This window comes from Enterococcus sp. AMC2644 (assembly GCF_058216475.1).
In genome coordinates, this window is sequence record NZ_CM177095.1 from 2,605,687 (window position 1) to 2,663,357 (window position 57,671).

The 57,671-nt window shown below is 35.5% G+C and carries 60 protein-coding genes (2 of these 60 only partly in view); 47 read left to right on the forward strand and 13 right to left on the reverse strand.

Annotation, left to right across the window (positions count from 1 at the left end; genetic code table 11):
* The 3 genes from recX to ntdP all read left to right on the forward strand — a co-directional run.
* Nucleotides 1–727: the 3' portion of a recombination regulator RecX gene (gene recX, locus AC4BC5_RS12690; RefSeq protein WP_490495730.1), read on the forward strand. 56 nt of this gene lie to the left of the window's left edge; only the last 727 of its 783 coding nucleotides appear in the window; the start codon falls outside the window, past its left edge; the stop codon is at nucleotides 725–727.
* A complete protein-coding gene (gene mutY, locus AC4BC5_RS12695; RefSeq protein ID WP_490495731.1) occupies nucleotides 717–1,880 on the forward strand; it encodes an A/G-specific adenine glycosylase in 1,164 nt (387 codons plus the stop codon). The genes recX and mutY overlap by 11 nt, the downstream gene beginning before the upstream one ends.
* 93 nt (nucleotides 1,881–1,973) lie before the next feature.
* The gene (gene ntdP / locus AC4BC5_RS12700; RefSeq protein WP_016175427.1) at nucleotides 1,974–2,507 is read left to right on the forward strand and encodes a nucleoside tri-diphosphate phosphatase; all 534 of its coding nucleotides are present in this window, start codon (nucleotides 1,974–1,976) and stop codon (nucleotides 2,505–2,507) included.
* A gap of 106 nt (nucleotides 2,508–2,613) precedes the next feature.
* Here ntdP and AC4BC5_RS12705 read toward each other — a convergent pair whose 3' ends face one another.
* Entirely contained in the window at nucleotides 2,614–3,048 is a 435-nt protein-coding gene (locus AC4BC5_RS12705; protein ID WP_490495732.1) for a GNAT family N-acetyltransferase, read from the reverse strand.
* Nucleotides 3,049–3,148: 100 nt separating this feature from the next.
* Between AC4BC5_RS12705 and AC4BC5_RS12710 the strand changes: the two genes are divergently transcribed.
* Nucleotides 3,149–4,276, forward strand: a complete 1,128-nt coding sequence (locus AC4BC5_RS12710; protein WP_490495733.1) for an AI-2E family transporter — start codon at nucleotides 3,149–3,151, stop codon at nucleotides 4,274–4,276.
* Nucleotides 4,277–4,389: 113 nt separating this feature from the next.
* Nucleotides 4,390–5,763 carry a hemolysin family protein gene (locus tag AC4BC5_RS12715; RefSeq protein ID WP_490495734.1) on the forward strand — a complete coding sequence of 458 codons (1,374 nt, stop codon included), beginning with the start codon at nucleotides 4,390–4,392 and terminating at the stop codon, nucleotides 5,761–5,763.
* Nucleotides 5,764–5,873: 110 nt separating this feature from the next.
* Here AC4BC5_RS12715 and AC4BC5_RS12720 read toward each other — a convergent pair whose 3' ends face one another.
* Nucleotides 5,874–7,430 (reverse strand): IS1182 family transposase, encoded by a 1,557-nt coding sequence (locus AC4BC5_RS12720; protein WP_490495735.1) that lies wholly within the window; start codon nucleotides 7,428–7,430, stop codon nucleotides 5,874–5,876.
* Between the two features lie 193 nt (nucleotides 7,431–7,623).
* Here AC4BC5_RS12720 and AC4BC5_RS12725 point away from each other — a divergent pair, with 193 nt between their 5' ends.
* From AC4BC5_RS12725 to AC4BC5_RS12745, 5 genes are all read left to right on the forward strand, one after another.
* Nucleotides 7,624–9,051 (forward strand): MFS transporter, encoded by a 1,428-nt coding sequence (locus AC4BC5_RS12725; protein WP_490495736.1) that lies wholly within the window; start codon nucleotides 7,624–7,626, stop codon nucleotides 9,049–9,051.
* 437 nt (nucleotides 9,052–9,488) lie between these two features.
* Nucleotides 9,489–11,069 (forward strand): peptide chain release factor 3, encoded by a 1,581-nt coding sequence (locus tag AC4BC5_RS12730; protein WP_490495737.1) that lies wholly within the window; start codon nucleotides 9,489–9,491, stop codon nucleotides 11,067–11,069.
* Nucleotides 11,070–11,713: 644 nt separating this feature from the next.
* The gene (locus AC4BC5_RS12735) at nucleotides 11,714–14,233 is read left to right on the forward strand and encodes a WxL domain-containing protein (RefSeq protein ID WP_490495738.1); all 2,520 of its coding nucleotides are present in this window, start codon (nucleotides 11,714–11,716) and stop codon (nucleotides 14,231–14,233) included.
* A gap of 62 nt (nucleotides 14,234–14,295) precedes the next feature.
* Nucleotides 14,296–15,366 (forward strand): WxLIP family cell surface protein, encoded by a 1,071-nt coding sequence (locus tag AC4BC5_RS12740; RefSeq protein WP_490495739.1) that lies wholly within the window; start codon nucleotides 14,296–14,298, stop codon nucleotides 15,364–15,366.
* A 202-nt stretch (nucleotides 15,367–15,568) separates the two neighbouring features.
* Nucleotides 15,569–16,081 (forward strand): hypothetical protein, encoded by a 513-nt coding sequence (locus AC4BC5_RS12745; RefSeq protein WP_490495740.1) that lies wholly within the window; start codon nucleotides 15,569–15,571, stop codon nucleotides 16,079–16,081.
* Between the two features lie 78 nt (nucleotides 16,082–16,159).
* On the opposite strand, the gene AC4BC5_RS12750 is transcribed toward AC4BC5_RS12745, so the two are convergent.
* Both AC4BC5_RS12750 and AC4BC5_RS12755 read right to left on the reverse strand, forming a co-directional pair.
* The gene (locus AC4BC5_RS12750) at nucleotides 16,160–16,468 is read right to left on the reverse strand and encodes a DUF1827 family protein (protein ID WP_490495741.1); all 309 of its coding nucleotides are present in this window, start codon (nucleotides 16,466–16,468) and stop codon (nucleotides 16,160–16,162) included.
* A 142-nt stretch (nucleotides 16,469–16,610) separates the two neighbouring features.
* Nucleotides 16,611–18,824 (reverse strand): ATP-dependent Clp protease ATP-binding subunit, encoded by a 2,214-nt coding sequence (locus AC4BC5_RS12755; protein WP_490495742.1) that lies wholly within the window; start codon nucleotides 18,822–18,824, stop codon nucleotides 16,611–16,613.
* Between the two features lie 209 nt (nucleotides 18,825–19,033).
* Between AC4BC5_RS12755 and ykzS the strand changes: the two genes are divergently transcribed.
* The 3 genes from ykzS to ptsP all read left to right on the forward strand — a co-directional run bounded on the left by ykzS (nucleotide 19,034) and on the right by ptsP (nucleotide 21,394).
* Nucleotides 19,034–19,225 (forward strand): protein YkzS, encoded by a 192-nt coding sequence (gene ykzS, locus AC4BC5_RS12760; RefSeq protein WP_490495743.1) that lies wholly within the window; start codon nucleotides 19,034–19,036, stop codon nucleotides 19,223–19,225.
* A 172-nt stretch (nucleotides 19,226–19,397) separates the two neighbouring features.
* Nucleotides 19,398–19,664, forward strand: a complete 267-nt coding sequence (locus tag AC4BC5_RS12765) for a phosphocarrier protein HPr (RefSeq protein WP_016175407.1) — start codon at nucleotides 19,398–19,400, stop codon at nucleotides 19,662–19,664.
* Nucleotides 19,664–21,394: a phosphoenolpyruvate--protein phosphotransferase gene (gene ptsP, locus AC4BC5_RS12770; RefSeq protein WP_490495744.1), complete on the forward strand. Its 1,731-nt coding sequence runs from the start codon at nucleotides 19,664–19,666 to the stop codon at nucleotides 21,392–21,394. The genes AC4BC5_RS12765 and ptsP overlap by 1 nt, the downstream gene beginning before the upstream one ends.
* 125 nt (nucleotides 21,395–21,519) lie before the next feature.
* On the opposite strand, the gene AC4BC5_RS12775 is transcribed toward ptsP, so the two are convergent.
* The gene (locus tag AC4BC5_RS12775; protein ID WP_490495745.1) at nucleotides 21,520–22,317 is read right to left on the reverse strand and encodes a tyrosine-type recombinase/integrase; all 798 of its coding nucleotides are present in this window, start codon (nucleotides 22,315–22,317) and stop codon (nucleotides 21,520–21,522) included.
* 149 nt (nucleotides 22,318–22,466) lie between these two features.
* Between AC4BC5_RS12775 and AC4BC5_RS12780 the strand changes: the two genes are divergently transcribed.
* Together AC4BC5_RS12780 and AC4BC5_RS12785 are read left to right on the forward strand one after the other, a co-directional pair.
* Entirely contained in the window at nucleotides 22,467–23,042 is a 576-nt protein-coding gene (locus AC4BC5_RS12780) for a transposase (RefSeq protein WP_490495746.1), read from the forward strand.
* A complete protein-coding gene (locus tag AC4BC5_RS12785) occupies nucleotides 23,012–23,875 on the forward strand; it encodes an IS3 family transposase (protein WP_490497551.1) in 864 nt (287 codons plus the stop codon). The genes AC4BC5_RS12780 and AC4BC5_RS12785 overlap by 31 nt, the downstream gene beginning before the upstream one ends.
* Before the next feature lie 150 nt (nucleotides 23,876–24,025).
* Here AC4BC5_RS12785 and AC4BC5_RS12790 read toward each other — a convergent pair whose 3' ends face one another.
* Together AC4BC5_RS12790 and AC4BC5_RS12795 are read right to left on the reverse strand one after the other, a co-directional pair.
* Nucleotides 24,026–24,196 (reverse strand): hypothetical protein, encoded by a 171-nt coding sequence (locus tag AC4BC5_RS12790; protein ID WP_490495747.1) that lies wholly within the window; start codon nucleotides 24,194–24,196, stop codon nucleotides 24,026–24,028.
* Nucleotides 24,197–24,219: 23 nt separating this feature from the next.
* Nucleotides 24,220–24,840, reverse strand: a complete 621-nt coding sequence (locus AC4BC5_RS12795) for a hypothetical protein (RefSeq protein ID WP_490495748.1) — start codon at nucleotides 24,838–24,840, stop codon at nucleotides 24,220–24,222.
* Between the two features lie 401 nt (nucleotides 24,841–25,241).
* Between AC4BC5_RS12795 and istA the strand changes: the two genes are divergently transcribed.
* The 4 genes from istA to AC4BC5_RS12815 all read left to right on the forward strand — a co-directional run bounded on the left by istA (nucleotide 25,242) and on the right by AC4BC5_RS12815 (nucleotide 28,703).
* Complete coding sequence (gene istA / locus AC4BC5_RS12800; protein ID WP_490495749.1) at nucleotides 25,242–26,474, forward strand: IS21 family transposase; 1,233 nt, start codon at nucleotides 25,242–25,244, stop codon at nucleotides 26,472–26,474.
* Nucleotides 26,471–27,211 carry an IS21-like element helper ATPase IstB gene (gene istB / locus AC4BC5_RS12805; protein WP_490495750.1) on the forward strand — a complete coding sequence of 247 codons (741 nt, stop codon included), beginning with the start codon at nucleotides 26,471–26,473 and terminating at the stop codon, nucleotides 27,209–27,211. The genes istA and istB overlap by 4 nt, the downstream gene beginning before the upstream one ends.
* Nucleotides 27,212–27,705: 494 nt before the next feature.
* The gene (locus AC4BC5_RS12810) at nucleotides 27,706–28,539 is read left to right on the forward strand and encodes an SPFH domain-containing protein (protein WP_490495751.1); all 834 of its coding nucleotides are present in this window, start codon (nucleotides 27,706–27,708) and stop codon (nucleotides 28,537–28,539) included.
* 2 nt (nucleotides 28,540–28,541) lie between these two features.
* Nucleotides 28,542–28,703: a hypothetical protein gene (locus AC4BC5_RS12815; protein ID WP_490495752.1), complete on the forward strand. Its 162-nt coding sequence runs from the start codon at nucleotides 28,542–28,544 to the stop codon at nucleotides 28,701–28,703.
* Nucleotides 28,704–28,839: 136 nt separating this feature from the next.
* Here the strand turns inward: AC4BC5_RS12815 and AC4BC5_RS12820 are convergent, their stop codons facing one another.
* Nucleotides 28,840–29,802, reverse strand: a complete 963-nt coding sequence (locus AC4BC5_RS12820; RefSeq protein ID WP_490495753.1) for a dipeptidase — start codon at nucleotides 29,800–29,802, stop codon at nucleotides 28,840–28,842.
* A gap of 241 nt (nucleotides 29,803–30,043) precedes the next feature.
* On the opposite strand from AC4BC5_RS12820, the gene AC4BC5_RS12825 reads away from it, so the two are divergent.
* The 4 genes from AC4BC5_RS12825 (at nucleotide 30,044) to AC4BC5_RS12840 (ending at nucleotide 33,575) form a co-directional block, all read left to right on the forward strand.
* Nucleotides 30,044–31,084 carry an LTA glycolipid anchor biosynthesis glycosyltransferase, IagA/BgsA family gene (locus AC4BC5_RS12825; protein ID WP_490495754.1) on the forward strand — a complete coding sequence of 347 codons (1,041 nt, stop codon included), beginning with the start codon at nucleotides 30,044–30,046 and terminating at the stop codon, nucleotides 31,082–31,084.
* Nucleotides 31,081–32,313: a glycosyltransferase family 4 protein gene (locus AC4BC5_RS12830; RefSeq protein ID WP_490495755.1), complete on the forward strand. Its 1,233-nt coding sequence runs from the start codon at nucleotides 31,081–31,083 to the stop codon at nucleotides 32,311–32,313. The genes AC4BC5_RS12825 and AC4BC5_RS12830 overlap by 4 nt, the downstream gene beginning before the upstream one ends.
* A gap of 66 nt (nucleotides 32,314–32,379) precedes the next feature.
* Nucleotides 32,380–33,258 (forward strand): NAD(P)-dependent oxidoreductase, encoded by an 879-nt coding sequence (locus AC4BC5_RS12835; protein WP_490495756.1) that lies wholly within the window; start codon nucleotides 32,380–32,382, stop codon nucleotides 33,256–33,258.
* An 86-nt stretch (nucleotides 33,259–33,344) separates the two neighbouring features.
* Nucleotides 33,345–33,575, forward strand: a complete 231-nt coding sequence (locus tag AC4BC5_RS12840) for a YkuJ family protein (protein ID WP_490495757.1) — start codon at nucleotides 33,345–33,347, stop codon at nucleotides 33,573–33,575.
* A gap of 34 nt (nucleotides 33,576–33,609) precedes the next feature.
* Here the strand turns inward: AC4BC5_RS12840 and AC4BC5_RS12845 are convergent, their stop codons facing one another.
* Nucleotides 33,610–34,512 carry a GIY-YIG nuclease family protein gene (locus tag AC4BC5_RS12845; RefSeq protein ID WP_490495758.1) on the reverse strand — a complete coding sequence of 301 codons (903 nt, stop codon included), beginning with the start codon at nucleotides 34,510–34,512 and terminating at the stop codon, nucleotides 33,610–33,612.
* A 279-nt stretch (nucleotides 34,513–34,791) separates the two neighbouring features.
* Here AC4BC5_RS12845 and fabT point away from each other — a divergent pair, with 279 nt between their 5' ends.
* From fabT to AC4BC5_RS12905, 12 genes are all read left to right on the forward strand, one after another.
* On the forward strand, nucleotides 34,792–35,232 hold the full coding sequence (gene fabT / locus AC4BC5_RS12850) for a fatty acid biosynthesis transcriptional regulator FabT (RefSeq protein ID WP_490495759.1): 441 nt from the start codon (nucleotides 34,792–34,794) through the stop codon (nucleotides 35,230–35,232).
* 10 nt (nucleotides 35,233–35,242) lie between these two features.
* Nucleotides 35,243–36,211, forward strand: a complete 969-nt coding sequence (locus tag AC4BC5_RS12855; protein ID WP_490495760.1) for a beta-ketoacyl-ACP synthase III — start codon at nucleotides 35,243–35,245, stop codon at nucleotides 36,209–36,211.
* A 53-nt stretch (nucleotides 36,212–36,264) separates the two neighbouring features.
* The gene (locus AC4BC5_RS12860; protein WP_207940189.1) at nucleotides 36,265–36,489 is read left to right on the forward strand and encodes an acyl carrier protein; all 225 of its coding nucleotides are present in this window, start codon (nucleotides 36,265–36,267) and stop codon (nucleotides 36,487–36,489) included.
* A gap of 116 nt (nucleotides 36,490–36,605) precedes the next feature.
* Nucleotides 36,606–37,529 carry an ACP S-malonyltransferase gene (gene fabD / locus AC4BC5_RS12865; protein WP_490495761.1) on the forward strand — a complete coding sequence of 308 codons (924 nt, stop codon included), beginning with the start codon at nucleotides 36,606–36,608 and terminating at the stop codon, nucleotides 37,527–37,529.
* A 9-nt stretch (nucleotides 37,530–37,538) separates the two neighbouring features.
* Nucleotides 37,539–38,276 carry a 3-oxoacyl-[acyl-carrier-protein] reductase gene (gene fabG, locus AC4BC5_RS12870; RefSeq protein WP_490495762.1) on the forward strand — a complete coding sequence of 246 codons (738 nt, stop codon included), beginning with the start codon at nucleotides 37,539–37,541 and terminating at the stop codon, nucleotides 38,274–38,276.
* Between the two features lie 15 nt (nucleotides 38,277–38,291).
* On the forward strand, nucleotides 38,292–39,527 hold the full coding sequence (gene fabF / locus AC4BC5_RS12875; RefSeq protein WP_490495763.1) for a beta-ketoacyl-ACP synthase II: 1,236 nt from the start codon (nucleotides 38,292–38,294) through the stop codon (nucleotides 39,525–39,527).
* Nucleotides 39,528–39,529: 2 nt separating this feature from the next.
* Entirely contained in the window at nucleotides 39,530–40,006 is a 477-nt protein-coding gene (gene accB, locus AC4BC5_RS12880; RefSeq protein WP_490495764.1) for an acetyl-CoA carboxylase biotin carboxyl carrier protein, read from the forward strand.
* A gap of 11 nt (nucleotides 40,007–40,017) precedes the next feature.
* Nucleotides 40,018–40,437: a 3-hydroxyacyl-ACP dehydratase FabZ gene (gene fabZ / locus AC4BC5_RS12885; RefSeq protein WP_490497552.1), complete on the forward strand. Its 420-nt coding sequence runs from the start codon at nucleotides 40,018–40,020 to the stop codon at nucleotides 40,435–40,437.
* Between the two features lie 7 nt (nucleotides 40,438–40,444).
* The gene (locus AC4BC5_RS12890; RefSeq protein ID WP_490495765.1) at nucleotides 40,445–41,809 is read left to right on the forward strand and encodes an acetyl-CoA carboxylase biotin carboxylase subunit; all 1,365 of its coding nucleotides are present in this window, start codon (nucleotides 40,445–40,447) and stop codon (nucleotides 41,807–41,809) included.
* 11 nt (nucleotides 41,810–41,820) lie between these two features.
* Complete coding sequence (gene accD / locus AC4BC5_RS12895; RefSeq protein WP_490495766.1) at nucleotides 41,821–42,687, forward strand: acetyl-CoA carboxylase, carboxyltransferase subunit beta; 867 nt, start codon at nucleotides 41,821–41,823, stop codon at nucleotides 42,685–42,687.
* A complete protein-coding gene (locus AC4BC5_RS12900) occupies nucleotides 42,687–43,472 on the forward strand; it encodes an acetyl-CoA carboxylase carboxyl transferase subunit alpha (protein ID WP_490495767.1) in 786 nt (261 codons plus the stop codon). The genes accD and AC4BC5_RS12900 overlap by 1 nt, the downstream gene beginning before the upstream one ends.
* Before the next feature lie 168 nt (nucleotides 43,473–43,640).
* Nucleotides 43,641–44,165 (forward strand): acyl-CoA thioesterase, encoded by a 525-nt coding sequence (locus AC4BC5_RS12905; protein WP_490495768.1) that lies wholly within the window; start codon nucleotides 43,641–43,643, stop codon nucleotides 44,163–44,165.
* 40 nt (nucleotides 44,166–44,205) lie between these two features.
* Here the strand turns inward: AC4BC5_RS12905 and AC4BC5_RS12910 are convergent, their stop codons facing one another.
* Nucleotides 44,206–44,604 carry a VOC family protein gene (locus tag AC4BC5_RS12910; protein ID WP_490495769.1) on the reverse strand — a complete coding sequence of 133 codons (399 nt, stop codon included), beginning with the start codon at nucleotides 44,602–44,604 and terminating at the stop codon, nucleotides 44,206–44,208.
* Between the two features lie 178 nt (nucleotides 44,605–44,782).
* Between AC4BC5_RS12910 and AC4BC5_RS12915 the strand changes: the two genes are divergently transcribed.
* The 4 genes from AC4BC5_RS12915 to AC4BC5_RS12930 all read left to right on the forward strand — a co-directional run bounded on the left by AC4BC5_RS12915 (nucleotide 44,783) and on the right by AC4BC5_RS12930 (nucleotide 48,616).
* On the forward strand, nucleotides 44,783–45,628 hold the full coding sequence (locus AC4BC5_RS12915; RefSeq protein ID WP_490495770.1) for a transporter substrate-binding domain-containing protein: 846 nt from the start codon (nucleotides 44,783–44,785) through the stop codon (nucleotides 45,626–45,628).
* A 14-nt stretch (nucleotides 45,629–45,642) separates the two neighbouring features.
* On the forward strand, nucleotides 45,643–46,332 hold the full coding sequence (locus AC4BC5_RS12920; RefSeq protein WP_490495771.1) for an amino acid ABC transporter permease: 690 nt from the start codon (nucleotides 45,643–45,645) through the stop codon (nucleotides 46,330–46,332).
* Between the two features lie 162 nt (nucleotides 46,333–46,494).
* Entirely contained in the window at nucleotides 46,495–48,051 is a 1,557-nt protein-coding gene (locus AC4BC5_RS12925) for an IS1182 family transposase (protein WP_490495735.1), read from the forward strand.
* 133 nt (nucleotides 48,052–48,184) lie between these two features.
* Nucleotides 48,185–48,616, forward strand: coding sequence for a hypothetical protein (locus AC4BC5_RS12930; protein WP_490497553.1), 432 nt, complete (start codon nucleotides 48,185–48,187; stop codon nucleotides 48,614–48,616).
* A 106-nt stretch (nucleotides 48,617–48,722) separates the two neighbouring features.
* Here the strand turns inward: AC4BC5_RS12930 and argH are convergent, their stop codons facing one another.
* Together argH and AC4BC5_RS12940 are read right to left on the reverse strand one after the other, a co-directional pair.
* Complete coding sequence (gene argH, locus AC4BC5_RS12935; RefSeq protein WP_490495772.1) at nucleotides 48,723–50,093, reverse strand: argininosuccinate lyase; 1,371 nt, start codon at nucleotides 50,091–50,093, stop codon at nucleotides 48,723–48,725.
* Between the two features lie 14 nt (nucleotides 50,094–50,107).
* Nucleotides 50,108–51,310: an argininosuccinate synthase gene (locus AC4BC5_RS12940; RefSeq protein WP_490495773.1), complete on the reverse strand. Its 1,203-nt coding sequence runs from the start codon at nucleotides 51,308–51,310 to the stop codon at nucleotides 50,108–50,110.
* 205 nt (nucleotides 51,311–51,515) lie between these two features.
* Between AC4BC5_RS12940 and AC4BC5_RS12945 the strand changes: the two genes are divergently transcribed.
* From AC4BC5_RS12945 to AC4BC5_RS12980, 8 genes are all read left to right on the forward strand, one after another.
* Nucleotides 51,516–52,979 carry an amidase gene (locus AC4BC5_RS12945; RefSeq protein WP_490497554.1) on the forward strand — a complete coding sequence of 488 codons (1,464 nt, stop codon included), beginning with the start codon at nucleotides 51,516–51,518 and terminating at the stop codon, nucleotides 52,977–52,979.
* Nucleotides 52,980–53,085: 106 nt separating this feature from the next.
* Nucleotides 53,086–53,613 (forward strand): YqeG family HAD IIIA-type phosphatase, encoded by a 528-nt coding sequence (locus AC4BC5_RS12950; protein ID WP_414841522.1) that lies wholly within the window; start codon nucleotides 53,086–53,088, stop codon nucleotides 53,611–53,613.
* Nucleotides 53,610–54,719: a ribosome biogenesis GTPase YqeH gene (gene yqeH / locus AC4BC5_RS12955; protein ID WP_490495774.1), complete on the forward strand. Its 1,110-nt coding sequence runs from the start codon at nucleotides 53,610–53,612 to the stop codon at nucleotides 54,717–54,719. The genes AC4BC5_RS12950 and yqeH overlap by 4 nt, the downstream gene beginning before the upstream one ends.
* 11 nt (nucleotides 54,720–54,730) lie before the next feature.
* Nucleotides 54,731–55,042: a ribosome assembly RNA-binding protein YhbY gene (yhbY, locus tag AC4BC5_RS12960; protein WP_490495775.1), complete on the forward strand. Its 312-nt coding sequence runs from the start codon at nucleotides 54,731–54,733 to the stop codon at nucleotides 55,040–55,042.
* Between the two features lie 60 nt (nucleotides 55,043–55,102).
* Entirely contained in the window at nucleotides 55,103–55,702 is a 600-nt protein-coding gene (locus AC4BC5_RS12965; protein ID WP_490497555.1) for a nicotinate-nucleotide adenylyltransferase, read from the forward strand.
* The gene (gene yqeK / locus AC4BC5_RS12970) at nucleotides 55,692–56,279 is read left to right on the forward strand and encodes a bis(5'-nucleosyl)-tetraphosphatase (symmetrical) YqeK (RefSeq protein WP_490495776.1); all 588 of its coding nucleotides are present in this window, start codon (nucleotides 55,692–55,694) and stop codon (nucleotides 56,277–56,279) included. Before AC4BC5_RS12965 ends, yqeK begins: the two co-directional genes overlap by 11 nt.
* 32 nt (nucleotides 56,280–56,311) lie before the next feature.
* Entirely contained in the window at nucleotides 56,312–56,653 is a 342-nt protein-coding gene (rsfS, locus tag AC4BC5_RS12975; protein WP_490497556.1) for a ribosome silencing factor, read from the forward strand.
* Between the two features lie 2 nt (nucleotides 56,654–56,655).
* Nucleotides 56,656–57,384, forward strand: a complete 729-nt coding sequence (locus tag AC4BC5_RS12980) for a class I SAM-dependent DNA methyltransferase (protein WP_490495777.1) — start codon at nucleotides 56,656–56,658, stop codon at nucleotides 57,382–57,384.
* Nucleotides 57,385–57,636: 252 nt separating this feature from the next.
* On the opposite strand, the gene AC4BC5_RS12985 is transcribed toward AC4BC5_RS12980, so the two are convergent.
* Nucleotides 57,637–57,671 carry the final stretch of a hypothetical protein gene (locus AC4BC5_RS12985; protein WP_490495778.1) on the reverse strand. Its footprint extends 118 nt past the window's final position, so only the last 35 of its 153 coding nucleotides appear in the window; the start codon falls outside the window, past its right edge; the stop codon is at nucleotides 57,637–57,639.

Sequence of the window (57,671 nt, forward strand, 5' to 3'; positions counted from 1 at the left end):
TGAAGATAAACGAGAACTGCGTGTATCAGAAGACTTATTAGTACATTATCGTTTATTAAAAGGTACAGAGCTTGATGAAAAAATATTTGATGAAATAAAAAAAAGTTCGGGCTATGATATCGGTTTGCAATTGGCAATGAATTATATCAGTTATCAATTGCGAACAGAACAAGAGATGCGAACTTATTTAAAAGAGAAAGAAATCAGTAGCCATGATAGTCAAAAAATTATTCAACGATTAAAAGAGTTACAATTAATAGATGATATTGTTTATGGAAAAAGTTATATTCGTACACAACTACGCTTGAGTGATAAAGGGCCGCAAGTGGTAATGCAACAGTTACGCAAAAAAGGACTAAAAGATGATGCGATTCAAGCAGTTATGCCTCTTTATACATCAGAAAATCAATTGGAAATAGCAGTTCGAACAGCAACTAAAATGTTAAAAACGATTCGTGGTAAAAGCCATCGCGAGACTTTACAAAAGTTGCGCATGAAATTAATGCAAAAAGGATTTTCCAGTGATATTATTTCGATAGTGATGGAAGAGATTCCAAATGAAAAAGATGAGAATGATGAATGGGAGGCTTTACAAAAAGAAGGATCAAAATTAATTCGTAGACATCGAACAGATAAACAAAAAATAAAACAAAAACTGTATCAAAAAGGATTTGATTTTGATTTAATCCAACGATTCATTGATGAGGAAGGAATAGATGAAGACTGAACAATGGCTGGAATGGGATGAAGAAACAATTCATTCTTTTCAAGATATATTTTTAACTTGGTATCACCAAGAAAAACGCAATTTACCATGGCGAGCTAACACTCATCCCTATAATATTTGGATTTCTGAAATTATGTTGCAGCAAACACGTGTGGATACAGTTATTGGGTATTACTATCGTTTTATGGAAGAATTTCCAACAATTCAAGATTTAGCTAGTGCAGATGAACAAAAGTTACTAAAAATTTGGGAGGGTCTAGGTTATTATTCACGTGCTCGTAATTTAAAGATAGCCGCACAACAAATTATGGAGGAATTTAATGGCGTGTTTCCAAGTACGCCAGACAAAATTAGTACATTAAAAGGTATTGGGCCATATACAACCGGAGCAATTAGTAGTATTGCTTTTGGATTACCTGAGCCAGCAATTGATGGGAATATTATGCGAGTAGTGAGTCGGTTATTTGAAATAGAAGATGATATTGCTAAAGCAAGTAGTCGTAAAGTATTTGATGCAGCCACACGAAAAATTATTTCTCATGAGCAACCTGGGGAAATGAATCAAGCATTTATGGATTTAGGTTCGGATATTTGTAATCCGACGGCACCTAGGTGTGAAGAATGTCCTATCCAACAATTTTGTTTGGCGTATAAAAATAGTCGTCAAACCGATTTTCCTGTAAAAACGAAAAAAGTAAAACCTAAAGATATGTATTATGTTGCGGGGGCAATTGAAAATGCGGACCAAGAATTTTTATTAGTTCAACGTCCTGAAACAGGATTATTAGCAAAGATGTGGCATTTTCCTTTGCAGGAGGTAAGCAAACAAACCTATGTTGAGTTACAGCGTACATGGCAAAAAGACGATGAAAAACAGTTAACACTAGATTTAGTGGCAGAAGATTTATCGCCACAAATTTTTGAAGAGTTACCTGTTGTTTGGCAAAGAAAACATTATGGTGAGATTACGCATGTTTTTAGTCATTTAAAATGGCATGTTCTTTTATTTTATGGTTGTACCAGAGAAAACTTTGCGCCAGAAAATGGACAATGGGTTCAATCAGAGAATTTTTCAACGTTTGTTTTCCCGAAGCCACAGCAAAAACTGGTAACCCAGTTCAATAAATATCAGAAACTTGATAAACATTTCTAGGCAAGGGCGTTTTTTATTGCTATAATATTAACGATGTCGGTGTAATAAACACCCAAACAAATGCGAATGAGATTCGCTGAGGGAAGGGTTGCTATGCGAGTTCCAAAAGAAGGCGAGTTTGTTAGCATTCAAAGCTACAAGCATGATGGCAATTTGCATCGTACGTGGCGAGATACTATGGTATTGAAAACCAGCGAACATTCCATGATTGGCGTTAACGATCACACATTGGTAACTGAATCTGATGGGAGACGTTGGGTAACCCGAGAACCAGCTATTGTGTATTTCCACAAAAAATACTGGTTTAATGTAATAGCAATGATTCGAGAAAAGGGTGTTTCCTATTATTGTAACCTAGCTTCACCTTATTTATTGGATGAAGAGGCACTGAAATACATTGATTACGATCTAGATATCAAAGTGTTTCCTGATGGAGAAAAACGACTGTTAGATGTTGATGAATATGAGTTACACAGTAAAATCATGCATTATCCACAAGATGTCGATTTTATTCTAAAGGAAAACGTCAAAATTTTAGTTGATTGGATCAATAATGGAAAAGGACCATTCTCTGAGGGTTATGTCGATATATGGTATAACCGCTACAAGCAATTGTCGCAGAAATGAAAGTAACAACGAAAAGGAAGCGAGCAGTCTTATAAGATTGTTCGCTTCCTTTTTATAAAGTGGAAAAAGAAAGGATTCATAGTTTTGCTACAAATCATTTCTTTTCTTAGACTTCCTTCGTCATAGTCACATGCTCAATTCCTGCATCTAAAAAGATGTCGCCCTCTGCTTGATAACCTAAACGTTCGTAAAATGGGACTGCAGTTAGTTGTGCCCCTAATACGAGTTGTTGGTAACCTTGTTCTTTGGTGAAGTCTTCTGCAGCATTCATGATGACTTTTCCGAGACCTTTTTGGCGGTGTTCATTTAAGACAGCCATGCGTTGGACTTTCATCGTTTGATTTTCCTTAGGCAATAAACGAACAGTTGCTAAGGGGTGTCTTTGTTCATCATATAAAACAAAATGTATGGTGTGTGCTTCGTATTGATCAATTTCCAAATCTAAAGGAACATTTTGTTCAATAACAAAGACTTGATTGCGTATTTTTAATGCATCTAAATAAATATCGCTCATAGTATCTCTCGTATGTGCAACTAACATTTTTATCACCTCGTTATTATTATAATCTTCTTTTAAAGGTAAAAGAAGATTTTTTTTGTTAAATAGCATATAATTAATTCAAATTAGAAGGAGGTTAGTTATGTTTGAACGAGTGAAACAATCAAAATTATTTTTTTGGTCACTGGAATTATTAGTATTAGCTACATTAATTTTAGTTTTATCAAAAATTGGTTTTGTCTTTCAACCAGTTGTAACATTTTTTACAACATTGTTTGCTCCCGTTTTAATTGCTGGTTTTTTATACTATCTATTAAATCCGATGGTCGAACTATTAACAAAGAGATTAAAAATCAAAAGGATTATAGCAATTGTTCTTGTCTTCGTTTTACTAGTCTTGGCATTAGTCTTGATGATTAGTAGTATTATTCCAAATTTGGTTATTCAAATCTCACAATTAGCAGAAAATATTCCAAATTTTGTCGAACAAGTTGAGAATTGGGCATATGGTATTGCAGATACAGAATTTGTTAAACAAATGTTTAAGCAAGTAGATATTATGGAACAATTGGAAAAGATGAATTTATCCTATGGGGCGCTTTTACAACGATTTTTAAGTGGATTATCTAGCAGTCTAGGGTCAATTGTAGGTTCGATTGCTTCGGCTACAATGACTTTAGTAACTGCACCATTTATTTTATTTTATATGTTAAAAGATGGCGATAAAGTCGTTCCAAATATTGAAAAAGCTATTCCAGAAAGACGACGTAATCAAGTGAAAGAGTTATTAGGTAAATTAAATAAAACCTTGTCTAACTATATCAGTGGTCAAGCAATTGAATGTATTTTTGTTGCAACATTTACTTTCTTGGGATATTTAATTATTGGTGTCGATTACGCATTCTTATTCGGTGTCATTGCAGGTATTACGAACTTGATTCCTTATCTAGGACCGTATTTAGGCTTGCTGCCAGCAGTAGCTGTAACCATTTTTAATGATCCATTCAAGGCATTACTATGTTGTGTGGTAGTATTAGTTGTTCAACAATTAGATGGTAATATTATCTATCCAAATGTTATTGGTAAGAGCTTAGCAATTCACCCACTGACTATTATCATTGTGTTATTAGTTGCTGGAAACATTGCTGGTTTACTAGGAATTTTCTTAGGTGTCCCATTCTACGCCGTATGTCGTACTATTGTTTTGTTTGTAATTCAGGTGATAAAGGAAGATACAACTAAGCAAAAACAAGGAAAATTACTAGGGTAAAAGAATTCAATTACTTTTTATTGCAAAGAAAACCCCTTTGTGATACGATTTTAGCGTGGCAGTTGCCACGCTTTTTTTTCAACAATTTGTAAAAATAAGGAGAGAATGCAACTATGAATGCTGACCCCGAGAGTCAGTCGCTATTAGCGCAACTATTGTTGTTAATTGTTTTAACACTGGTGAATGCTTTTTTAGCAGCATCAGAAATGTCACTTGTTTCGATTAATAGAAATCGTATCGAGCAAAAGGCAGAAGAAGGAGATACAAAATCTCAAAAATTATTAAAAATATTAGAAAATCCAACCAATTTTCTATCGACAATTCAAGTCGGAATTACTTTGGTCAATATCTTGTCAGGGGCTTCGTTAGCCGAGAGTCTATCTAGCTATCTTGCGCCATATTTAGGTGGGGGAGCAGCTGCAAAAAGTTTGGCAAGTATCATCGTCTTAGCGATTTTGACATATGTCTCAATTGTGTTTGGTGAGTTATATCCTAAACGAATTGCTTTAAATAAGTCTGAAGAAGTGGCACAATTCACTTCTGGCGCTATTCGTTATATCGGGATTATTGCAAAACCGTTTGTCTGGTTATTGTCAGCGTCAACAAACTTGCTTTCACGATTAACACCAATGACATTTGATGATGAAGATACGAAAATGACTCGTGATGAAATGCGTTACATGATGGAAACTGAAGGTGTCTTTGAAGACGATGAGTTGGAAATGTTACAAGGGATTTTTTCTTTGGATACGAAAGTTGCCAGAGAAGTAATGGTTCCACGTACGGATGCTTTTATGGTGGATATCCATGATGACGTAAAAGAAAATATGGATAAAATTTTAGCTGAAAACTTTTCACGTATTCCAGTTTACAATGAGGATAAAGATAAAGTGATTGGTGTTCTGCATACAAAAACCTTACTAAAAAGTGCATACAATGTTGGTTTTGATAATCTTGATCTAAAAGAAATGTTACAAGAACCTTTATTTGTTCCTGAAACGGTCTTTATTGATGATTTATTGTATGAATTGAAAAAAACACAAAACCAAATGGCAATTCTTTTAGACGAATACGGTGGTGTGGTTGGTTTAGTCACACTTGAAGATTTATTAGAGGAAATTGTTGGTGAGATTGATGATGAATCAGATGAAATTGAATCATTATATGAAAAAATTTCTGATGATGAATATATCATTCAAGGTCGAATGTTAATCGATGACTTTAATGAACTCTTCCATACAAATCTGCATATGTCAGACGTAGATACGATGGCAGGCTACTTTATTACTGCTTTAGGTACAATCCCTGATGAAGATGATAAATTATCCTTTGATGTCGATAATGTAACGTTAACTTCTGAAGAGATGGAAGGTACACGTGTCTTGAAGTTACGTGCGAAATTTCGTGAAGAAGAAGTAGACATTGAACCTGAGGAAGAACGTCGATTTTTCCGAAAAGACTTTGAAGAAGATGAACCAAGACGATAGTTAATTATTGGGCCTGTGACGTAAGTACGTCTCAATCCAAGTTATAAACCAGAATACCCACGAAAATTGAGTTTGATTTTCGTGGGTATTCTGGTTTTCTATGTATAGGGTTAGTTCTTTCTATTTAATGTGGCTAATTTCATCATATTAAGGGCCATCATCAAGATGCCTGATTGCTTTCGAACCTTGTTTAGCCCTCGAACCGTATATCGAGTGAAACCCAAACAAGCCTTCATTTTTCCGAAGACTGTTTCGACATCTGTTTTTCTACGAGCATAGATCTTTCCTGTTTTTTCGTCAGAAAGCATCTCTCTTTGTTTGGCTTTGTGGTATTCCCAAGCTGGATTGACAAGAATTTTTCTTACATATCCTTTGGGTGTCAATGCTTCTGGAACTTCTCGTAAATAGTCATCCACTTTTTCAGCTTGATACTCTTTGAAATCTCGAACGAAACCGTCTTTATCTGTCCGTTGGCGATAGGCATGAAAATTGAAGCGAACACCTTTGGGATCACTATAATAATCTTCCTCTTCAAAATACGTCCAATTCATCACTTTCCGTTCGTCAGATTGCCATTTTTTACTTTGTTCTTTCAACATCGTGCCATACGGAATAAGCGCCGTGTGTTGTGGCAATTTATCTTCTAAATAGCGATAGTTACTCTCAGAACCATAACCGGCATCGGCGACAATATAATGAGAAGCTTGTTCGTCTAGCTTCATTTTTTCTAGAAAAGGCTTTAATGTTTTTGTATCTGTTGGGTTTTGAAAAACATCGTATCCCAAAACAAATTGTTTGCACGTAGCGATTTGAAGATTGTACGCTGGTTTCAGTTGTCCATTCATCATGTGATCTTCTTTCACTCGCATAAATGTTGCTTCTTTATCTGTTTTTGAATAACTGTTTCGGGCACCATAAATAGACATCTGTGTTTGATGTTCTGCCATTTTTTCTCGTCTTTCAGAAAGCTTACGTTTCTGGGTTTTTAGCGTCCGTCGTTGTTGTTTCGCAGGATTGGGAGAAATCTTGGCTGTTTCCTCGACTTCTTTCTCTAGGTCTTCTAAGCGCAACTCCATTCGTGTCAGAAGTTCATCTAATAAATCGAACGTCAGATTAGATCCTTCAGGAATATGTTTGACTTCATAGGCTTCTTGAAGTTCTGTCATTAAGGTCAGAATTTTTTCACGGTTCATTTGATCAAAACGAATCGTATTCTTCTTCCAAACAAAGCTAAATTTATTGGCATCCGCCAAGATTTTTGTCCCATCAATAAAAAGCACATCGTCAATCAGATTGCGTTCCCGAAGGTAGTGAACCAAAGAATCCAAACTTTTATTGGTCAGTTCTTCGACATCTTTTGAGACGCAAAAACGAGCAATCGTCCGATAGGAAGGTTCACTTTCTTGTGTCAACCAGCGGGCATAAATATTTTCTTCTGCCAATCGTTGAATTTTTCGACTGGTAAACGCCTCACGAGTGTACGCAAAAAGAACCAACTTTAACATCGCACGCAACTCATATTCTCGTGGGCGACCGAAAAGATACGGTTCATGAATCTGTAAAGATTCAACCAATTCGTTGATAAAACAAGCGACATGATTTTCTTTTGGAATAAATTCAGTTGATAGGTTTAAAGTTAGTTGATTTATGTTATAATTTGGGTACATTGTTTTTGTCCTTTCGAGGATAAGAATTTGGAAGTGCAAGGTCAGAGTTGTGCTTCCTTTTATTTTACCTTAAAAAGCGCCAAAAATGAACGATTGCTCGTCATTTTTGGCGCTTTTTCATGGGACTTACGTCACAGGCCCTTTTTCATGAAAATATTGAGTGAAGTTTAAGGAAAGAAGGTAGTTGTTTTTTATGAATAGTTATCAATTAGATCCTGAAGTACAAAAGAATCGCTGGTGGATTTTAATATCGGTTTCTATGTTTACGTTTATGTCAACATTGGATGGTAGCATTATTAATATTGCTTTACCAACAATTTCCAAAGATATGAGTGTTCCAATGAACCAAGCAGAATGGATTGTTTCCATCTATTTAATTATTGTATGTGCTTGTTTGTTATTATTTGGAAAAATTGGGGATAGTTTTGGAAAAATTAAAGTTTATCAAATTGGTACTTTGATTTTTACATTCGGTTCATTACTCTGTGGTTTTAATCATTCTCTTTCCTTTTTATTATTTGCTCGAGTGATTCAAGCAATTGGTGCAAGTATGACGATGGCCACTAACTCAGGGATTATAACAGAAGTTTTTCCGATGAATGAACGTGGTCGAGCGTTAGGTTCGATTGGTGCCTTTGTATCATTGGGCTCCATCGCAGGTCCTGGTTTAGGTGGATTAATTCTATCACAGTTTTCTTGGCCATATATTTTTTGGATTAATGTACCAGTTGGAATTATCACAATGATAGCAGGAACTAAATTTTTACCAAAAGATATTACTATGACGAAGAATAAAGTTGATAAATTAGGATTTTTAAGTTTTGCAGCCTTTATTATGACATTCTTTGGCGGCGTATTTATTGGACAGGAAGAGGGCTTTTTACACGTTGTTCCGGTAACGCTATTCGCTTTAGCAGTTTTTTCATTTATTCTATTTATTTTTGTTGAGAAAAAAGTAAACGTACCGTTAATTGCTTTTTCAATTTTTAAAAACAAAATTTTTACTTTAAGTCTAATTAGTGCGTTAGTTATTTTTTCATCTAACTTTTTTGTTAATGTGGTAATTCCATTTTATTTACAAAAAGCACGAGGGATGGCTCCTAGTCAAGCTGGAATTTTAATGATGATTTTCCCGTTGGTGATGGTAGTTGGTTCGCCACTAAGTGGTTATTTAACCGATAAAATTGGTCCTACTAAACTAGTTTTAACAGGTTTATCTTTACTGTCTATTACACAGTTAATGTATATGTTTATGGATGTACAGACCCCGCTTTGGTATTATGTGGTAGCAACAGCAATTATGGGACTTGGCAATTCGCTATTCCAATCACCAAATAATATGTTAGTAATGAGCAGTGTAGCTAAAGAAGACCTCGGTGTTGCAAGTAGCATGAACGCCTTTGCTCGTAACTTAGGGATGGTGATAGGGATTGCTTTGTCAACGACCGTTTTATATGCAGCAATGAGTCAAAAAATGGGAGAAAGAGTGACAACCTACATCAATGAACGACCAGATGTATTTATTTACGGTATGAAAATTACATTCTTAGGCTCATTGTTATTATGTGTGTTTTCTTTAGTTCTAACTGTTTGGCGTATTTATAAAAAAACAGAAAAGTAAAATCATGAAGGCTCTTTGAAAAAAGACCCTTCTTTTTTATAAAAGAGATATGTAAGGTGCAGATATTATTAAACTGTTCTCTAGAAATATGTCAGGATCGAGTGCGATTGCAGGTTTTAGTGGGCGATTACCGAATGGCGGTGTGAATTAGAAAATTCACATGAATGGGTTGCAGCTGGAAGTATTGCTGTAGGCGTTGGTGGCAAGTTATTAGCACCTGCTAAAGACGGTAACTTTGATAAAATGACAGCATTAGCAAAACAATATCAGAAACGTTATCAAGAAGTCATCAATCAATTATAAAAATGTTTGAAAAAGAGTTTGTAGCTACGGTTGCAGACTCTTTTTCAATACGACAATTCATGGTATACTAAAAAAGTTCGTGAATATGTGTAACATATTTAACTAGATAGTGAAAGGAAATTAGTGCAAATAAAATGAATAATCCAAATTTAAAAGAACAAGTAGACAGCCGTCGCACCTTTGCAATTATCTCCCATCCGGATGCAGGTAAAACAACTATTACAGAACAATTATTACTTTTTGGCGGAGCCATTCGTCAAGCAGGTACTGTTAAAGGAAAGAAAACAGGGAACTTTGCTAAATCTGACTGGATGGAAATTGAGAAACAACGTGGAATTTCCGTAACGAGTTCCGTTATGCAGTTTGATTACCAGGACAAACGGGTAAATATTTTAGACACTCCTGGACATGAGGACTTCTCTGAAGATACCTACCGTACATTAATGGCGGTAGATAGTGCAGTAATGGTTATTGATAGTGCAAAAGGGATTGAAGCACAAACGAAAAAACTTTTTCAAGTTGTTAAACGTCGGGGAATTCCCATCTTTACTTTTATTAATAAATTAGACCGTGATGGACGTGAACCATTAGAATTATTGGAAGAGTTAGAAGATTTGTTAGATATTGAGTCTTATCCAATGAACTGGCCGATTGGTATGGGAAAAGGAATGGAAGGCTTGTACGATATTTACAATAACCGAGTTGAATTGTATCGTCCAGAAAACTATGACGGCGAACGTCTAATTCCGTTAGATGATAACGGTGAAATTCCAACGAATCATCCATTAACTGAAAAAAGCATTTATTCGCAAGTGTTAGAAGAAGTTGAATTGCTAAAAGAAGCGGGCGATGAATTTGATACAGATAAAATTGCTCATGGTGAACAAACACCGGTCTTCTTTGGTTCAGCTTTAACGAATTTTGGTGTGCAAACATTCCTAGAAACCTTTTTACAATTTGCACCAGCACCATATGCACATAAAACAATGGACGACCAAATGATTAGTCCGTATGAAGAAGAATTTTCTGGTTTCGTCTTTAAAATTCAAGCCAATATGAACCCTGCTCATCGTGATCGAATTGCATTCGTTCGAGTGTGTTCAGGAACATTTGAACGTGGGATGGATATCATTCTAGAGCGTACTGGTAAAAAAATGAAATTAAGTAATGTGACTCAATTTATGGCGGATGCTCGTGAAAATGTTCAAGAAGCTGTTGCTGGTGATATTATTGGGGTATATGATACTGGAAATTATCAAATTGGCGATACTTTATATGAAGGTAAATTGAAAGTAGCTTATGAAGAATTACCTTCGTTCACCCCTGAATTATTTATGAAAGTTACTGCCAAAAATGTCATGAAACAAAAATCATTCCATAAAGGTATCTATCAATTGGTCCAAGAAGGTGCGATTCAATTATATAAGACGTATTTAACAGACGAATACATTATTGGTGCCGTTGGTCAACTTCAATTTGAAGTCTTCCAACATCGTATGTTAAATGAATACAACTCTGAAGTAATAATGACGCCTATGGGTAATAAAATTGCTCGTTGGATTGAACCTGAAGATCTAGATGAACGCATGAGTTCTAGTCGAAATATTCTAGCTAAAGATCGTTTTGACCAACCGTTATTCTTGTTTGAAAATCAATTTGCAGAGCGCTGGTTTGCCGACAAGTATCCGAATGTGAAATTGAAGAGTCTGATGTAAGTTTTTACTGAAAAACTCTTAAGAAGTCCTTGTTTATGTTTAGTGAACAGGGACTTTTATTTGTTTTTATCCTGAATCAGCCACGAACCAAACAAAATAAATGAAAATTTCTAATAAATCAAGCATTGAAAGAAATTATTTTCCCCCTTTTGATAGACAAAAAGACCTCGTCCTATCGTTGAACAGCTCCATACTTTTAAAAAATTTTTATGTTGAAACAAGTGTCTCCTCTTTTTCAGATAGAATCCAAAATTGTTTAATCAAGTAGTAAATATGCGTATTTAAATTATTTTTAGTCGGATAGACAACTACTTTGACTTTCGGTTATCAGGTGTTTCTGTGGTTTGTATTTCCATGAATAATTCAGATAGCTTTATATTTTAATATCAAAATTAAATGAATAAGATTACGTAGATAGTCGAGTAGTTTTTACCTTATAGTTAATCGGTTGCTGAGAATTTCTTTGTCAATATCAAATCATTAACTTTTTAGTTGTAAATAATTTGTTTTTCTATCTTTCCTTTGACAGCGTTTTTAAATGATGATACTTTTGTATTGGATGTAACTTATTTCTGTAATAACTATTTAGTTAATGGTTGAAAAGAGAAATTTATATCCAAAAAAATAATGAAAGGGCGGAAATAATGAGAAAAGTAAAAATGATTTTAGGAGCTATTTTGTTTTGTTTGTTTTTTTCAAGTAACGATTTGAAAGCGGATACTATTTATGATACAGATTTTACTGATGTTAGTGAATGGAATATGTATCAAGGAAATCCTTCTGGGAAATGGACAAATGAAAGCGGTTCTTTTTTTGTGGATGGAGGCGTGGGGAACAAAGCAGTCTTATCCAATCAAAAGCTTACTAATTTTACTTATGAAACAAAGATTAAAATTTCAGATCAAGATCCTGTAAATGGGGATACTTCAAGTGCTGAAGGTGGTATTTTATTTAGAGTACAAAATCCAAGCGACGGAGTGGATGGGTATGATGGCTATTATTTTGGGTTAGATATTGCCCAACAACAAGTAATTCTTGGTAAATCTAGAACAACTGGTTCACCATGGAGTGAAATTGCGAAAAAGAAAATGAAGTTAAGTTATAATCACACCTATACTTTAACTGTGAAAGTATCTGGTAGTCATATTCAGGGTTATGTTGATTTTAATGAAGAAAAAAATGATTTTCCTAAAATTGACGTGGTAGATACTGAGTTCACAGAAGGTTCGATTGGTTTGAGAAATCGCTTGGCAAAAGTTTCTTTTGAAAGCGCTTCTGTATCAAATTATAATGAAGCAGCTTTTGAAGGAGCTACTTATACAAATTCTATTTTACCTGGTGTAGCGGATCCGGATGTGCTATATCATGAGGGAACTTATTATCTTTATCCGACAACGACGACTGGTGAAGCTGGTGGTATTAAAGTATATACTTCGACGGACTTAACGAATTGGACTGATAAAGGATTGGCGATGACAGCCAACCAGAAAAATTGGGGAACAAGTGGCTTTTGGGCACCAGATATTATCGAACGTGATGGGAAATTTTATATGTATTATACGGCCAATGAACATCTTTGTGTAGCAGTAAGCGATTCCCCATTAGGTCCGTTTGAACAAGAAGAATGGGGGCCAATACATGCGGATACAAAAGAAATAGATGCCCATGTTTTTAAAGACGATGATGGCCAGTATTATCTTTACTTTGTACGATTTAACAATGGAAATGTTATTTGGGGAGCTAAATTAAATGACGACATGAAATCTATTGATGAAACGACATTAACTGAGCTTTTGGTTCCGTCGCAAGCCTGGGAGCAAGATATGGCTCGCGTAAATGAAGGTCCGTATATGTTGAAAAAAGATGGTGTCTATTATCTCACTTATTCAGGGGCTCATTTTGCAAGTCCAATGTATGGGTCTGGTTATGCAACCAGTGATAATCCACTAGGGACTTATGAAAAATATGAACACAACCCGATTATGCAATCAAATAGTGTTGCCCATGGGACAGGGCATCACGGAATTACAACTTCTCCAGACGGGAAGGAAATGTATATGGTTTATCATCGTCACTTAAATGGTGAACATGCGGATCCAAGAGAATTTGCTATTGATCAGTTGCGATTTACGACGGATGAAGATGGCAAAACTATTTTGGAAGCGCATGGTCCTACGGTAACGCAACAACCAGTTCCTTCAGGAGCTACTGACGTGAATAATTTTATTCAATTATCTTCTTTAGAAACAAAAGAAATTAGTATTACTGAAGGATCAGATCCAGCCACATGGGAACTCCCTCAAACAATTGATATTGTGACTTCAAAAAGTGAACTTAACAATGATTTAAAAGCAAACATTAACTGGGATATTTCAGAATATGACCCAGCTATCGAGTCGCAAGTTATCCATGGAACAGTCGTTCTACCAGATGGTGTCAGCAATTTGGGTAATCTATCTCTTGATGTTTCTTTAAAAGTTATAATTAGTCAGAGGGCTAATGATTATCAATCAACAGGAACTATCGAATTTGTTACTAGTACCGATGTTACACCTCCAGTCGATCCTAGTAATCCCACAAATCCGATTAAACCAATCGATCCTAATCATCCTGATGATTCTGAGCCGGGAACAACCGGTCCATTGTCCATTGACTTTGCTTCTAGTTTAAATTTTGGCAAACAAATAATTAGCTCGCAAGACAAAATTTATTACGCACAAAGTCAAAAATTTTTTGAAGTTAACGATAATGGCGAATTGGTTGGGAATCAGAAAACTGGACCGAATTATGTTCAAGTAACTGATAACCGTGGAAATGAGTCTGGCTGGTCTTTAAAAGTTAGTCAAGCTGGTCAATTTAAAACTGATGACGGAAAAGAACTTATTGGGGCAGTAATCACCCTGGGAAATGGAGAAGTGACATCTAATTCAACTTCTAACTTGCCAACAGGACAAAATAAAATTGTTTTAAATGCTAGTGGAGAACTATCTAATGTGATGGTTGCTGCTACTGGTAATGGTGCAGGAACCTCTCTACTAAAATGGGGAGATGAGCAAACTGCAGCAACAAGTATTTCCTTAGAAGTTCCTGGGAATACGACAAAAGTAGCTGATAAGTACCGTACAAAATTGAACTGGACATTAATGGATGTACCAGGAACTTAGTAAGAATAAAAGATGAGAGCTTGCTCTCATCTTTTATCTAATGAAAAAGGAGAAATAGATGTATGAAGTGGATCAAACAATTAACACTAGGGATACTTTTTTCTTATATGCTATTTTTTCATATAAGTAGTTCTGTAGAGGCTAGTCAATTTAATTTTGGTGTAACAACGAAACCTGCTGAAAGTCAAATTGATAAAAAGAAAACGTATTATGATTTAAAACTAGCTCCAGACACTTCAGAAATACTTGATGTGGAACTAAGGAATGATACCAATAAAGAAGTGGAGGTTGGAATTTCTGTAAATAGTACAACGACTAATTCTAATGTTAGTGTTGAATATGGAGAAAATAATTTACTGAAAGATGAAAGTTTGATCTATGATATTGCCGATTATGTCAATTATCCGGATTCAGTTATCCTAGATCCTAAAAGCTCAAAAACTATTTCTTTTGAAGTGAAGATGCCTGCCGATTCTTTTGATGGAATTTTAGCAGGAGGAATTACTTTCAAAGAAATTAATTCTGAACTAAGTTCAACAGATGATGAGCAAAATTTGTCAATTCAAAATGAATATTCTTACGTGGTCGCACTTTTGATGCGACAAACACTTGACCCAGTCACGCCTAATTTGAATTTAAAAGAGGTAAAACCAGATCAAATCAATGCTCGAAATATTATTTCGGCGTTACTACAAAATGATCAGAAGACATACATTAACCAAGTCGCTATTGAAACAAAAATTAGTAAGAAAAATTCTTCCGAAATTCTGTATCATGAAGAAAAAAGTGGCTTACAAATTGCACCTAATTCTCATTTTTATTTTCCAACAGCATTAAATGGAGAAACCCTACAGGCTGGCGATTATCACTTGTCGGTTTTTGTCTATGGAAACCCAGAAGATAATGGGAAATTTACTCATGAAATTGACGGAGAAACCGTTTCGTTTGGAGAATATTGGCAATTTGAAGAAACGTTTACAGTTGAAGAAACCATTGCTAAAGAGCTAAATAAAAAAGATGTGTCTATTGAAAAAGACTATACTTGGATTTATATCAGTCTTGTTGTTCTGCTTATTTTAGCGGTGCTTGTCTTATCTGTGTTACTTTTTAGAAATAGAAGAATAGATAAATAAAATGAATGGGGACTTCCAATAAATTAGTTATTATTTGAATAGATAACTATTTTGATTTTCCATTCTCAAATTTTGTTCAGTTTTATTAACACTAACAGAACTTTATTTCAATTTAATTTAAAGATTTTCAGAGGGATTGTTTTCATTTATTGCGACATTGTAATGAATACTCTAAAATAACATTAAAGGAGTGAACAAAGGAATGGAGCAATTAAAAGTAACTATTGTTTTCAATGGCAAAGAAATTTCCAACGGCATCGATTCTGCATCTATTGATACCATTGAAGAAGCAGAAAAAATTGTTAATGAGGCGATTGAAACCTTTATTCAGCGTTATAAATTGAATGACCTAGTCGCACAAAAAGTCCGCAAAGATTCATACTGGAATAAAGAAGTATTTCAACAAATGAACGAAGAGGATAGATATAGTGCAACTCACTCAAAAGAAATTTATGAGTTGTTTCAGCGCTATTTGCAAGAGTCTAATATGGAAAAAGCTCAGGCGGTTCGTTTAGCAAAGGAAAACATTGCTAATTATTATCAATTAATTACTAATTTAGAATATGAAGGATATGAAAGAGCAATTGCTAAGCAAATTGTGGAAAACAGCCCACGAAGAAAAGAACGATTGGAATTTACTGTGATGGTTTTAGGAGAGAAAGGGTATCAAAAACATAATAAAGAAATTGCTGAACTAAAAGGATTTTACGAATAAGAATGAATAAATAAAAATATCCAAACTATAGGGGATGGCTTTTTCGCAATCTCTCTATAGTTTGGATATTTTTGGTCTTTACTCTACAGGCAATGCTTTAGGAATAGATATCTCAATAAACTCATTGTCCTCAATAATTGTTATATCTTCATCAGAGTACAGTTCAGAAGGAATCTTAGCTAAAAAGTGTTTCTTTATTTCTTCAACCTCTTCTGAGTGAATTCTCCTCTTGCCATTTACAATTAAAATTTCATTATGGAGCGGTGCTTCAGTATAAATAACAGTAGTATTGCCCGCAGTGAAAACTTTAACCAATGAAGCATCGGTATTCTCGAGTTGTTGTTTGACTAATCGAGAGTGGCTGTTTGTTACATTTACCAACTTCATATCGCTCACCTCACATTCTCTTGTCTATAAGATAATTATATTTTTTTTTTAAGGAAATAGAAAGTAATATCTCTTAGAAAGGTAAAAAAAGTTGGTCAAAAAACAATATTTGACCAACTTTTTTTTAGATAGTAAATCTATTTTATTCTTTTTCAGCAACTACCACATTTTTTGTTGCAATGATTACTTTATCTTCAGTATTTAACGTTGCTTCTAACGAGTGTTCTGTAGGATGATCGAGGTAGAACTCAGCAATGCCATCTTCAATTTGCTCTTGAATAGTTCGACGCAGTGGACGAGCACCCATTGTTGGATCAAAACCTAATTCTACTAATTTTTCTTTTACTTCTGGAGTTACATCAATGTGTAAATGTTGTTGTTCTAACATACTATTTACTTCATCTAACATTAAAGCAACAATTTTCAATAGATTTTCTTTACTTAAGGCTTTGAATTCAATGATGCCATCAAAACGATTCAAAAATTCTGGTGTGAAGTAGTGATTCAATTGATTTAAGATAGAACGAGTAATTCCTTCTCTAGCAGCACCAAATCCTACATTAGCTTCTGCTTTACCAGAACCAGCATTGCTTGTCATGATGATTAAGGTATCTTTAAAGCTGACTGTACGTCCTTGTGCATCAGTTAACCGTCCATCATCTAAGATTTGCAAGAACATATGCAAGACATCTGGATGAGCTTTTTCTACTTCATCTAATAAAATTAGACTATAAGGATTACGACGTACTTTCTCAGTAAGTTGACCTGCTTCTTCATAACCCACATAACCTGGAGGAGAGCCGATTAGTTTTGAAATACTATGTTTTTCCATGTATTCTGACATGTCAAAACGAATCATCGCTTCTTCTGAACCAAACATTTCATAAGCCAATTGTTTGGCAAGTTCCGTTTTTCCGACACCAGTTGGACCTACGAATAAGAAGGAACCAATCGGACGATTTTTCTTACCTAGTCCAATTCGATTCCGACGAATTGCTTTGGCTACTTTATCAATTGCTTCGTCTTGTCCAATCACGTGAGCTTTTAAATCATTTGCTAAGTTTTTTAATTGCGCTTGTTCTTTTTCTTTTAGTTCACCCACTGGAATTCCTGTACGCTCTTCAACAATTTGTTCCATATTTTTTTCATCAATTACAGGTGTTTCTTCTTCTGTAATTTGGCGTTCTTTCATACTTTGCAATTTGTTGATTTGATCTCGATAATAAGCTGCTTTTTCAAAATCTTCTTCTTGAGAAGCTTGTTGTTTTTGCTGTTGCGCATCGGATAACTTTTTATCGATAACTTTTGGATCCACAAATTGAATGGTTAGATTCTCTTTTGAACCAGATTCATCTAAGAGGTCAATTGCTTTATCAGGTAAGAAACGATCTTGGATGTAACGATTTGAAAGGACGGCAGCAGCTCGAATCGCTTCATCTGTATATTTTACATGATGGTAGTCTTCGTAACGTGGTTGTAGCCCTTTTAAAATAGTGATGGTCTCTTCAACAGATGGTTCATCTACACGGACGGGTTGCATTCTACGTTCTAATGCAGCATCTTTTTCGATGATTCGATATTCGCTAAGTGTAGTTGCACCAACCATTTGTAGTTCGCCACGAGCCAATGCTGGTTTCAAAATATTGCCAGCATCAAGATTTCCATCACCAGCGCTACCAGCACCAACGATTTCATGTACTTCATCAATAAACAAGATAATATTTTTGGCTTGTTTGATTTCTTCAATTAATTTTTGCACACGTTCTTCAAACTGTCCACGAATTCCTGTTCCTTGAACTAGTGAAGCAACATCCAAACGAATGACTTCTTTATCTAAAAGTTTTTGAGGAACGTCACCATCGACAATCTTCTGTGCTAATCCTTCAACGACAGCTGTTTTACCTACGCCAGGTTCACCAATTAATACAGGATTATTTTTTGTTCGCCGATTTAGAATTTCAATGACACGTTTGATTTCTGAATCGCGACCAACAACTGGATCAATTTCACCATCCCGAGCTTGTTGAGTAATATTAATACCATATTCACCCAAAATTCCAGGTGTATTGTTGACAGGTGGTTGACCACCATTGAAATTATTTTGATTACCGCCAGCTTGAGTAGGAGGTGTCTGATTATACGAAGGAGTTCCTTGTTGCATTTGTTGAGACATTTGTCTAAACAAATCATCTAGACTACCAAAGCCAAATGGATCTTGAGGCATCGCATTTGTTGTTTGTTGACCTTTAATTTTTTGATAACAACTTTGACAATAATCAATTTGTTTTCTTTGTCCGCCGACATTTGCATATAAATGAATTGTCGCTTCATTTTTTCCACAATTTTGGCAAAGCATAGTGTCTCACGACCTTTCATATAGTTTTGTCTCTTGTAGTGAGTAATTAAATAAGGACAAAGAAGGCGTTTATTTGATTGACCAACTCTGACCTTTAATCCTATTATACAATCTTTTTTATGATGTGCAAGTATTTGAATTTGCAGTTTAGTCAAAAAGAATTATACTTTTAAGGTAGAAGATTTACTACTAAGTAAAGGAGAATGACTATGGAAAATAACCCTTACATTGATTTGCTAGATAAATTAAAAAAAGGAGAGATTGAAGAAATTGTAGTAGAAAGAGAAGATTTTTTTGCCTTTCGTGAAGTTTGGATTAATCGAGAAGACCGTACATCATTTGTTGGTGAAGCAGGTTTAAATGGTAAAATAATTTACCGCTATGAAATGGATGAAGAGTAAAAAGTAGTTTTCATAAGTATTTAATGATTTATTTGGTAAAACGGTTGTCTAACTACTAAAAAAATGGTAATCTTAACAATTGAAAGGGTGGTTAAATTCTATCTATTTAGATAAGAGTTGACAAAAGTAAGCCCTCACAAAAAATTAGATATCACTAAAGGAGATTGATAATATGGAAAAGAAAGATTTTCACGTAATTGCTGAGACAGGAATTCACGCACGTCCAGCAACTTTATTAGTTCAAACAGCGAGCAAATTTAACTCTGATGTTAACTTAGAGTACAAAGGTAAATCAGTTAACCTTAAATCAATCATGGGCGTTATGTCTTTAGGCGTTGGCCAAGGTTCTGACGTTACAATTACTGCAGAAGGTGCTGACGAAAAAGAAGCAATCGCTGCTATCGTTGAAACAATGCAAAAGGAAGGATTGTCTGAATAATGGTTGAAATGCTAAAGGGAATTGCGGCAAGTGATGGCGTAGCAGTTGCGAAGGCATACCTATTAGTTCAACCTGACTTAACTTTTACAAAAGTTACAGTTGAAGACACATCTGCTGAAGAAGCTCGTCTAGATGATGCACTAGCTAAATCTACTGAAGAATTAAAACAAATTCGCGATAAAGCTGCTCAAGCTTTAGGCGAAAAAGAAGCGCAAGTATTTGATGCTCATTTAATGGTTCTTAGTGATCCAGAAATGGTTGGTCAAATTAAGCAAAATATTTCAGACAATAAAGTTAATGCTGAATCTGCGTTAAAAGAAGTTACAGACATGTACATTGGTATGTTTGAAGCAATGGAAGATAATGCATATATGCAAGAGCGCGCTGCGGACATTCGTGACGTTGCGAAACGTGTATTAGCACATTTGTTGCAAGTAACTTTACCTAATCCATCTATGATTAATGAAGAAGTTGTTGTGATTGCACATGACTTAACACCGAGTGATACTGCGCAATTAGATCGTAATTTCGTTAAAGCATTCGTTACTAATATTGGTGGACGTACTTCTCACTCAGCGATTATGGCTCGTTCTTTAGAGATTCCAGCAATTGTAGGAACAAAAGATATCACTGAAAAAGTAAAAGCAGGTGATATTGTCGCTGTTAATGGTATTGAAGGCGATGTTATCGTCAACCCTACCGATGAACAAGCGGCAGAATTCCATAAAGCTGGTGAAGCTTTCGCTGCTCAAAAAACAGAATGGGAAAAACTAAAAAATTCTCAAACTGTTACCGCTGACGGTAAACATATCGAATTAGCAGCAAACATTGGTACACCTAAAGACTTAACAGGTGTTCATAACAATGGTGCTGAAGCTATCGGACTTTACCGCACAGAATTTTTATATATGGATGCTCCAGATTTTCCATCTGAAGAAGACCAATATGTAGCTTATAAGGCTGTATTGGAAGGGATGGATGGTAAACCTGTTGTCGTTCGTACAATGGATATTGGTGGCGATAAAGAATTGCCATATCTACAATTACCACATGAAATGAACCCTTTCTTGGGATATCGTGCTTTACGTATTAGTTTATCTGAACTAGGTGATGGTATGTTCCGTACCCAATTACGTGCATTGTTACGTGCTTCTGTTCATGGACAATTACGTATCATGTTCCCAATGGTTGCAACGCTGAAAGAATTCCGCGCTGCTAAAAAAATGTATGACGAAGAACGTCAAAAATTAGTTGACGAAGGTGTTGCAGTTGCTGAGGATATCCAAGTTGGTATCATGATTGAAATCCCTGCTGCAGCTGTTTTAGCTGACCGTTTTGCTAAAGAAGTTGACTTCTTCAGTATTGGAACAAATGACTTGATTCAATACACAATGGCAGCAGACCGTATGAACGAACAAGTTTCTTACTTGTATCAACCATATAATCCATCAATCTTACGTTTAATTAAAAATGTGGTTGATTCAGCGCATGCTGAAGGAAAATGGGCTGGTATGTGTGGAGAAATGGCTGGCGATCAAATGGCTGTTCCTTTATTAATGGGTATTGGTTTAGATGAGTTCTCAATGAGTGCGACATCTATTCTAAAAACTCGTAGCTTAATGAAACGTTTAGACACTACTAAAATGCAAGAACTTGCAAATCGTGCGCTGAAAGATTGCGACACAATGGAAGAAGTCGTTGCTTTAGTTGAAGAATACGTTGGTGAATAAGACTTTTTAAGGTTTTATTCTCAAAAATGAAAGGCTCTATCTCTCTAATTTTCCACGGGAGATAGAGCCTTTTTTTGTTCCTGAAAAATAACTAAATGCCAAATTAAATGCCATTTGCTTCTTTTTTAGAAACTAGCAAATTTCGCTAACTTATCCGCTGTAGCAATTTTTTGTTTTTGACTAACATGCGTGTAGATATTATTGGTTATTTCGATAGAAGCATAACCAAGTATTTCTTGAGCTTCTTTCATATCTATGCCAGCTTGATACAACATCGAAGCGTGTGTATGTCTCCAACCATGTGTTCCAATATTAGGAAGACCAACTGCTTCTGATAGTCTTTTAGATCGCATATACAATGATTGGCGTGTAGCATGCTCTCCATCAAAATTGGCAAAGACAATGTTTTGATTTTTAATATTTGATTGAAAAAAGAATTCTTTCTGATGTAATCGCCATTTTTTCAATATTTGACATGTTTTATTATCTAAACGAATTGTACGATAGGAACTTTTGGTCTTTGGTGGTCCAACCTCAAAGCCATTTTTTGCACGAGTGACAGTCTTGGAAATATTAAGAGTTTGTTGGTTGAAATCTATATCTGTTTCCCAATCTAGTGCAAGAGCTTCGCCTCCACGAATGCCTGTAAATGCTAGTACTCTATACATAACTAAATCCCATTCAGCAAAATATTTATACAACAAATTATTATTTTTTACTTCTAAAACCTTGTTATTCAAGTGAGTAAAAACTTTTTCAACTTCGTCCATTGTATAAAATTTGATTTTCTTAACTTCTGGATCATCAGTTATTTCTTTGGGACGAGTGACACGAATAAAAGGATTTTTTTCAATTATTTCTAGTGTTATTCCTAGCTCCATAATTTTTACGAGATATTGAACAATTACCTTGTACTGTTTCAATTTTTTCGATAATGAGTTTACTAAATCTTGTGCAATAATTGGTGAGATTTGACCTACTCTAATATGTCCAATTACAGGGAGTACGTGGTTTTTGTAGCGACCCCAAAAAGTTAGACCAAAAAATCTAACTTTTGGAGGTCGCTATTTCTATGGCAAAATATAGTTTTGAATTTAAATATAAACTCGTTCAAGAATACCTTGATGGAAAAGGAGGTTATCTATATTTATCAAAAAAATATGACATAACTGATACTTATCAACTACGAAAGTGGGTGAATACGTATAAAGAATTTGGAGAAGAAGGACTTTGTAGAAAACGTCAAAATAAAAAATATTCTGTTCAATTTAAGTTAAATGCGATAGAGTTGTATCAAACGAGTGAAATGTCCTATCGTGAGGTAGCTAATGCTCTAGGCATTAATAATCCTCCACTGATCGCTTCTTGGGTACGTAAGTTTCGTGACAGTGATGTTCAGGGACTTTCAAACCCGAAAGGACGTCCTTCTAATATGGCTAAGAAAAAAGAAAATAGAAAGAATACAACGACAAAAATAACGACTGATGAATCTGAACGCATCAAAGTATTAGAGAAACAAATACGTTCACTACAAATAGAGAATGCCTTTTTAAAAGAATTGAGGAAGCTGCGAAAACAGGAAGCCCAACAAAGACACAAGAATCAATCGCACGAATCATCGACAGCCTCCGAGGATCATTCAAATTAGTTGAGCTTCTTGAAGTCTTGAAATTTCCTAAAGCAACCTATATGTACTGGCAGAAACGTTTTAACCGTGTAAATCCAGATCAAGAAATAGAAAATCAAATGTTGGAGATTCGTAAGGAACATAAGGATTACGGCTGTCTTCGAATGACAAGAGAGCTAAAAAATAGAGGCTTCCACGTTAATAAAAAGAAAGTACAACGTTTGATAAAAAAATTAGGAATCGAAGTAACATCTTACACTAGAAAGTCACGAAAATATAGTTCTTACCGAGGTAAGGTCGGTACAATTGCGAAAAATCGTTTTCATCGACGTTTCTACACTACTATCTGTCATCAAAAAATTACTACTGATACAACAGAGTTTAAGTATTTTGAATCAGATACTAAAGGTGTTATTCGTCAGAAAAAGCTTTATTTAGATCCGTTTATGGATTTATACAACAGTGAAATTTTATCGTACAGAGTTTCAGAAAAGCCTAATGCACTCGCGATTATGGAAGGTTTAGAAGAAGCTATTCAAGTAACTAATGATTGTCCTTTTCGCAGAACTTTTCATTCAGATCAAGGATGGGCCTATCAAATGAAAATATACCGTAATAAGTTAAAGGAACACAAAATCTTTCAAAGTATGTCCCGTAAAGGAAATTGTTTAGATAACTCTCCAATGGAAAATTTTTTTAGTCTTTTAAAACAAGAAATTTTTCACGGTGAGATTTATCGTCGCTTTGATGAACTTAAAATAGCTATTGATCGTTATATTTACTACTACAATAATAAACGAATGAAAAAGAAATTAAACTGGAAAAGCCCTGTTCAATTTCGAAAAGCAGCATAGTTTATCACTTAATTATTCATTTTAGAACAGTAAAAAAGGAGTGGAATTCTCCACTCCTAAAAAGTCTAACTTTTTGGGGTCACAACAAAAGATAAGGTCTTTTATCTTACACGTAAAAAAGGAGTAGCCGTAGAGGTTACTCCTTTTTTATTATAAGTTTCTTTCTTTCCACCAATAATATACAGTGGCTGATAGACCCACAATGGTAATTACTAACCGTAATGGCCAAGTGTTGCCTTCAAAATCAAATATTGCGGAAAATAAACGAATAGCAGCGTTTATCGAGCAATATAGTATAGCTACTTTCATCCATTTTTTCATAGTTGCTACCACCTATCAAAGTTTTAACCAACCCAATGAGTTTTCTGAATTGTTTTGACTAATTTGGTTCTTTTACTATTAGAGTAGTATTTTATTATAGATTCTTGTCCAATTCTTGCTTCATACCCTGCTGGTGTTTTGGCCATAATATTTCTTAAATTTGAAGTAGGCCAGATGTCTGGATATTGGGTTTTCATACTTGAAGTTAGATCGTAAGCATCGATAGCGATATTTACACCAGGAATTTTACCAAGCAAATACTTGACTATTTCACTAGCTACTCGTTTAGATTTTGAGCTAAGAACATTTTTATCACCAGTCCACTTACTATAAGAAAAATTAGTATAACCTAAAGCTTTATAATCAGCAATACTATTAGGTCTTTTTGCTGATTTGAAACTCTTTAAATTAGGCCCAATGAAATCAGAAGAAGGTGCTTCGGGTAATAAAGAAGTTTCTTCAAAAGTACCATTATCGTACAAGATTTCTTCATTAATCTGTTCAACTGTATCTAATTCATCAATTTGTTCAATAGAATCTACCTCGTCTGCAAGTACATACACACTACTAATTGAAGGTATAACGGTTGATGATAATACTGATAATGTTAGACCTAATACAGCCATTTTTTTTATAAATATCATTATAACATTTTCCTTCCTAAAATTTATTATAAATAACAATAGGTATCCATTGTTATTTATAATAATGGTAGCACACTATTGATACAAAAAATTACTTTTATCCCAAACGTCGTAAATTCATGCCTGAACGTCATACTTTTTATGTGTAATTTTTCAAAAAATACATATACTAATAAATAAAACTACCCCTCATTTATGTAAATCAACGCCCCACACGTTTTATTTTCTCTTCCTATTATATACAAGCATTTTACGCCATACTAAATGCCATTTGATTTTAATTCTATTTAATTTAAATGTCAACGGCAGGTTTAAAATGTAGGAAAAGGGCAATTTAAAATTGTCGGTTTTCCTACATTTTTTGTATGCTTTTCTTATCCCAAAATAGCTGGAGGTTTGAGATGAGAAAAGACATACGTGAAGGAGTGATGATCTACGTGATCAATGAAATGAAACCTAATTATGCGGCACTCGCAAAACAATATGAGTGCGATTATCGTACAGTGAAGACCGCCTATGAAGAAGCGAAAGAAAAAGGGAAAAAAACGGTCGAACGAAAGAAACGATCAAGTAAACTAGATCCCTACAAAGAACTAATTCAAGAAAAACTGAAAGATCAATGTAGTGCATATAGTATCTTTAAATTTATTGAACGGAAAGGTTTTGATGGCAGTTACAGTTTGGTAAAAACCTACTGTCGAATATTCAAACAAGAAAAAGTACAGAAAGCGACCATTCGTGTGGAACATACCCCGGGTCTCTCGGCTCAGGTAGACTGGAAGGAAAATATGCGAATGGTGAGTAATCAAGGGGAGGTTTTTGAATTCAATCTCTTTTTGTATGTCCTTCCTTACTCGAAGAAAAAATTCATTACCCTCACCTTTGATCGTAAACAAGACACGCTTTTTGAATGTCTGGATGACGCGTTCTATCACACAGGAGGTGTCCCAAAGGAAATTTGGTTTGACAACATGCGCACAGTGATTGACCACTCTCGTAGTCAATTTTCCAAAGCACAGTTCAACGAACGATTCTATGCTTTTAGTAAAGACGCTGGATTTAACCCCCTTGCTTGTCGACCTTTTCGTCCTCAAACAAAAGGCTGTGTAGAAGCATTAGCTCGAACGATGGAACGCTTACGCGTCTATAATCATGAGTTCTACGATGCCGTTGAACTGATCCACTTAATCGATGACTTCTGTGCCGAACTAAATAGCGAAATTTCTCAGGCAACAGACGAAACACCGGATGAACGTTGGTTAGAAAATGAAAAAGAGCACCTGCGAGAATTGCCAGAAAATCTTTTGAATTCCTATTTTGAAGACTCTATTACCCGTAAAGTCACCAAGGAAGCCATGATTATTTTCCGCAAACGCAGATACTCTGTAGATCCTCGATATATCGGGAAGAAAGTTGAGATCGAGCTCTCCGATAAAGAAGATCAGGTACACATCTATTATAACGGAGAAATGATTCGTGTGCATCCGCTAACCGAACAATCACTGAACTACCATGAGGAAGATTACTTTCAAATCTTGAAATCAGATGTCATGAGTCATAAAGAGGACGATGATATTCGAGCGTATACGAGAGAAAGTTTAAAACAATATGATCAGCTGGAGGTTCCCGAATGAAAACAAGTCATTATCAAGAGTTAATGCATCATCTCGAACAATTAGGTTTACACCGAATGCGTGAATATGTTCCTAATTATATTGAGGTAGCCAATCGAGAAGAGCTTTCTTTAACGGAAGCTCTTCTCGAATTAACCCGGCAAGAAGCCATCCACCAACAGAAACAAAAGATGAACCGTGTCGTCACTCGTGCACGTTTTCCTAAGCGAACGAGTCTAGAAGAATTTGATTTTTCTTTTCAGCCAAGCATCAATAAACGAGAAATTCTCGATTTAAAACACATGGGCTTTGTGGAGAAACATGAAAATCTTGTGTTTATTGGTAGTCCAGGTGTAGGGAAAACACATTTGACGATTGCTTTGGGAATAGAAGCCTGTCACCAAGGATATCGAACCTTATTTATTACGTGTCATGAGCTGCTTCTACGCTTACATGCCGCCTATGAGAAAGGAACGTTACAACGTGTGCTCAATCGTTATGCGCGTTATGAGGTCTTAATTATTGACGAGATTGGTTATTTGCCTATTCAGAAACAGGAAGCAGATCTTCTTTTCCAACTTCTTGCCATGCGTTATGAACAGCATTCAACGATAGTGACAACCAATATTGCTTTGTCTCGATGGGGAGAGTTATTCCAAAGTCCAGAGATTGCGGCAGCTATTCTTGACCGCTTAGTTCATCATGTAAAAGTGTTCAAAATAACAGGCAAGTCCTATCGAATGAAAGATAATTTTTAACGGGTAGTCGCCAACTATTTTACTGCCCAAAACCTACATTTTTATTTTGCCGAAAACCTACAATTTTAAATTGCCCTTGACAATTTAAATTAACCAATTCCAGTTTTTTATAGAAAAAAAGCTGATATATTAACATTATGAAATGGGATATAACAGTAAAAAAACAATGAAACGTTTAGACACAACTAAAATGCAAGAACTTGCAAATCGTGCGCTGAAAGATTGCGACACAAAGGAAGAAGTCGTTGCTTTAGTTGAAGAATATGTTGGTGAATAAGACTTTTTAAGGTTTTATTCTCAAAAATCAAAAGGCTCTACCTCTTTAATTTGGTAGAGCTTTTTTGTGTTCTTAAAAAAACAATTAAATGCCGTTTGCTTGTTTTACTAATTAGTGAACTCGGTCTTTAGACTGGTTTTTAAATATTCAATTGATAGAAATAAAAAAACATGTAATAATTAAAGAAACAACTAAATATGAAAGAGTGGAAAATGGGATGAAAAAAGCTAAAATAAATAACAATGGAAGCAATAAAGTGGTTAAAACTAGTCTTACGGCAATCGTTTTATTAGGAATTTTGGTCGCAGGAGCCTTTGTTTTCTTTGAAAAAATTGAAAATGGCTATGTTGGGGTACGTTACTCAATTAATGGTGGGGTTCGTGATGAAACGTTAGGACAAGGAATTAAATTTGTAGGTTTGGATAAAGTAACTCAATATCCAATTAGATTACAAACAATTCAAGCTGAAAGTGTTTCGATTGCAACGTCAGATGGTAAAAAAACATCTGTAAATATCAAATATGATTATAAAATTGATCCAACCAAAACATCAGCAATGTATAAAGAATTTGGAAATATCACTTCTGCAGATATTGAAGAAGGTTGGTTAAAATCAAAATTACAAAAAGAAGCAAGAGAAGTTTACTCTCAATATACAATCTTAGACATCTTATCTGGGAAATCTTCTGAGGCGGAAGGTAGCTTATTATCAAATTTCTCTAAATCAGTTGAAACAAAAGGATTTGTTGTAGAAGATGTTACCGTAGGAGTTCCTGAAATTGATGCAGAAACACAAAAATCAATTGATGCGATTGTGTTATCTGGACAAGAAAATGAAAAAGCTAAACTGGACGCTGAAACAAAGAAAACGCAAGCTGATGCTAAAGCATATGAAATTACAAAACAAGCCGAAGCTGAAGCCGAAGCGAATAAAAAAATTGCTGAATCAGTGACTGAAAATCTTATTAAATATGAAGAAGCTCAAGCTCGCAAAGAACATGGCTGGGTTACAGTCAATGGTGCGAATGCTGTTGTTACAGATGGTGAGTAAATATGTTATTTTTTATTTTTAGAATAGTATTAATTGTCGTAGCAGTGATTGCTATCTTTTCTTTAATAGTAGAATTAAAGAAAAAGAAAACAGAAGATCGGGAAAAAGATAGTTCTAAAGATAATTCTGATGAAACAGAAGATGACAGCTGGGGTGAATTTTAAATAGTTTTAATTTGAATGAGACCAGAAATGAAAGAATAAAAAATCTTATACGAATAGAACCTCGAATAGTGGACGTTAAAAAAGTTCATCTATTTGAGGTTCTGTTTGTATAAAGTGATCTTTTTATTGATGATTTTTAAACTAATATTTCTTTATACAGACGCAAAACATTTTGATGGAAAATCTTTTCAATTTCTGATGTAGTGAATCCAGCTTTTTTAAAAGCCTGATAAATGATGGGAAAAATAGTTGCGTCAGGTAATTCATGATTCACTGGAATCCCATCGAAGTCGGAACCAAAACCAATAACATCAATACCGCCCACTTTTTTCATATGAGTAGCATGTGTGACTAATTGGTTAATTAAATGGTAACTTTGCTGTTCGGTTCTTAAAAAATCTTCAGCAAAATTCAAGCCAATGACACCGCCACGCTCAGCAATTTTTTTAATTAAGTGATCTGGTAAATTACGGAAATGAGGACAACATGTACGAGCATTGGAATGGCTAGCTACAAATGGAGCAGTGGTATAAGTTAGAACATCTTCTACTAATTGATCAGAACCATGGGAAACATCAATAATCATGCCTAATTCATTCATCGCTTGTACAATCTCAACACCAGTTTTGGTTAAGCCTTGTTGAGGGGAGAGCATTTTTGTCTCAGCGTTCCAATAACGAGCATTAGGAAAACCAATCTCATTTGTATAGTTCCAAGTTAATGTCAACATACGTACGCCTAATTGGTAAAACTCAACTAGTTTTTCAACACTGCCTTCAAGAGGAGCGCCTTCTTCCATCGTTAACAAGGCACTTAAAACTTGTTGCTGGTCATTCTGAATAATTTCTTCATAGCGAGTGACAGGTCGAATTATTTGAGAATATTGTTCCATCTGATTATAAAAACAGTCAATCATTGCTTTAGCTGTTTGATAGGGCGAAACTTCGGCTTCTTTGTCTAGAAAAATAGCAAAATTTTGTAATAAGTAATCACCTTGTTTCATTTTTTCTAAATCAATTTGCAAATTATTTTCAGATAAATTTTCAGTTGAAGTGAAAATTCTCATGATTGTATCGCAATGCATATCAATAACTTTCAATTAAAGCACCTCCAAAATGTATATTCACCGTATCATGAAAAGTTAAAATAAACTAGATATATTTATAAAAATTCATGAAAACTAACGAACAATTTTGTAATACTAAAAATAAAAAGCTTGAATTGATAGTCTTTTGAAAATAAAATGTAAAAATAGTCTGGAAACTAAGACTATAGTTGGAGTATTCTAAGGTTGGGCTGTGATATACTGAGTAATAAATATAACAAGGGAGGAGACCTTTTTGAAAGTACTTCTTTATTTAGAAGGAGAACGAATGTTAGCAAAGTCAGGAATCGGTCGTGCCTTTGAACATCAGAAAAAAGCATTGGAATGTGCTGGGGTAGATTTCACAGTAGATGCCAATGATGATTATGACATTTTACACATTAATACGTATGGATTTAAAAGTCGTCGAATGATTCGACGAGCCAAAAAAAATGGGAAAAAAGTCGTATATCATGCGCATTCAAACGCGGAAGATTTTCGTAATTCGTTTATCGGATCCAATCAAGTTGCTTCATTATATAAAAAATATTTAATTTACTTGTATTCTCATAGTGATCATTTAATTACACCAACTGTTTATGCTAAAAAGATTTTAGAAGATTATGGAATCAGTCGTCCAATTAGTGTAGTTTCTAATGGAATCGATTTAGAGAAGTATCAAATAAATAAAGAGAAAGAAGAGAAATTTCGATCGTTCTTTCAATTGAAACCAAAACAAAAAGTGATTATTTCTGTGGGCTTATATTTCCATCGGAAGGGTTTAACGGACTTTATTGAAGTTGCTAAACAATTACCTCAATACACATTTATTTGGTTTGGTTATACACCAATGTATACAATACCTAAAGATATTCGGGCTATTGTCAAAGGAAATCATCCAGAGAATGTTATTTTTCCAGGATATATTAAGGGCGAAATCATTGAAGGAGCCTATTCAAATGCAGATCTATTTTTCTTTCCTTCTTATGAAGAAACGGAAGGAATCGTTGTTTTAGAAGCATTAGCTAGTCATCAAAATGTATTAGTTAGAGATATTCCTGTATATGAAGGCTGGTTAAAAAAAGATTACAATGCTTATATGGGAACAACAAATGCAGAATTTTGTCAAAAGATTACAGAAATTATTGAGAAGCAAGTACCTGATCTAACACAAGCTGGTTATGAAACGGCACAATCAAAAAGTATTCAGCAAATAGGAACAGAATTAAAAAAAGTCTATGAAACTGTGCTGAAGGGGAGTGCAGTAGACAATCGGAGTTTGGAGGGAATGTCGTGAAGGTTGGTTTCTTTACAGATACTTACTTGCCGCAAGTAAGTGGTGTCGCTACATCTATTCAGACATTAAAAGATGAATTAGAAAAAATGGGGCACGAGGTGTTTATTTTTACGACCACTGACCCTAATGCACCAGAACTTGAAGAAGGGATTATTCGAATGCCAAGCGTACCGTTTATTTCGTTTAAAGATCGCCGAATTGTGGTACGTGGTATGTGGTATGCTTATTTGATTGCTAAAGAATTAGAATTAGATTTAATTCATACCCATACAGAGTTTGGTGCAGGTCTTTTAGGTAAAATGGTAGGAAAAAAAATGCGGATACCAGTTATTCATACGTATCATACAATGTATGAAGATTATCTTCATTATATTGCAAAAGGAAAAGTTGTTCGTCCAGTTCATGTGAAATATTTTTCTCGACTATTTGCTAATCATTCGACAGGAGTAGTCTGTCCGAGTCAGCGAGTTATAGAAAAACTAGAAAGCTACGGTGTAGTTGCGCCTATGCGCATTATTCCAACTGGAATTGAGATTGAAAAGTTTCAACGTCCTGATATTACGGAAGAAATGAAACAAGACTTACGCACGTCATTAGGCATTACAAAAAATCAATTGATGGTATTATCGTTAAGTCGTATATCTTATGAAAAAAATATTCAAGCAATTATTCAAGGCTTGCCAGAAGTGATTAATGTTTTACCAGACATTCGTATGGTTATTGTAGGTAAAGGTCCGTATAAAGAAGAATTAGAAGAACTAGTTGCCGAAAAAGCTTTAACGGAATATATCCAATTTGTTGGTGAAATACCAAATGAGGAAGCCGCTTTGTACTACCAAGCGGCAAATTATTTCGTCAGTGCGTCAACGTCGGAAACGCAAGGATTAACATATACTGAAGCAATGGCAGCCGGAACGCAAATGGTTGTTGAAGGCAATGATTATTTAAACACCTTGATTAGTGATCCATCTTTTGGGGTGACATTTGAAAAAGACGAAGATTTTGCTTCTTGCTTTGTTGAATATGTACAAGCGGGTATTCAGAAAAATCAAGAAGTATTGAATCAAAAAATGTATGAAATTTCAGCTGAGTATTTTGGAAAAGCCATGATTGAATTTTATAATGATATGATTACTTTTTATGAGGAAAACCATTCAGAAAATGAATTAACGGAAACGATGGATAAATTAAAAACACGTTTACGATCATTTAAAGGAACTTCGGAATAAATTATATTCAAGTTCACGTTTTTAGCGTATACTAAAAATGTGAACTTTTTTTGAGGAGGAATCACTATGAAAATTGGATTTATTGGAACAGGTGTTATGGGACATGCTATTGTGGAACATTTAATGGCTGCAGATCATGATGTAACTGTCTATAATCGGACAAAAAGTAAAACTGATGATCTAGTAGCAAAAGGTGCTACGTGGCAAGACTCACCAAAAGCAGTAGCAGAAATAAGTGAATTGATTTTTACTATGGTTGGCTATCCCCAAGATGTTGAGGAAACATATTATAATGAAGATACGGGGATTTTTGCGACAGATATTGAGGGTAAAATTATTGTTGATTTAACAACAAGCACGCCTTCTTTAGCTGTTAAAATTGCTCAAACTGCTCAAGAGAGAGGTGCAGAAAGCTTAGATGCGCCAGTATCAGGCGGTGATTTAGGTGCAAAAAATGGCACATTAACAATTATGGTAGGTGGTTCAGAAACAGCTTATCAAAAAGTCTTACCTATTTTTCAACAATTCGGTAAAACTTATACGTTACATGGTGATTCTGGTAAAGGTCAACATGCTAAAATGGCCAATCAAATTATGATTGCTGGTACGATGACCGGGATGACAGAAATGCTGGTTTATGCAAATCAAGCAGGATTAGATTTGAACAAAACGTTGGATACATTAGCTGGCGGAAGTGCAGCCAATTGGTCAATGATTAATTATAGTCCACGTATTTTGGCAGAAAATTATTCTCCAGGTTTTTTCGTAAAACATTTTGTTAAAGATTTAAAAATTGCTTTAGATGAAGCGAATAAAATGGAAATCGATTTACCAAGTACAACTTTGGCTAAACAACTCTATGAAAAACTAGAAAATGCTGGTTATGGAGAAGATGGCACACAGGCTTTAATTAAACTTTGGTGGCAAGATGGGAAAAAATCTTAAAATTTAAAAAAATTTTGCAAAAACAATGCACGTGGCTCAGTCATTTGATACAATGTAACAGAAATGAAAAAAGGGAGGGACTACGAATGAAAAGTTCGCAATTAGTCGCTATCATCAAACGTCTTGAAGCTATGATTGAAGCGCAAGACAGTGAGGTACAAGTACGTCGTTTTGAAAAAGAAGGCGTGGAAAAATGTATCGTCACTTATGACAACTCGACAGAGACCTTTGAATTAACGGAAGCTGAATCTAGTCAGCCGTATCAATTTGATAATGTTGATATTGTTGCAATGGAAATTTACGATTTAATTCAATAGTAAAAAAGACGTCTAAAAAGGAAAAAGCGAGAAGCTAGCCCTTTTTAGATGTCTTTTTCATATAATTCATTAAAATAAGTAACGGATCAATGGTTGCTTTAGTTAGAGACAATGGTTGTATTTGGCTTTCTATCGGCTGAAATACTTCGTTCAGTGAAAGGATTTGTGTATGGCAGATTTGCCCAAATACAATTTGATAATATTTTTTAGTAGTCTCAGTTAATGGAAGTGAAAAAATGAGTAGCTCTTGTTGTGAAAAATGTAACAATTCCTTGTTTTGTAAGAAAAAATAGTTTAGTAAGCTAAGCTGTTCCATCAAAACTTGAGCAAGTTCGAAGTGTAAATCTTCTGATAAATAGGCAATTCGTTGCTGCATCCAGGGAAGATATGCTTGTTCTTTTCCTTGGAAAAAAGCCGTTATTTCATCTAATCGTTGAGACAGTGGCATATCTTGCATCTCTGGTAATTGCTTGATGAGCGCATGCCTTGTAATGTGGTTAACCCAAGGCATTTGGTAAATCTCACTGAGAATTTGGCTCACTTTGGGAATTTGCTTATATTGTCGAAAAGGACCCAAACTGTTTGCAGAAATCACTGAATTTGTTTCGATTCCGGATGAAGAAACAGTAACATAACTATAACGTAGCGAATGATTCATTTGTTGATTATACAGCGGATGATATTTTTGTATCAATTGACATTCTAGCAGTAATGCATCTAGCTCAGTATCAACTTGTATAACGTCAAAATCATGAATATTAAAAACCATGCGCTGGACTTTTCGGGAGTGCTGGCTATTTTTTTGGAAATAAGAGCGCACACGCTGTTTTAAATTTTTGGCTTTTCCAACATAAATAATCTCATCGTATTGGTCTTTCATGAGATAAATTCCTGGTGTTGTTGGTAAAATCTTTACTTTTTCTTTTAAATTAGCCAATAGTTGATTTCACGCCATTTCTATAAGAAGATTTGTCTTGAAGATAGCAGAAAAATAAAACTAAAACAAGCAATAATAAAGTTGTTAAGGTTTTTTTTTAATAAATATGGTAAAATTGTTTTGAAAATCAAAGTATTTGGAAGAGGAATATTTTTTTATTTACAGAAAATAAGATGGAAATTTAAAAAAAACTGAAAATACTCTTGCTTTTCTAAAAAATATGAATTATAGTTTGATTGTCAAATGATTTGATAATCAAAGTATTCGGATGGTGAAGCAATGAAACCAGATTTTGAAAGAATAAATAGCTTACTAGTGGATGTCTTTAATGACATTTTAGTAATTGAAGAATCAGAATTGAAAAAATCACGATTCAATGATCTCTCGATTACTGAAATGCACACAATCGAAGCGATTGGTATGTACAAAAAAAAGACAACTTCTGAAGTTGCAAAAGAACTTTCAATTACAGTGGGTACATTGACCATCGCGATTAATCGATTAGTGAAAAAAGGTTACGTTGAAAGAATTCGTAGCGAAGACGATCGACGAGTTGTCAAATTATCGTTGACAAAAAAAGGGAAATTATTGTATCGTGTTCATCAACGTTTTCATAGTCAAATGATTAAGGAAATATTGATAAACATGGAAGAAGATGAACAACATGCTTTATTGAGAGCGTTGGATAATCTTCATCAATTCTTACAAGAATATAAGTGAGCGTATGTATATGACAAATTTTGGACAGATTACTGCAACAGCAAGTTACGTTCCTGAAAAAATCGTAACGAATGATCAGTTAGCAGAAATCATGGACACAAGCGATGAATGGATTTATTCTCGCACAGGGATAAAAACACGACATATTGCGACAGACGAGAATACTTCTGACCTATGTATCCATGTTGCTAAGCAATTAGTACAAACAAGCGGTACAGCTCCAGAAGATTTAGATTTTATTCTTGTTGCAACAATGTCCCCAGATTACAATTCACCTTCTGTGGCATGTATGGTACAAGGTGCAATCGGTGCGACAAATGCTTTAGCGTTTGATTTAAGTGCGGCATGTGCTGGTTTCGTATACGCATTGTCTATGGGTGAAAAAATGATTCGTACGGGTTCAAAAAAAGGCTTAATTATTGGCGGTGAAGTACTTTCAAAAGTTCTAGACTGGCAGGACCGTTCAACGGCGGTACTGTTTGGTGATGGAGCAGGTGGTGTTTTATTAGAAGTAACTGAGCAACAGCACCTTTTAAAAGAAAGTTTGCATGCAGATGGGACAAGAGGTATGTCCTTGACATCTGGTTATCGTGCAATTAATAGCCCTTATGGATCGGTAAATACAGGTCAGAGTTCTTGTTTAACAATGGCTGGACGAGACATTTTTGATTTTGCAACACGTGATGTAGCAAAAGCGATTGATGAGCTTGTCGATGAAGACAAAGAAGAAATTGATTATTTCTTACTTCATCAAGCAAATTCGCGTATATTAGATAAAATTGCGCGGAAAATTAAAGTTCCTAGAGAAAAATTCTTACAGAATATGGATAAATATGGCAATACATCTGGCGCAACGATACCGTTGTTATTGGATGAAGCCATAAACTCAGGAATCTTAACATTAGGCAGCAACCAAAAAGTGGTACTTTCAGGTTTTGGTGGTGGATTAACGTGGGGAACCGTGTTGCTCACTTTGTAAACCTGTAGTCATATAAAATTAAAAATGTACAAAACAATTGGAGGAATATAAACATGGTATTCGAAAAAATTCAAGAAATCGTAGCAGAAGAATTAGGTAAAGATAAAGAAGAAATCAAATTAACTACAAACATTCAAGAAGATTTAGAAGCAGATAGCTTAGATTTATTCCAAATCATTAACGAAATTGAAGACGAATTTGATGTGAAAATTGAAGTTGAAGACGGAATTAAAACTGTTGAAGACTTAGTGAAATACGTAGAACAACAACAAGCTTAATTTTTAAGGCTGGGCCAAAAGCCTAGCCTTTCCTTTTATGTAGAAAATCCAACGTTGAGTAGATATGAATCGAATACTTATCCTCAAATATCAACGGAAATTTAAAGGAGAGAAACATGAAGACAGCTTTTTTATTTAGTGGTCAAGGTGCACAATATGTTGGCATGGGACAAGAATTGTTCAATCAAGAAGCGATTGTTCGTCAAACATTTACTGAAGCGAGTGAAGTCTTAGGCTACGATATGGCAGAATTATGTTTTACAGAAAATGAACGATTGAATCAAACAGAGTATACTCAGCCAGCAATTTTAACGGTTAGTGTAGCTTTTTGGCGTTTATTAGAAGAAAAAGGCTATCATGCCGATGCCGTTGCTGGATTAAGTCTAGGAGAATATACAGCTCTAGTTGCAAGTGGAGCATTGGACTTTAAAACAGCAGTTGCTTTAGTTGCCAAACGTGGTTCATATATGACAACTGCGGCGCCACAAGGAACAGGTAAAATGGTTGCCGTTATGAATGCACCAATTGAAGTGATTGAGGATGCTTGTAAACAAGCAAGTGAATTAGGAATTGTCTCTCCAGCAAATTATAATACGCCACAACAAATTGTTATCGGTGGAGAGGTTGCAGCCGTGGATCAAGCTATTGAGTTATTAAAAGAAGCTGGTGTGAAGCGAATGATTCCATTAAACGTTAGTGGTCCATTCCATACAGCTTTGTTAAAACCAGCAGCTGAAAAATTAAAAATTGCCCTAGAAGACACTGTCTTTAATGAAATGGCTGTGCCAGTTATTAGTAATACGGCTGCTCAAGTAATGCAACAAAATGAAATTAAAGACTTGTTGGAACGTCAAGTGATGTCACCTGTTCGTTTTTTTGAAAGCGTAGCAACATTAAAAGAATTGGGAATTGAGCGTGTGATTGAGATTGGTCCAGGAAAAGTTCTTTCAGGTTTTATCAAAAAAATTGACAAAACATTAGTGATGTCTCGTGTAGAAGATGCTACGACACTGCAAGAGACAGAAGCATTACTATCCTAGGAGGAAAAAATGGAATTAAAAGATAAAACGGTTTTTGTTACAGGTAGTACGCGAGGCATTGGTTTAGCCATCGCAAAAGCATTTGCCAAAGAAGGCGCAAATATTATTTTAAATGGGCGTCGTGAAATTTCAGAAGAATTAATTGCTTCTATTGAAGAATTTGGTGTGAAATGTGTAGGCGTTTCTGGAGATATTTCAGATTTTAAAAATGCTGGTGACATGATTAAAGAAGCAGAAGAAAAAATTGGTGTGGTGAATGTATTAGTCAATAACGCAGGAATCACTAATGATAAGTTATTACTTCGTATGACAGAAGATGATTTTGAACAAGTCTTAAAAATTAATTTGATTGGTACATTTAACATGACCCAACAAGTCATGAAAAAAATGTTGAAACAACGTGAAGGTGTAATTATCAATCTCTCAAGTGTTTCAGGATTGATGGGAAATGCAGGCCAAGCGAATTATGCAGCAAGTAAAGCAGGGGTAGTTGGTTTTACCAAATCAGTAGCTAGAGAAGTAGCCCCTCGAGGCATTACATGCAATGCGATTGCTCCTGGATTTATCCAAACAGACATGACAGATGTTTTATCTGATAAAGTGAAAGAACAAGTAACACAAACGATTCCATTACAACGCTTTGGAAATGTAGAAGATGTTGCTCAAACTGCTATTTTCTTAGCAAAAAGCCCATATATCACTGGTCAAGTAGTAAATGTTGACGGTGGATTGGTCATGCACGGTTAAGAGAGGAGAAAACTTATGAATCGAGTAGTAATAACAGGATATGGTGTCGTTTCACCAATTGGAAATGATCCAGAATCATTCTTAACAAGCTTAAAAGAAGGAACCAATGGTATTGGTCCAATTACTAAATTTGACGCTGAAGCAACAGGAATTTCGGTTGCTGGGGAAGTCAAAGATTTTCCTTTAGACAAATATTTTATTAAAAAAGATACAAAACGTATGGATGAATTTTCACTTTATGGTATTCATGCGGCTTTGGATGCGATTGAAATGGCACAACTAGATACAAAAGCAATTGACGCAGACCGTTTTGGTGTGATGGTTGGTTCAGGTATCGGTGGTTTACCTACAATTCAAGACCAAGTGACACGAATGAACGCTAAAGGAGCTAAACGAGTTTCGCCAATGTTTGTTCCCATGTCAATCGTAAATATGGTTGCTGGAAATATTGCGTTACGTGTAGGGGCGAAAGGCATTTGTACGACTACGGTAACTGCTTGTGCATCGGGTACACATTCTGTTGGAGAAGCATTCCGTAATATTAAACATGGCTATGCAGATGTTATGCTAGCAGGTGGTTCAGAAGCAACGATTTGTGAGATTGGTATTGCTGGGTTTGCTTCATTAACTGCATTAACAACTGAATCTGATCCAAATAAGGCGTCAACACCTTTTGATAAAGATCGTAGTGGTTTTGTTATGGGTGAAGGTGCTGGGGTATTATTATTAGAATCATTAGATCACGCATTAGCACGTGGTGCCAACATTTTGGGTGAAGTTGTAGGTTACGGTGCGAATTGTGATGCCTATCATATGACTGCACCAAATCCTGATGGCTCAGGTGCAGGTAAAGCAATGAAATTAGCAATGTCAGAAGCTGGTATTGAACCTTCAGAAGTTGGCTATATCAATGCGCATGGAACAAGTACACCTGCTAATGATGTATCAGAAGCAACTGCTATTCATTATGGATTAGGAGATAGTTACAAAGATACGTATGTAAGTAGTACTAAATCTATGACTGGTCACTTATTAGGTGCAGCTGGTGGTGTGGAAGCAGTAGCGACATTACTGGCGTTGCAACACCAATTTATTCCACCAAATATTAATGTGACAGAACAAGATCCCGAGATTGACTTAAACGTTGTGCTTAATGAAAGCAAACCTGCAGAATTAACCTATGCGATGAGCAATTCACTTGGATTTGGTGGTCATAATGCAGTTATTTTGATGAAACGTTGGGAGGCATAAGGATGGAACTAAATGAGTTAAAGGATTTACTTTCTCTTTTTGATCAATCCACATTAACTGAATTTAATCTAAAAGATAACAACTTTGAATTATATTTAAATAAAAATAGCGTATCACGCACACAAAATACTGTACCAGTAGTGCAAGCAGCACCTGTACAACAGCCACAAGTGATTGAATCACCTGCTCAACCAGTTTCTGAACCGGTACAAACTACACCAGTGCCAGAAGTAATTGCAGGAACAGAAATTGTTTCACCACTAGTAGGTGTCGTATACTTAAAACCGAGCCCAGACAAACCGAACTTCAAACAAGTTGGTGAGCGTGTGCAAAAAGGGGAAGTTGTTTGTATTGTTGAAGCGATGAAAGTCATGAATGAAATTACAAGTGATATTTCAGGTGAAGTGGTAGAAGTTTTAGTAGAAAACGAACAAGTGGTTGAATTTAACCAACCATTGTTCCGAGTGAAAGAAGGCTAATTATGACTGTATTGAATATTCAAGAAATCAAGGAAATTATCCCTCATCGTTATCCGATGTTGTTGATTGATCGTGTCGAAGAATTAATTGACGGTGAGCGTGTAGTTGCTAAGAAAAATGTAACAATCAATGAACCGTTTTTCCAAGGTCATTTTCCTCACGAACCAGTAATGCCAGGCGTTTTAATTGTTGAAGCGATGGCTCAAGCTGGCGCAGTGGCTTTATTATCATTAGAGCAGTTTCGTGGTAAAACAGCTTATTTTGGTGGTATTGATAAAGCAAAATTCCGCAAAAAAGTAACACCAGGAGATACATTAATTCTAGAAGTGGAGATTATCAAAGTAAAAGCTTCTGCTGGAATTGGTAAAGGTGTAGCGAAAGTGGATGGCAAAAAAGTTGCCGAAGCTGAATTAACCTTCATGATTGGATAGGTGACTTATGTTTTCAAAGATATTAATTGCAAATAGAGGAGAAATTGCGGTACGTATCATTCGTGCTTGTCGTGAATTAGGCGTACGAACAGTCGCAGTTTACTCAGAAGCAGACAAAAATGCATTACATGCTGAATTAGCGGATGAAGCCATCTGTATTGGTCCTGCAAAAGCGTCTGATTCTTATTTGAACGTACAACAAATTTTAAGTGCAGCGATTGTAACAAAAGCTGAAGCAATTCATCCAGGCTTTGGTTTTCTTTCCGAAAATAGCCGTTTTGCTTCAATGTGTGAAGAATGCAATATTGTTTTTATTGGACCGAAAAGTAAAACAATTGATGATATGGGAAACAAAATCAACGCGCGTCGTTTGATGATTGAAGCTAATGTGCCAGTTATTCCAGGAAGCGATGGTGCAGTAGCTGATGTAGAAGAGGCCTTAACAATTGCTGAGGACATTGGTTATCCTGTAATGCTGAAAGCCGCTGCAGGCGGTGGTGGTAAAGGAATTCGTAAAGTTTTGACAAAAGAAGAATTGCCTCAACATTTCTCATCTGCACAACAAGAAGCTAAAGCAGCTTTTGGTAACGATGATATGTACATTGAAAAAATAGTATATCCAGCGCGTCATATTGAAGTACAAATTTTAGGTGATAGTTTTGGAAATGTTATTCATTTAGGTGAGCGTGATTGTTCGTTACAACGTAACAATCAAAAAGTTTTAGAAGAATCACCTTCTGTCGTTATTTCTGCTGAAAAACGTCAAGAAATAGGGATGGCTGCAGTTCGAGCAGCACAAGCTGTAAACTATCAAAATGCTGGAACAATTGAATTTCTAATGGATGAAGCAGGTTCGTTTTATTTTATGGAAATGAATACGCGTATTCAAGTAGAGCATCCTATTACAGAAATGGTTACTGGCGTAGATTTAGTGAAAAAACAATTGGAAATTGCTAGTGGTGAAACACTAGGCTTAAAACAAGAAGATATCGTGATAAAGGGGCATGCGATTGAATGCCGCATCAATGCTGAAAATCCTGCTTTGAATTTTGCACCATCTCCGGGTAAAATTCATAATTTATTACTACCAAGTGGTGGAATGGGATTACGTGTTGATAGTGCGATGTATTCAGGCTATACGATTCCTCCATATTATGATTCAATGATTGCAAAAGTAATTGTTTATGGTGATAATCGTTTTGAAGCACTAATGAAAATGCAACGTGCATTAAGCGAATTGGTAACAGATGGTGTTGTGACTAATGCAGAATTTCAATTGGATTTAATTAGTCATCCTAAAGTGATTGCTGGTGATTACAGTACCGCTTTCTTACAAGAAGAATTTTTACCAAATTGGACGCCTGAAGTTTAGGAGGGAAATCTATGGCATTATTCAAGAAGAAAAAGGATTATATTCGGATTAATCCAAATCGAGACACAACGCCAATCAATGAACCTTCTGTGCCAGATAATATGTGGGCGAAATGTCCAAGTTGTAAACATACCCTTTATACCAAAGAAATTGGGGCAGCAAAAGTCTGCCCTAATTGTGGTTATAATTTCCGTATTACAGCTTGGGAACGAATTGCTTTGACGATTGACGAAAAAAGTTTTGAAGAATGGGATACGGACATTGAAACAACAGATCCGTTAAACTTTCCAAATTACAAAGAAAAAATTCAACAAATGCGGGAAAAAACGCATTTGCATGAAGCTGTATTAACTGGTAGAGCAGCTATTTTAGGTGAAGAAGTTGCTTTAGGTATCATGGATTCTCATTTTATCATGGGAAGTATGGGAACCGTTGTAGGTGAAAAAATTACTCGTTTATTTGAAAAAGCAACTGAATTAAATTTACCTGTTGTTTTATTCACAGCTTCAGGTGGTGCAAGAATGCAAGAAGGTATTTTTTCATTAATGCAAATGGCAAAAATTTCAGCTGCAGTTAAGCGCCATAGCAACAAAGGATTGTTTTATCTCACAATTTTGACTGACCCTACAACTGGTGGTGTAACCGCAAGTTTTGCAATGGAAGGCGATATTATTTTAGCTGAGCCACAAGCCCTAATCGGTTTTGCAGGTCGTCGCGTGATTGAGCAAACAATTAAGCAAGAATTACCGGAGGATTTCCAGAAAGCTGAGTTTCTATTAGAACACGGTTTTGTTGATCAAATTGTACAACGTACAGAGTTACGTGATCGCATTCATTCTTTGGTAAAACTACACACGATGAAAGGATGGCGTAAATAATGGGTAGACCAGCACATGAAATTGTTCAATTAGCACGCGCAAAAGAGCGTTTGACGGCGTTGGACTACTTTGAGCGCATCTTTGACAATTATCAAGAATTTCATGGAGACCGTTTGTTTGCAGATGACGAAGCTGTTGTCGGCGGTATTGCCTTATTAGATGACAAACCGGTGACGGTTATCGGAATCCAGAAAGGGCGGAATTTACCTGAAAATTTGAAGCGTAATTTTGGTTCACCTCATCCAGAAGGATACCGAAAAGCTTTACGCTTGATGAAACAAGCTGAAAAATTCCAGCGGCCTGTAATTACTTTTGTTAATACAGCAGGTGCTTTTTGTGGAATTGGTGCAGAAGAACGCGGCGAGGGTGAAGCTATTGCCCGTAATTTATTAGAAATGTCTGATTTAAGCGTACCAATTATCGCAATTATTATAGGTGAAGGCGGTAGTGGAGGTGCTTTAGCACTAGCATTAGGTGATGAGGTTTGGATGATGGAACATTCAATTTATGCAGTTTTATCTCCAGAAGGTTTTGCTTCAATTCTTTGGAAAGATGGTAGTCGAGCGAAAGAAGCAGCTGAGCTAATGAAAATCACTGCACAAGAATTAAAAGAACTAGGAATTGTAGAGCGTGTGATTCCAGAAACATTTCGTGGAGAACCTTTATCGGAAGCGGCAATTGTGAATCGTATGAAATCAGATTTGATTCGTAAGCTAAAGGAATTATCGGCTAAAGAGTTACCAGAATTGTTAGAAGCACGTTATCAACGTTTTAGAAAATATTAAACAACTGATGACATCCGAACTAAATGAGTGTGAGCTGCTAATTCCTGTGAATTTGCAACGATAATTACACTTTCTATAGTTCGGATGTTTTTACGAGTAAATAGTTTTATGACATAGTCTTGATTTTTATTTGAAAGTTTGTGCTAAAATACAGATGAGGTGATTTATTTGCAAGAAAATTATTGTCGACTATCTAAGGTTATTCAGACACATCGTATCTTTCCGTTTGATTTGAATCCGTTTGGTTTTTTATTTGGTGGAAAGTTGATGACTTTGATTGATGATGCAGCGTCTATTTCAGTTACTAGACATTGCCGAAGAGGAGCAGTAACAGCATCATTAGATCAATTAAACTTTTTAAAACCATTACATAACAATCACTCTGTATGTATTGAATCTTATGTATCTGGAGCACACAATCGGTCAATGGAAGTTTTTGTCAAAATAATTGGTGAAGATTTAGTGACAGGCGAACGTTATCTAGCTGCAACCTGTTTTACAACATTTGTTGCAGTACCTTCGCATATGAATGAAGAAACGGACTTTATTGTTCCAAAAGTAATTCCGGAAACAGACGAAGAAAAAATGGTCTGTGATGGTTACGAACAGCGTCGTGCTAATCGTTTAGCAGAACGTGGGGCGTATAAAGAGTTTGCTGCTCAATTATCGATTGACTTACCGTGGTCAGAATAAGAAAAACCGAAATTCAAATTTTTGAATTTCGGTTTATTTTTTACACTTGCATCCATGTCGGTTCAAGTGTGTTTCCATCTAAATCAAGTACTTCTAATCCATACATTTGGTCTTCGGGAATGCCCATGTCTACTTTATAAACAGTACCTCCATTTTCCTCAGCAACTTTACCAAAATTTTTGACTTCTTCAGCGCTATTTAAGGAAAAGGCAATTAATGTTGCACTTTGTGTTTTTGTATCTGCAATTGTGCGATCTTTAATAAACAATTGATAAAATGAATAATCTAATAACATAATCCAAAAGTTATCATCCCAAACCATTGAGCTGGTTTGTTCAGTTGAAAACTCTTCATTTTTTTTAAAACCCAACTTTTCATAAAAAGTAGTAGCAGCAACAACATCTTTTACAGGGAAATTGACAAATACCATTGTAGACATATAAATTCCTCCTATCCTTTTCTTTATTATCGTTTGAAAAGTAAAAATTTGCAAGAATATATAGTAAAATAACGAATATTGCATATTTGTTGTTTATTTTTTATTAATTATGTGATAAAGTGCATATATAGTTGAAAAAAACAAAAAATATGTATAAATATTAAAAGGGGTGATTAGTATGAAAAAAATAGTTGGTTTAACGAGTATAGTAATAGGTTTGTTTGCTTTGGCAGCTTGTGGTAGTAGTCAAACAGCTGGTTCAGATTCTAGTAAAACCTCTGAAGCAACAAATCAATTAGAGGAAATTAAAGAGGCAGGAGTCCTTAAAGTAGGAACATCTGCTGATTTTGCTCCTTTTGAGTTTCATGCAATGATTAATGGTAAAGATACAATTGTTGGTGCAGATATTGATATGGTGAATGCCTTAGCCAAAGAATTAGGAATTCCCAAAGTTGAGTTTTCTGATATGGAATTTAATGCTGTTTTAGCTGCTTTGGAGCAAGGTCAGGTGGATATTGCTGTTTCTGGAATCTCTGCTACGGAAGAACGTAAAAAATCAATTGATTTTACCATGAATTATTTCTTACCAGAGCAAAAAGTTGTTGTGCATAAAGATAATTTAGATAAATACAAAGAAATTAGTGATTTAAGTGGTAAGAAAGTTGGTGCACAAAAAGGATCTATTCAAGAATCGATTGTAAAAGATCAATTACCAGATTCTCAGGTTGTTTCAGTTCCTAAAGTACCTAGTTTAGTACTTGAGTTAAAACAGGGTTCAATTGATGCTTTAGTTGCAGAAAGTGCAGTTGCAGAATCATACGTGGGACAAAACGATGATATAGCAATCGCTGATGTGGCTTTAGAAACGGCAGAAGATGAAGCATACGCAATTGCTTTACCAAAAGGTAGCACAGAATTACAAGAAGCATTAAATGAAGCATTACAAACATTAATTGACGACGGGAAAATTGCTGAATTTGTTCAAAAAAATACAGATTTAGCAAATGAAAATGCCTCTAAGTAGAAGGGGAGAATAAGATGGATTACTCTTTTTTATCTACGTATTATAATTATTTTATTTCCGGGACAATTGTGACCTTAATTATTTCTTTCATCACAATCATCTTAGGGACGATATTAGGTGTCGTATTTGCCTTAATGAAACTTTCTGCTGTTCGACCATTACGTTGGCTTGCAAATATCTATATTGAGGTCTTTCGTGGAACCCCCATGTTAGTACAAATTTTAATTAGTATTGGTTTATTGCATAAAGTATTTAATTTACCTACAGTACCAATTGGTGTGTTAGATATTGATTTTGGTCGTTTGTTACCGGGGATTATTGCGCTATCTTTGAACTCGGGTGCTTATGTTGCAGAAATTGTTCGGGCAGGAATTAATGCAGTAGAAATTGGGCAGTCAGAAGCAGCGGGATCGCTCGGATTACGACCAACACAAACAATGCGTTACGTTATTTTGCCACAAGCAATGCGTAACATTCTACCTCCATTAGGTAATGAATTTATTGTATTGATTAAAGATTCATCTTTGCTTTCAACAATTGGTATTTACGAACTGATGAATAGTGCACAAATTGTCATCACCTCTTCATTTATTCCGATGAAACCACTCTATGTTGCTGCATCGATTTACTTTATTTTGACTTTTACGACTTCACAAATCTTAAAAATTTGGGAGAAAAAACTAGGAAAAGGATATCGACGGTAAATCAACTGTGACAAGTAATAAGGGCCTGTGACATAAGTCCCATGAAAAAGCGCCAAAAATGACGAGTAATCGTTCATTTCTGGCGCTTTTTAAGGTAAAATAAAAGGAAGCACAACTCTGACCTTGCACTTCCAAATTCTTATCCTCGAAAGGACAAAAACAATGTACCCAAATTATAACATAAATCAACTAACTTTAAACCTATCAACTGAATTTATTCCAAAAGAAAATCATGTCGCTTGTTTTATCAACGAATTGGTTGAATCTTTACAGATTCATGAACCGTATCTTTTCGGTCGCCCACGAGAATATGAGTTGCGTGCGATGTTAAAGTTGGTTCTTTTTGCGTACACTCGTGAGGCGTTTACCAGTCGAAAAATTCAACGATTGGCAGAAGAAAATATTTATGCCCGCTGGTTGACACAAGAAAGTGAACCTTCCTATCGGACGATTGCTCGTTTTTGCGTCTCAAAAGATGTCGAAGAACTGACCAATAAAAGTTTGGATTCTTTGGTTCACTACCTTCGGGAACGCAATCTGATTGACGATGTGCTTTTTATTGATGGGACAAAAATCTTGGCGGATGCCAATAAATTTAGCTTTGTTTGGAAGAAGAATACGATTCGTTTTGATCAAATGAACCGTGAAAAAATTCTGACCTTAATGACAGAACTTCAAGAAGCCTATGAAGTCAAACATATTCCTGAAGGATCTAATCTGACGTTCGATTTATTAGATGAACTTCTGACACGAATGGAGTTGCGCTTAGAAGACCTAGAGAAAGAAGTCGAGGAAACAGCCAAGATTTCTCCCAATCCTGCGAAACAACAACGACGGACGCTAAAAACCCAGAAACGTAAGCTTTCTGAAAGACGAGAAAAAATGGCAGAACATCAAACACAGATGTCTATTTATGGTGCCCGAAACAGTTATTCAAAAACAGATAAAGAAGCAACATTTATGCGAGTGAAAGAAGATCACATGATGAATGGACAACTGAAACCAGCGTACAATCTTCAAATCGCTACGTGCAAACAATTTGTTTTGGGATACGATGTTTTTCAAAACCCAACAGATACAAAAACATTAAAGCCTTTTCTAGAAAAAATGAAGCTAGACGAACAAGCTTCTCATTATATTGTCGCCGATGCCGGTTATGGTTCTGAGAGTAACTATCGCTATTTAGAAGATAAATTGCCACAACACACGGCGCTTATTCCGTATGGCACGATGTTGAAAGAACAAAGTAAAAAATGGCAATCTGACGAACGGAAAGTGATGAATTGGACGTATTTTGAAGAGGAAGATTATTATAGTGATCCCAAAGGTGTTCGCTTCAATTTTCATGCCTATCGCCAACGGACAGATAAAGACGGTTTCGTTCGAGATTTCAAAGAGTATCAAGCTGAAAAAGTGGATGACTATTTACGAGAAGTTCCAGAAGCATTGACACCCAAAGGATATGTAAGAAAAATTCTTGTCAATCCAGCTTGGGAATACCACAAAGCCAAACAAAGAGAGATGCTTTCTGACGAAAAAACAGGAAAGATCTATGCTCGTAGAAAAACAGATGTCGAAACAGTCTTCGGAAAAATGAAGGCTTGTTTGGGTTTCACTCGATATACGGTTCGAGGGCTAAACAAGGTTCGAAAGCAATCAGGTATCTTGATGATGGCCCTTAATATGATGAAATTAGCCACATTAAATAGAAAGAACTAACCCTATACATAGAAAACCAGAATACCCACGAAAATCAAACTCAATTTTCGTGGGTATTCTGGTTTATAACTTGGATTGAGACGTACTTACGTCACAGGCCCTTATTTTTATATTTGAATTTAGAAATGATGAAATAAGAAAACTAGCAGAAGAAACAAAATCTGCAACGCAAGAGATTGGTTCATTGATTGCTAAAATTCAAGATGAATCGTCTTCTTCAGTACAAAAATCAGAACAAGGTAAACAGGCGGTAGCAAAAGGATTACATTATATTCAACAAACAAATGATTCTTTTAGCAGTTTGTTTAAAAAGGCAATAAGTAGCGCTAAAGAAGCAGCAGCTTTAATTATCGAAACAACTAATATTAAAGAAAGTATGGAACAATTAGTTGTAGTCATTGAAGATGTGACTGATTTATCTCATCAAGTTTCTGAAAGCACAGATATTATTTTAGAATCTAGTAATCATCAGACAGAAGTGGTGCAAGAATTTGTAGATGTTGCCAAAGCTCTTTCTGATATTGCGACTCGATTAAAAATCAGTATTGAACAGTTTAAATTATAGATAAATACACACTAGACAATAAAGTAATATGCTCCACTTTATATAGGAACCTGAGAAATAAAAGTTCTATATAAGGGGAGCATATCACAAAGTCTAGTGTGCTTTTTTATAGTTGTTGCTTAGCTTGCTCAATTTGTTTCTGAATTTGTGTAAAACCAGTACCACCTAATGAATTACGATTTTTGACAGCGGTATAAGAACTTAGTTTATCATATAAGTCTTCTTCAATTGCTGGAACAATGTTTTGATATTCTTCAATCGAAATATCTTGAAGATAAATACCTTTTTGAATACAAGAAAAAACTAATTTACCAACAATTTCATGAGCTTCTCTAAATGGAATACCTTTGTTTGCGAGGTAGTCAGCTAATTCAGTGGCATTAGAAAAATCTTTTTCTGTAGACTCTAACATATGCTGGTGATTGACTTGCATCGAAGCAACCATCCCTGACATGATAGTCAAACTTTTTTCGACAGTTTCTACTGTGTCGAACATGCCTTCTTTATCTTCTTGAAAATCTTTATTATAAGCAAGTGGCAAACCTTTCATTACTGTTAATAGACCAAATAAATCACCATAGACGCGTCCTGTTTTTCCACGAATTAGTTCGGCCATATCAGGATTTTTTTTCTGAGGCATAATGGAGCTACCTGTTGAAAAAGTATCGGATAATTGAACAAATTGAAATTCGTGACTACACCATAGGATGATTTCTTCGCAAAAACGAGAAAGATGCATCATTAAAATGGAAGAATTACTTAAAAATTCTAAGATAAAATCACGATCACTTACTGCATCTAAACTATTTGTATAAATAGCGCTAAAGCCCAGTTCTTTAGCAGCAAATTCACGATCAATTGGAAAAGTTGTTCCAGCTAGGGCGGCTGCTCCTAATGGTGAGCAATCAATTCTTTTTAGATTTTCTGTTAGACGCTCTTGATCGCGTGTCAGCATCTGATAGTAAGCCAGTAAATGATGAGCAAAAGAAATAGGTTGTGCATGCTGAAGATGAGTATAGCCAGGCATAATAGTTTCAATATTTTCCTCTGCTTTATTGACCAACACTTTACGTAAATCATGGATTTTTTCTGAAATATCTTGGACTTTTTCTTTTAAATAAAGATGCATATCCGTTGCAACTTGGTCATTTCTAGAACGAGCAGTATGCAATTTACCGGCTACGGGTCCAATTTCTTCATGTAAAAAGGATTCAATATTTAGATGAATATCTTCATTTTGTACAGTATAATCCAATTCATCATTGGCAACTTTTTGTTGAATACTTGTTAAGCCATCAATAATTTGTTGCCCTTCTTCTTGAGAAAGTATCTTGGTATGAACAAGCATTTTTACATGTGCTAGACTACCTAAAATATCTTGTTTGGCTAATGCTTGATCAAAGAAGATAGATGCGCCAAACGCATCTATCCAATCTTCATTTTTCCCATCAAAGCGACCACCCCAAAGTTTCTTCATGTAGTGAACCTCCGTTATGCTTTGTTTTGTTGTGCTTGAATTTCTGCGTGTACTTTACTTGGTAAGCCCCAAAGCTTGATAAAGCCAACCGCAGCATCTTGGTCAAATGTATCTGCAGATGTGTAAGTTGCTAAGTTTTCATCATATAAACTGTTTTCTGATTTTCTACCTTCACAAATGATATTACCTTTGAAAAGTTTCACACGAACGACCCCATTAACGTATTCTTGTGTGCTTTTTAAGAAAGCGATTAGTGCGTCAGTTAAAGGATTAAACCATAAACCATTATAAATTATTTGAGCTAGTTGCTGTTCAATAATTGGTTTAAAATGAGCCAATTCGCGAACGAACACTAAATCTTCTAGTTCTTTATGAGCTGTCATTAGAGTCATTGCTCCTGGACATTCATAAACTTCTCTTGATTTAATACCTACTAAACGATTTTCAATATGGTCAATACGACCAATCCCATGGTTTCCAGCTAATTGATTTAATTCTGCAACAAGCGAAGATAAGTTCATTTCTTTACCATCTAATGCCACAGGTACGCCTTTTTTAAACGTAATTTGCACAATATCCGCTTGATCTGGTGTGTCTTCTAATTCTTTTGTCAACTCATAGGCACCTTTTGGAGGTGTTGCCCAAGGGTCTTCTAATACACCGCATTCACAGGCACGTCCCCATAAATTTTGGTCAATTGAATAAGGATTGTCCAAATCAGCTGGAATAGGCACGCCTTTTTCTTGAGCGTAGGCAATTTCCTCTTCACGTGACCATTTCCATTCACGTACTGGAGCAATAACTTTTAAAGACGGATCCAGTGCAGCGATAGCAACTTCAAAACGAACTTGGTCATTTCCTTTACCTGTACAGCCATGAGCGATAGTTGTAGCATTTGTTTCATGTGCTAATTCAACTAATTTTTTTGAAATTAATGGACGTGATAAAGCAGAAACTAAAGGGTAAGAATTTTCATAAAAAGTATTTCCTTGTAACGCAATTAATGCAAAATCTTGTGCAAATTCTTCACGAGCATCAATTGCGTAAGATTCACTTGCGCCAACGGTTAATGCTTTTTGGCGAATCGATTCTGTATCGCGTCCCTCACCAACGTCTAAACAACAAGCGATAACATCGTAACCTTCGTCAACCAACCATTTTACAGAAACAGAGGTGTCTAATCCTCCAGAGTAAGCTAAAATAACCTTTTCTTTCATATTTATATAATACCTCGCTTTTAATGTGATGACGTTATAGTATCAGAAAATATTCTAATAGGCAATAGAAAACAGAATAAATATTCAATATTTGTAAATAAAAAGGTTAAATATACATTTATAAATAAATTGGAAATCAAAATATGCAAAATAGTTATGCAATTTTACTATTTTATGTTAAAAAGAAGGGGAGGTGAAATAGATGATAAAAGATGGATTATTTTGGGCAGAGCAATTAAAGATGAAACAATTATCTTTCCAAGAATATGTTGAAGAAATTGAAAAGAAAGTTTTAAAGGAAAACTCACAATTGAATGCATTAGTGACTTTTGATAAAGAGTCCGCATTGAAGCAATATAATGAAACAAAGAATATTCAAGAGACACCCTTTGCCGGTTTACCAATTCCGTTAAAAATGTTAGGACAATCTAAAAAAGGTTGGTTAAGCACATCTGGTAGTCGTTTATTTATTGATCAACGAGCATCCTATACTAGTCATTTTGTTCAATCGTTAGAAAAAAATGGATTTATCCCATTAGGACAAACGGCAGCACCAGAATTTGGTTTCAAAAATGTAACGGACGCTGAAATTTACGGAGAGACAAGAAATCCGTGGAATTTAGATCATTCAGCTGGTGGATCAAGTGGAGGGGCTGCAGCTGTTGTAGCAGCTGGTATTTTTCCGATTGCTGCTGCCAGTGACGGAGGCGGATCGATTCGTATTCCTGCTTCTTTTAATGGACTAATTGGTTTAAAACCAACAAGAGGGACAATAGCAGTAGGGCCTGCAGGTTGGCGTGGCTGGCAAGGTGCTTCTATCTCTTTTGGGTTAACTGTATCAATGCGAGATACCCAAACATTATTTTATGGAATGAGAGGGACCGAATTAGCAGCACCTTATCAAGCACCTCAGATAGAGTGGCAGCATCAGCAACCAGCGCATAAAAAATCATTGCGAATTGCTTTCTCAACAGAGTCTCCAGTAGGCACAAATATTTCAGAAAATGCGATTCAAGCAGTGAATGAAGCAATTGATTTTTTAGAAAGTCAAGGACATGAAGTGACCGAAATTCCTTATCCAGTTGATGGTCCTCGATTGATTCGGGATTATTATCAAATGAATGGTGCAGAAACTGCAGCTATGTTTGAAGATATCTCAAAAGGATTCAAGCGTGAAATGACCAAAGAAGATATGGAATTGATGACTTGGGGAATTTATCAATATGGCAAAAAATTATCTGCAGCAAGTTATGTCCACTCTTTACAGTCGTGGGACGAAGCAGCTTATCAGATGGAAAGACTTTTTGAAAACTACGATTTATTTTTAACACCCACTACTGCATATCCTGCACCCAAACTAGCTATAGATTTGCAAAGTGAAGAAATTCGTACACGTTTATCAAATATAGCGGAGCTTTCATCATCTGAAGCAGCTCAAGTGGTATATGACATGTTTGCAGCAAGTCTAACTTTATCGCCTTACACGCAATTAGCCAATTTAACAGGTCAGCCAGCAATTAGTTTACCTACATTTGTTACGCCAGAAGAGTTGCCATTAGGTATTCAATTTATGGCATCTAAGGGACGAGAAGATTTGTTATTCCAAGTTGGTTTGAGTTTTGAAGAACACCAACGTTTTCAACTTCCTAAAATTTATCGTGTGTCATAAGAAACTTTTAAGTAGATAACTTTTATTTTTAAGCATTTTATTGTATAATTAACGGTTGAGGAGTACATCACAGTACTCCTTCATTTTTTGACTACGAGGAGAAAATATGTTTTCAAATTACAAACCAACTTGGATGGTAGATGCGATTTATAAAGTGACTCCTGAACAACTAAATAAACATGGAATCAAAGCTGTGTTGACTGATTTAGACAATACGTTAATTGCTTGGAATAATCCCGATGGAACAGACGAATTACGTATATGGCTTGAGTCCATGAAGAAAGCCAATATCCCTGTTATCGTGGTGTCAAACAACAATGCCGAACGTGTAGGACGAGCACTCCAAGCGTTTGAACTTGATTATGTTGCACGAGCCTTAAAACCTTTTGCAAAAGGCATTAACAAAGCGTGTAAGGATCTAGGCGTAGAAAAAGATGCTATTGTGATGGTAGGCGATCAAATTATGACCGACATTCGTGCTGCGAATCGTGCTGGCGTGAAAAGTATTTTGGTGCGCCCTGTAATCGATACGGATAGTTGGAAAACGCAATTGAACCGTATGATGGAACGAAAAATTATGAAATATCTTTTAAACAAACATCCGGAAATGAAATGGCAAGGTGAAATAAAATGACAGAAACAATTCAATGTATCGGTTGTGGCGTAACAATCCAAACTGAGAATAAAGATGAATTAGGCTATACACCCAATGCCGCATTGGAAAAAGGGTTAGAAACAGGTGAAGTTTATTGTCAACGCTGTTTTCGATTGCGTCACTACAATGAAATTCAAGATGTTTCATTAACTGATGATGACTTTTTGCGTCTTTTAAACGAATTAGGACAAAAAGACGCATTGATTGTAAATGTGGTCGATATTTTTGACTTCAATGGTTCACTAATTCCTGGTTTGCATCGCTTTGTCGGCGATAATCCAGTGTTATTAGTGGGAAATAAAGTGGATATTTTACCTAAATCATTGAAAAAATCAAAATTAACGCAATGGATGCGTGAACGTGCGCACGAAGCTGGTTTACGTCCAGTTGATGTGTTATTAACGAGTGCGAAAAAACCACATGAATTATCTACTTTATTAGATGCGATTGAAGAACATCGTGAAGGTCGTGATGTCTATGTTGTTGGTGTGACGAATGTTGGAAAGTCAACTTTGATTAATCAAATTATTCGTCAATCTGCGGGTGTCCAAGAATTAATTACGACGTCTCGTTTCCCTGGAACGACTTTAGATAAAATTGAAATTCCTTTAGAAGATGGCCAGTTTTTAATTGATACACCGGGAATCATCCACCGCCATCAGATGGCACATTATTTAGGAAAAAAAGATTTAAAAATTGTAGCACCTCACAAAGAAATTAAACCAAAGTCTTACCAATTAAATCCAGGGCAAACATTGTTCTTAGGTGGCTTGGCACGTTTTGATTTTATTCAAGGGGAGCGCAGTTCGTTTATTGCCTATGTCTCAAATGACGTAGAGATTCATCGGACAAAATTAGAAAAAGCAGATGCATTTTATGACAAGCATATTGGTGGATTGTTACAACCACCACGTGCTGAAGAAGTTTCTGAATTTCCAGAACTTGTTCGTTTTGAATTTTCAATTAAAGAAAAAACAGATATTGTCTTTGCTGGACTTGGCTGGATTACAGTAACGCAACCTGGCGTTGTTGCAGGATGGGCGCCTAGGGGTGTCGATGTACTAAGAAGAAAAGCATTGATTTAAGGAGAAAAAACATGGAATTAAGAGGAAAACAAAAACGTTTTTTACGTAGCGAAGCACATCATTTACAACCAATCTTTCAAGTAGGAAAAGGTGGATTAAATGATGCAATGGTCGCTCAAATTGGTGAAGCATTAGAAAAACGTGAATTAATTAAAGTATCATTATTACAAAATACCGATGAAGTTGCTGAAGATGTGGCTGCTGAATTAGAAGCTGCTTTACACTGTGATGTTGTACAAATTATTGGACGTGTCCTAGTTGTATTTAAACCATCATCAAAAGAAAAATATCAAAAAATTTCATCACACGTGCGTTCAATTTAATAAAGGAGGTCTTTTGAGTTGCAAGGTGAAACTTTTAGTCGTGTACAAACATTTACAGAAATGGAACCAATTCGTACCTCACCGCGAAAGCAAGTAGGGATTCTTGGCGGGACATTTAATCCTGTTCATATCGCTCATCTCATTACGGCCGATCAAGTAGGGAAAGCTTTGGGTTTAGAGACAGTAGCACTGATGCCCTCTAACCAGCCTCCACATCAAGATGAAAAAAAGACGATTGATGCAGTTCATCGTTTACACATGTTAGAATTAGCAATTGTTGATAATCCGTTACTATCTATTGAACCAATCGAGTTACAACGTGAAGGTAAAAGTTATACGTACGATACTATGAAGCTATTGACCGAACAAAATCCGGATACTGATTATTATTTTATAATCGGTGGTGATATGGTAGAGTACTTACCTAAATGGTACAAAATAGATGAGTTAATGCAACTGGTCAATTTTGTGGGTGTTCGTCGTCCTAATTATGCGACTGAAACAGAATATCCAATTATTTGGATTGATGTTCCTCTAATGGATGTTAGTTCTACTCAACTACGAAAAAAAATTACTCAAGGTTGTTCCGTAAATTACCTCGTTCCAGCAAATGTGGTAAACTATATTCAAGAAAAGGGGCTGTACCTAGATGAAATATAGTGGGAAATATACGCAATTAGAGCGGGAGCTATTGATGCAACGTGTTCAAATGCAAATGAGTGAAAAGCGTTTTCGACATGTTCTCGGTGTAGAAGAAACTGCCATTGCTTTAGCTGGTAGATATGGCGCTTCACTGGAAAAAGCGAGTATTGCTGCTTTAACACATGATTATGCCAAAGAGCGTTCTGATGATGAATTTAAGTTAGTCATTCGTCGTGACCACTTTGATTTAGATTTATTAAATTGGGGCAATGAAATTTGGCATGGTTTAGTAGGCGCAGATTTTGTTCAACGTGAACTAGAAATAGACGATGAAGAAATCCTACAATCCATTCGTGTGCATACGACAGGTGCTGCTGACATGTCCTTACTAGATAAAATTATTTATGTCGCTGATTATATTGAACCTGGTCGTCATTTTCCAGGGGTGGAAGAAGCCCGTTCAATTGCCTTAAGGCATTTAGATGATGCAGTTGCTTATGAAACAAAACATACATTACTGCATCTTGTAAGTAAAGAAGTTCCAATTTATCCAAAAACAATTGAAACATATAACAAATGGGTCGCAAAAAAGTGACCAAGGAGGGAATTATCATAGAGAGTAAACAAATTTTAGAGATTGCTGTTCGTGCAGCCGACTCTAAGCATGCAGAAGATATTATGGCATTAGACGTTCATGAAATTTCATTATTAGCAGATTATTTTGTAATTTGTTCGGGAAATAGTGATCGTCAAATTAATGCAATTGTTGACGAAATTATTGAACAAGTGGAAAAATCACAAGTAGAAGTGAAACGAGTAGAAGGAAAAGACGGTGGTAAATGGGTTTTAATCGATTTAAACGACGTCATTATCCATGTATTCAGTAACTCTGAGCGTGATTTTTATAATCTTGAAAAACTTTGGTCAGATGCGCCATTAGTTGATATTCATGAATGGATTGTTGAGTAACTATGGCTTACGAGACTTTTGCATTCGTTTATGATGAAGTGATGGATACTGATTTATATAAACGGTGGCTAGATTTTTCATTACGTCATCTTGGTGAACGCAAACAAATTTTGGAATTAGCTTGTGGCACTGGAGCTTTGGCTGTTGAGTTTGCCAAAGATGGGTTCGATGTGACTGCATTAGATTTATCAGAAGAGATGTTAATGATAGCAAGTGGACGAGCACAAGAAGCTGAGGTGGATATTCAGTTTGTTGAAGGCGACATGTTGGATTTATCTGACGTAGGTACCTATCAAGCAATTACTTGTTTTTCTGATTCGATTTGTTACATGCAAAATGAAATGGATGTCCAACAAGTTTTTGATGGAGTCTATCAAATTCTTGAAGATGAGGGTGTCTTTATTTTTGATGTACATTCGATATATCAGATTGATGAAGTGTTTCCTTCGTATAGCTATCACTATCAAACAGAAGAGTTTGCTTTTTTATGGGATAGTTATCAGGGGCAAGTACCGCATAGTATTGAACATTTTCTAACATTTTTTGTGCAAGAGGAAGAAGGGCATTTTATTCGTGAAGATGAATTACATCAAGAACGAACCTATCCATTAGATACGTATCTAATGTTGTTAGAAAATGCTGGTTTTAATCGTGTCGAAACGTACGCAGATTTTATTGATAGCGAACCAAATGAAAAGAGTCGTCGTTGGTTCTTTATTTGTTATAAATAATCAGAAGGCTGAGAGAAATCTCGGTCTTTTTTGTTTGTAAAATAGTCGTATTTTGGGAAGCATGGTATACTTTATCTATAAGAAATACTTTTACTACTCGTTGTGCTAGTTGATTAAAATCTACCATATAAATATCGTAGTGTTTTTTCAAATCTTTTCTGAGCATCCTCCATTCTCCAATGAAAGCGTATAAACGAGCAAAATCGCTTCTAAACGGAACTCGAATGCCTGAAGCGATTGGGTTTTGAACGATTAAATACTTAATGAAGCCAAACTTAAAAATACCA

Bases quoted from the DNA above. Each gene is read 5' to 3' on its own strand.
- mutY (WP_490495731.1), top strand. From the start codon at position 717: ATGAAGACTGAACAATGGCTGGAATGGGATGAAGAAACAATTCATTCT.
- ntdP (WP_016175427.1), top strand. From the start codon at position 1,974: ATGCGAGTTCCAAAAGAAGGCGAGTTTGTTAGCATTCAAAGCTACAAG.
- AC4BC5_RS12705 (WP_490495732.1), bottom strand. From the start codon at position 3,048: ATGTTAGTTGCACATACGAGAGATACTATGAGCGATATTTATTTAGAT.
- AC4BC5_RS12710 (WP_490495733.1), top strand. From the start codon at position 3,149: ATGTTTGAACGAGTGAAACAATCAAAATTATTTTTTTGGTCACTGGAA.
- AC4BC5_RS12715 (WP_490495734.1), top strand. From the start codon at position 4,390: ATGAATGCTGACCCCGAGAGTCAGTCGCTATTAGCGCAACTATTGTTG.
- AC4BC5_RS12720 (WP_490495735.1), bottom strand. From the start codon at position 7,430: ATGTACCCAAATTATAACATAAATCAACTAACTTTAAACCTATCAACT.
- AC4BC5_RS12725 (WP_490495736.1), top strand. From the start codon at position 7,624: ATGAATAGTTATCAATTAGATCCTGAAGTACAAAAGAATCGCTGGTGG.
- AC4BC5_RS12730 (WP_490495737.1), top strand. From the start codon at position 9,489: ATGAATAATCCAAATTTAAAAGAACAAGTAGACAGCCGTCGCACCTTT.
- AC4BC5_RS12735 (WP_490495738.1), top strand. From the start codon at position 11,714: ATGAGAAAAGTAAAAATGATTTTAGGAGCTATTTTGTTTTGTTTGTTT.
- AC4BC5_RS12740 (WP_490495739.1), top strand. From the start codon at position 14,296: ATGAAGTGGATCAAACAATTAACACTAGGGATACTTTTTTCTTATATG.
- AC4BC5_RS12745 (WP_490495740.1), top strand. From the start codon at position 15,569: ATGGAGCAATTAAAAGTAACTATTGTTTTCAATGGCAAAGAAATTTCC.
- AC4BC5_RS12750 (WP_490495741.1), bottom strand. From the start codon at position 16,468: ATGAAGTTGGTAAATGTAACAAACAGCCACTCTCGATTAGTCAAACAA.
- AC4BC5_RS12755 (WP_490495742.1), bottom strand. From the start codon at position 18,824: ATGCTTTGCCAAAATTGTGGAAAAAATGAAGCGACAATTCATTTATAT.
- ykzS (WP_490495743.1), top strand. From the start codon at position 19,034: ATGGAAAATAACCCTTACATTGATTTGCTAGATAAATTAAAAAAAGGA.
- AC4BC5_RS12765 (WP_016175407.1), top strand. From the start codon at position 19,398: ATGGAAAAGAAAGATTTTCACGTAATTGCTGAGACAGGAATTCACGCA.
- ptsP (WP_490495744.1), top strand. From the start codon at position 19,664: ATGGTTGAAATGCTAAAGGGAATTGCGGCAAGTGATGGCGTAGCAGTT.
- AC4BC5_RS12780 (WP_490495746.1), top strand. From the start codon at position 22,467: ATGGCAAAATATAGTTTTGAATTTAAATATAAACTCGTTCAAGAATAC.
- AC4BC5_RS12790 (WP_490495747.1), bottom strand. From the start codon at position 24,196: ATGAAAAAATGGATGAAAGTAGCTATACTATATTGCTCGATAAACGCT.
- AC4BC5_RS12795 (WP_490495748.1), bottom strand. From the start codon at position 24,840: ATGATATTTATAAAAAAAATGGCTGTATTAGGTCTAACATTATCAGTA.
- istA (WP_490495749.1), top strand. From the start codon at position 25,242: ATGAGAAAAGACATACGTGAAGGAGTGATGATCTACGTGATCAATGAA.
- istB (WP_490495750.1), top strand. From the start codon at position 26,471: ATGAAAACAAGTCATTATCAAGAGTTAATGCATCATCTCGAACAATTA.
- AC4BC5_RS12810 (WP_490495751.1), top strand. From the start codon at position 27,706: ATGAAAAAAGCTAAAATAAATAACAATGGAAGCAATAAAGTGGTTAAA.
- AC4BC5_RS12815 (WP_490495752.1), top strand. From the start codon at position 28,542: ATGTTATTTTTTATTTTTAGAATAGTATTAATTGTCGTAGCAGTGATT.
- AC4BC5_RS12835 (WP_490495756.1), top strand. From the start codon at position 32,380: ATGAAAATTGGATTTATTGGAACAGGTGTTATGGGACATGCTATTGTG.
- AC4BC5_RS12840 (WP_490495757.1), top strand. From the start codon at position 33,345: ATGAAAAGTTCGCAATTAGTCGCTATCATCAAACGTCTTGAAGCTATG.
- fabT (WP_490495759.1), top strand. From the start codon at position 34,792: ATGAAACCAGATTTTGAAAGAATAAATAGCTTACTAGTGGATGTCTTT.
- AC4BC5_RS12855 (WP_490495760.1), top strand. From the start codon at position 35,243: ATGACAAATTTTGGACAGATTACTGCAACAGCAAGTTACGTTCCTGAA.
- AC4BC5_RS12860 (WP_207940189.1), top strand. From the start codon at position 36,265: ATGGTATTCGAAAAAATTCAAGAAATCGTAGCAGAAGAATTAGGTAAA.
- fabD (WP_490495761.1), top strand. From the start codon at position 36,606: ATGAAGACAGCTTTTTTATTTAGTGGTCAAGGTGCACAATATGTTGGC.
- fabG (WP_490495762.1), top strand. From the start codon at position 37,539: ATGGAATTAAAAGATAAAACGGTTTTTGTTACAGGTAGTACGCGAGGC.
- fabF (WP_490495763.1), top strand. From the start codon at position 38,292: ATGAATCGAGTAGTAATAACAGGATATGGTGTCGTTTCACCAATTGGA.
- accB (WP_490495764.1), top strand. From the start codon at position 39,530: ATGGAACTAAATGAGTTAAAGGATTTACTTTCTCTTTTTGATCAATCC.
- AC4BC5_RS12890 (WP_490495765.1), top strand. From the start codon at position 40,445: ATGTTTTCAAAGATATTAATTGCAAATAGAGGAGAAATTGCGGTACGT.
- accD (WP_490495766.1), top strand. From the start codon at position 41,821: ATGGCATTATTCAAGAAGAAAAAGGATTATATTCGGATTAATCCAAAT.
- AC4BC5_RS12900 (WP_490495767.1), top strand. From the start codon at position 42,687: ATGGGTAGACCAGCACATGAAATTGTTCAATTAGCACGCGCAAAAGAG.
- AC4BC5_RS12910 (WP_490495769.1), bottom strand. From the start codon at position 44,604: ATGTCTACAATGGTATTTGTCAATTTCCCTGTAAAAGATGTTGTTGCT.
- AC4BC5_RS12915 (WP_490495770.1), top strand. From the start codon at position 44,783: ATGAAAAAAATAGTTGGTTTAACGAGTATAGTAATAGGTTTGTTTGCT.
- AC4BC5_RS12920 (WP_490495771.1), top strand. From the start codon at position 45,643: ATGGATTACTCTTTTTTATCTACGTATTATAATTATTTTATTTCCGGG.
- AC4BC5_RS12925 (WP_490495735.1), top strand. From the start codon at position 46,495: ATGTACCCAAATTATAACATAAATCAACTAACTTTAAACCTATCAACT.
- argH (WP_490495772.1), bottom strand. From the start codon at position 50,093: ATGAAGAAACTTTGGGGTGGTCGCTTTGATGGGAAAAATGAAGATTGG.
- AC4BC5_RS12940 (WP_490495773.1), bottom strand. From the start codon at position 51,310: ATGAAAGAAAAGGTTATTTTAGCTTACTCTGGAGGATTAGACACCTCT.
- AC4BC5_RS12950 (WP_414841522.1), top strand. From the start codon at position 53,086: ATGTTTTCAAATTACAAACCAACTTGGATGGTAGATGCGATTTATAAA.
- yqeH (WP_490495774.1), top strand. From the start codon at position 53,610: ATGACAGAAACAATTCAATGTATCGGTTGTGGCGTAACAATCCAAACT.
- yhbY (WP_490495775.1), top strand. From the start codon at position 54,731: ATGGAATTAAGAGGAAAACAAAAACGTTTTTTACGTAGCGAAGCACAT.
- AC4BC5_RS12965 (WP_490497555.1), top strand. From the start codon at position 55,103: ATGGAACCAATTCGTACCTCACCGCGAAAGCAAGTAGGGATTCTTGGC.
- yqeK (WP_490495776.1), top strand. From the start codon at position 55,692: ATGAAATATAGTGGGAAATATACGCAATTAGAGCGGGAGCTATTGATG.
- AC4BC5_RS12980 (WP_490495777.1), top strand. From the start codon at position 56,656: ATGGCTTACGAGACTTTTGCATTCGTTTATGATGAAGTGATGGATACT.